The 54,923-nt window shown below is 63.5% G+C and carries 58 protein-coding genes (2 of these 58 cut by a window edge); 33 read left to right on the forward strand and 25 right to left on the reverse strand.

The window, feature by feature from the left end; all coding sequences use genetic code 11:
• Positions 1-878, reverse strand: the 5' portion of a protein-coding gene (locus ACR0IR_RS12645) for a cytochrome-c peroxidase (protein WP_170364415.1). The gene continues 364 nt to the left of window position 1, outside the view; only the first 878 of its 1,242 coding nucleotides appear in the window; the start codon lies at positions 876-878; its stop codon lies beyond the left edge, outside the window.
• Positions 879-923: 45 nt separating this feature from the next.
• Here ACR0IR_RS12645 and ACR0IR_RS12650 point away from each other — a divergent pair, with 45 nt between their 5' ends.
• Positions 924-1,394, forward strand: a complete 471-nt coding sequence (locus ACR0IR_RS12650; protein WP_005980315.1) for a tetratricopeptide repeat protein — start codon at positions 924-926, stop codon at positions 1,392-1,394.
• Positions 1,395-1,434: 40 nt separating this feature from the next.
• Here the strand turns inward: ACR0IR_RS12650 and ACR0IR_RS12655 are convergent, their stop codons facing one another.
• From ACR0IR_RS12655 to ACR0IR_RS12680, 6 genes are read right to left on the reverse strand one after another with little or no spacing between them, the layout of a single operon-like run.
• Complete coding sequence (locus ACR0IR_RS12655) at positions 1,435-2,496, reverse strand: TRAP transporter substrate-binding protein (RefSeq protein ID WP_170341179.1); 1,062 nt, start codon at positions 2,494-2,496, stop codon at positions 1,435-1,437.
• Between the two features lie 25 nt (positions 2,497-2,521).
• Positions 2,522-3,811, reverse strand: a complete 1,290-nt coding sequence (locus tag ACR0IR_RS12660) for a TRAP transporter large permease (protein ID WP_170360669.1) — start codon at positions 3,809-3,811, stop codon at positions 2,522-2,524.
• Entirely contained in the window at positions 3,812-4,399 is a 588-nt protein-coding gene (locus ACR0IR_RS12665; RefSeq protein WP_005980318.1) for a TRAP transporter small permease, read from the reverse strand.
• A 52-nt stretch (positions 4,400-4,451) separates the two neighbouring features.
• On the reverse strand, positions 4,452-4,970 hold the full coding sequence (locus tag ACR0IR_RS12670; protein ID WP_170364174.1) for a flavin reductase family protein: 519 nt from the start codon (positions 4,968-4,970) through the stop codon (positions 4,452-4,454).
• Positions 4,967-5,857: an aldo/keto reductase gene (locus tag ACR0IR_RS12675; RefSeq protein ID WP_170364175.1), complete on the reverse strand. Its 891-nt coding sequence runs from the start codon at positions 5,855-5,857 to the stop codon at positions 4,967-4,969. Before ACR0IR_RS12675 ends, ACR0IR_RS12670 begins: the two co-directional genes overlap by 4 nt.
• The gene (locus ACR0IR_RS12680; protein WP_093964187.1) at positions 5,857-7,011 is read right to left on the reverse strand and encodes an LLM class flavin-dependent oxidoreductase; all 1,155 of its coding nucleotides are present in this window, start codon (positions 7,009-7,011) and stop codon (positions 5,857-5,859) included. The genes ACR0IR_RS12675 and ACR0IR_RS12680 overlap by 1 nt, the downstream gene beginning before the upstream one ends.
• Before the next feature lie 104 nt (positions 7,012-7,115).
• Between ACR0IR_RS12680 and ACR0IR_RS12685 the strand changes: the two genes are divergently transcribed.
• The 5 genes from ACR0IR_RS12685 to ACR0IR_RS12705 all read left to right on the forward strand — a co-directional run bounded on the left by ACR0IR_RS12685 (position 7,116) and on the right by ACR0IR_RS12705 (position 12,777).
• Complete coding sequence (locus tag ACR0IR_RS12685) at positions 7,116-7,826, forward strand: GntR family transcriptional regulator (protein WP_170342101.1); 711 nt, start codon at positions 7,116-7,118, stop codon at positions 7,824-7,826.
• Positions 7,827-7,839: 13 nt separating this feature from the next.
• Entirely contained in the window at positions 7,840-8,940 is a 1,101-nt protein-coding gene (locus ACR0IR_RS12690; RefSeq protein ID WP_170364176.1) for a Gfo/Idh/MocA family protein, read from the forward strand.
• A 182-nt stretch (positions 8,941-9,122) separates the two neighbouring features.
• The gene (locus tag ACR0IR_RS12695; RefSeq protein WP_170364178.1) at positions 9,123-10,277 is read left to right on the forward strand and encodes a phosphoserine transaminase; all 1,155 of its coding nucleotides are present in this window, start codon (positions 9,123-9,125) and stop codon (positions 10,275-10,277) included.
• A 68-nt stretch (positions 10,278-10,345) separates the two neighbouring features.
• Positions 10,346-11,941, forward strand: a complete 1,596-nt coding sequence (gene serA, locus ACR0IR_RS12700; RefSeq protein ID WP_170364179.1) for a phosphoglycerate dehydrogenase — start codon at positions 10,346-10,348, stop codon at positions 11,939-11,941.
• Between the two features lie 107 nt (positions 11,942-12,048).
• A complete protein-coding gene (locus ACR0IR_RS12705) occupies positions 12,049-12,777 on the forward strand; it encodes a metallophosphoesterase (protein ID WP_170364180.1) in 729 nt (242 codons plus the stop codon).
• Here the strand turns inward: ACR0IR_RS12705 and ACR0IR_RS12710 are convergent, their stop codons facing one another.
• From ACR0IR_RS12710 to ACR0IR_RS12720, 3 genes are all read right to left on the reverse strand, one after another.
• Complete coding sequence (locus ACR0IR_RS12710; protein WP_170364181.1) at positions 12,778-14,295, reverse strand: malonate--CoA ligase; 1,518 nt, start codon at positions 14,293-14,295, stop codon at positions 12,778-12,780.
• Positions 14,296-14,372: 77 nt separating this feature from the next.
• Positions 14,373-15,077, reverse strand: a complete 705-nt coding sequence (locus ACR0IR_RS12715) for a GntR family transcriptional regulator (RefSeq protein WP_170364182.1) — start codon at positions 15,075-15,077, stop codon at positions 14,373-14,375.
• Positions 15,078-15,105: 28 nt separating this feature from the next.
• On the reverse strand, positions 15,106-16,467 hold the full coding sequence (locus ACR0IR_RS12720; protein ID WP_170364183.1) for a formimidoylglutamate deiminase: 1,362 nt from the start codon (positions 16,465-16,467) through the stop codon (positions 15,106-15,108).
• A gap of 81 nt (positions 16,468-16,548) precedes the next feature.
• Between ACR0IR_RS12720 and hutI the strand changes: the two genes are divergently transcribed.
• The 8 genes from hutI to ACR0IR_RS12760 all read left to right on the forward strand — a co-directional run bounded on the left by hutI (position 16,549) and on the right by ACR0IR_RS12760 (position 23,879).
• Positions 16,549-17,757: an imidazolonepropionase gene (gene hutI / locus ACR0IR_RS12725; RefSeq protein WP_480779122.1), complete on the forward strand. Its 1,209-nt coding sequence runs from the start codon at positions 16,549-16,551 to the stop codon at positions 17,755-17,757.
• Positions 17,754-19,292: a histidine ammonia-lyase gene (hutH, locus tag ACR0IR_RS12730; protein ID WP_170364185.1), complete on the forward strand. Its 1,539-nt coding sequence runs from the start codon at positions 17,754-17,756 to the stop codon at positions 19,290-19,292. Before hutI ends, hutH begins: the two co-directional genes overlap by 4 nt.
• The gene (gene hutG, locus ACR0IR_RS12735) at positions 19,289-20,104 is read left to right on the forward strand and encodes an N-formylglutamate deformylase (RefSeq protein ID WP_170364186.1); all 816 of its coding nucleotides are present in this window, start codon (positions 19,289-19,291) and stop codon (positions 20,102-20,104) included. The genes hutH and hutG overlap by 4 nt, the downstream gene beginning before the upstream one ends.
• Positions 20,101-21,783, forward strand: coding sequence for a urocanate hydratase (gene hutU, locus ACR0IR_RS12740; RefSeq protein WP_170364188.1), 1,683 nt, complete (start codon positions 20,101-20,103; stop codon positions 21,781-21,783). The genes hutG and hutU overlap by 4 nt, the downstream gene beginning before the upstream one ends.
• 72 nt (positions 21,784-21,855) lie before the next feature.
• On the forward strand, positions 21,856-22,734 hold the full coding sequence (gene serB, locus ACR0IR_RS12745; protein ID WP_170364190.1) for a phosphoserine phosphatase SerB: 879 nt from the start codon (positions 21,856-21,858) through the stop codon (positions 22,732-22,734).
• A 50-nt stretch (positions 22,735-22,784) separates the two neighbouring features.
• Positions 22,785-23,114: an ArsR/SmtB family transcription factor gene (locus ACR0IR_RS12750; RefSeq protein WP_170364192.1), complete on the forward strand. Its 330-nt coding sequence runs from the start codon at positions 22,785-22,787 to the stop codon at positions 23,112-23,114.
• Complete coding sequence (locus ACR0IR_RS12755) at positions 23,102-23,539, forward strand: SRPBCC family protein (protein WP_170364194.1); 438 nt, start codon at positions 23,102-23,104, stop codon at positions 23,537-23,539. The genes ACR0IR_RS12750 and ACR0IR_RS12755 overlap by 13 nt, the downstream gene beginning before the upstream one ends.
• A gap of 19 nt (positions 23,540-23,558) precedes the next feature.
• Positions 23,559-23,879: a YciI family protein gene (locus ACR0IR_RS12760; protein WP_170364196.1), complete on the forward strand. Its 321-nt coding sequence runs from the start codon at positions 23,559-23,561 to the stop codon at positions 23,877-23,879.
• Between the two features lie 3 nt (positions 23,880-23,882).
• Here ACR0IR_RS12760 and ACR0IR_RS12765 read toward each other — a convergent pair whose 3' ends face one another.
• Positions 23,883-24,881, reverse strand: a complete 999-nt coding sequence (locus tag ACR0IR_RS12765) for an asparaginase (RefSeq protein ID WP_170364197.1) — start codon at positions 24,879-24,881, stop codon at positions 23,883-23,885.
• A gap of 179 nt (positions 24,882-25,060) precedes the next feature.
• On the opposite strand from ACR0IR_RS12765, the gene ACR0IR_RS12770 reads away from it, so the two are divergent.
• The 5 genes from ACR0IR_RS12770 (at position 25,061) to ACR0IR_RS12790 (ending at position 28,503) form a co-directional block, all read left to right on the forward strand.
• Positions 25,061-25,594, forward strand: a complete 534-nt coding sequence (locus tag ACR0IR_RS12770) for an invasion associated locus B family protein (protein WP_170342134.1) — start codon at positions 25,061-25,063, stop codon at positions 25,592-25,594.
• Positions 25,595-25,756: 162 nt separating this feature from the next.
• On the forward strand, positions 25,757-25,924 hold the full coding sequence (locus ACR0IR_RS12775; RefSeq protein ID WP_170364198.1) for a hypothetical protein: 168 nt from the start codon (positions 25,757-25,759) through the stop codon (positions 25,922-25,924).
• An 87-nt stretch (positions 25,925-26,011) separates the two neighbouring features.
• Positions 26,012-26,389 carry a lysozyme inhibitor LprI family protein gene (locus ACR0IR_RS12780; RefSeq protein WP_170364199.1) on the forward strand — a complete coding sequence of 126 codons (378 nt, stop codon included), beginning with the start codon at positions 26,012-26,014 and terminating at the stop codon, positions 26,387-26,389.
• An 89-nt stretch (positions 26,390-26,478) separates the two neighbouring features.
• Positions 26,479-27,666, forward strand: coding sequence for a dual-specificity RNA methyltransferase RlmN (gene rlmN, locus ACR0IR_RS12785; protein ID WP_170364200.1), 1,188 nt, complete (start codon positions 26,479-26,481; stop codon positions 27,664-27,666).
• Between the two features lie 216 nt (positions 27,667-27,882).
• Positions 27,883-28,503 carry a cytochrome P460 family protein gene (locus ACR0IR_RS12790; protein ID WP_254441559.1) on the forward strand — a complete coding sequence of 207 codons (621 nt, stop codon included), beginning with the start codon at positions 27,883-27,885 and terminating at the stop codon, positions 28,501-28,503.
• Here ACR0IR_RS12790 and ACR0IR_RS12795 read toward each other — a convergent pair.
• From ACR0IR_RS12795 to ACR0IR_RS12805, 3 genes are all read right to left on the reverse strand, one after another.
• The gene (locus ACR0IR_RS12795; RefSeq protein ID WP_170364202.1) at positions 28,485-30,164 is read right to left on the reverse strand and encodes a U32 family peptidase; all 1,680 of its coding nucleotides are present in this window, start codon (positions 30,162-30,164) and stop codon (positions 28,485-28,487) included. The genes ACR0IR_RS12790 and ACR0IR_RS12795 overlap by 19 nt on opposite strands.
• Before the next feature lie 84 nt (positions 30,165-30,248).
• Entirely contained in the window at positions 30,249-30,593 is a 345-nt protein-coding gene (locus ACR0IR_RS12800; RefSeq protein WP_093964205.1) for a hypothetical protein, read from the reverse strand.
• A complete protein-coding gene (locus ACR0IR_RS12805) occupies positions 30,590-31,519 on the reverse strand; it encodes a DnaJ C-terminal domain-containing protein (protein WP_170342147.1) in 930 nt (309 codons plus the stop codon). The genes ACR0IR_RS12800 and ACR0IR_RS12805 overlap by 4 nt, the downstream gene beginning before the upstream one ends.
• Before the next feature lie 179 nt (positions 31,520-31,698).
• Here ACR0IR_RS12805 and ACR0IR_RS12810 point away from each other — a divergent pair, with 179 nt between their 5' ends.
• Entirely contained in the window at positions 31,699-32,082 is a 384-nt protein-coding gene (locus ACR0IR_RS12810; RefSeq protein WP_093964407.1) for a hypothetical protein, read from the forward strand.
• A gap of 3 nt (positions 32,083-32,085) precedes the next feature.
• Here the strand turns inward: ACR0IR_RS12810 and ACR0IR_RS12815 are convergent, their stop codons facing one another.
• A complete protein-coding gene (locus tag ACR0IR_RS12815) occupies positions 32,086-33,192 on the reverse strand; it encodes a cystathionine gamma-lyase (protein ID WP_170364203.1) in 1,107 nt (368 codons plus the stop codon).
• A 3-nt stretch (positions 33,193-33,195) separates the two neighbouring features.
• Positions 33,196-34,038: an LOG family protein gene (locus ACR0IR_RS12820; RefSeq protein WP_093964208.1), complete on the reverse strand. Its 843-nt coding sequence runs from the start codon at positions 34,036-34,038 to the stop codon at positions 33,196-33,198.
• Between the two features lie 79 nt (positions 34,039-34,117).
• Between ACR0IR_RS12820 and ACR0IR_RS12825 the strand changes: the two genes are divergently transcribed.
• The 3 genes from ACR0IR_RS12825 (at position 34,118) to dapD (ending at position 36,627) form a co-directional block, all read left to right on the forward strand.
• On the forward strand, positions 34,118-35,035 hold the full coding sequence (locus tag ACR0IR_RS12825) for a threonine/serine dehydratase (protein ID WP_170364204.1): 918 nt from the start codon (positions 34,118-34,120) through the stop codon (positions 35,033-35,035).
• A gap of 45 nt (positions 35,036-35,080) precedes the next feature.
• The gene (locus tag ACR0IR_RS12830; RefSeq protein ID WP_093964210.1) at positions 35,081-35,680 is read left to right on the forward strand and encodes a GntR family transcriptional regulator; all 600 of its coding nucleotides are present in this window, start codon (positions 35,081-35,083) and stop codon (positions 35,678-35,680) included.
• Between the two features lie 119 nt (positions 35,681-35,799).
• Complete coding sequence (dapD, locus tag ACR0IR_RS12835; protein WP_170364205.1) at positions 35,800-36,627, forward strand: 2,3,4,5-tetrahydropyridine-2,6-dicarboxylate N-succinyltransferase; 828 nt, start codon at positions 35,800-35,802, stop codon at positions 36,625-36,627.
• Between the two features lie 70 nt (positions 36,628-36,697).
• On the opposite strand, the gene ACR0IR_RS12840 is transcribed toward dapD, so the two are convergent.
• Positions 36,698-37,129, reverse strand: a complete 432-nt coding sequence (locus ACR0IR_RS12840; RefSeq protein ID WP_254434000.1) for a GFA family protein — start codon at positions 37,127-37,129, stop codon at positions 36,698-36,700.
• Between the two features lie 136 nt (positions 37,130-37,265).
• Here ACR0IR_RS12840 and ACR0IR_RS12845 point away from each other — a divergent pair, with 136 nt between their 5' ends.
• Positions 37,266-37,613 carry a hypothetical protein gene (locus ACR0IR_RS12845; RefSeq protein WP_093964213.1) on the forward strand — a complete coding sequence of 116 codons (348 nt, stop codon included), beginning with the start codon at positions 37,266-37,268 and terminating at the stop codon, positions 37,611-37,613.
• Here the strand turns inward: ACR0IR_RS12845 and ACR0IR_RS12850 are convergent.
• A complete protein-coding gene (locus tag ACR0IR_RS12850; protein WP_170364207.1) occupies positions 37,610-38,668 on the reverse strand; it encodes a transporter substrate-binding domain-containing protein in 1,059 nt (352 codons plus the stop codon). The two genes, ACR0IR_RS12845 and ACR0IR_RS12850, sit on opposite strands and share 4 nt — an antisense overlap.
• Before the next feature lie 201 nt (positions 38,669-38,869).
• Between ACR0IR_RS12850 and dapE the strand changes: the two genes are divergently transcribed.
• Both dapE and rnr read left to right on the forward strand, forming a co-directional pair.
• The gene (gene dapE / locus ACR0IR_RS12855; RefSeq protein WP_170364208.1) at positions 38,870-40,009 is read left to right on the forward strand and encodes a succinyl-diaminopimelate desuccinylase; all 1,140 of its coding nucleotides are present in this window, start codon (positions 38,870-38,872) and stop codon (positions 40,007-40,009) included.
• 65 nt (positions 40,010-40,074) lie between these two features.
• A complete protein-coding gene (gene rnr, locus ACR0IR_RS12860; RefSeq protein WP_170364209.1) occupies positions 40,075-42,339 on the forward strand; it encodes a ribonuclease R in 2,265 nt (754 codons plus the stop codon).
• On the opposite strand, the gene ACR0IR_RS12865 is transcribed toward rnr, so the two are convergent.
• Positions 42,330-42,716 (reverse strand): DUF1801 domain-containing protein, encoded by a 387-nt coding sequence (locus tag ACR0IR_RS12865; protein WP_170364210.1) that lies wholly within the window; start codon positions 42,714-42,716, stop codon positions 42,330-42,332. The two genes, rnr and ACR0IR_RS12865, sit on opposite strands and share 10 nt — an antisense overlap.
• Positions 42,713-43,411 (reverse strand): glutathione S-transferase family protein, encoded by a 699-nt coding sequence (locus ACR0IR_RS12870; protein ID WP_170364211.1) that lies wholly within the window; start codon positions 43,409-43,411, stop codon positions 42,713-42,715. Before ACR0IR_RS12870 ends, ACR0IR_RS12865 begins: the two co-directional genes overlap by 4 nt.
• A gap of 83 nt (positions 43,412-43,494) precedes the next feature.
• On the opposite strand from ACR0IR_RS12870, the gene ACR0IR_RS12875 reads away from it, so the two are divergent.
• Positions 43,495-44,208: a helix-turn-helix transcriptional regulator gene (locus ACR0IR_RS12875; protein ID WP_170364212.1), complete on the forward strand. Its 714-nt coding sequence runs from the start codon at positions 43,495-43,497 to the stop codon at positions 44,206-44,208.
• Between the two features lie 65 nt (positions 44,209-44,273).
• The gene (locus ACR0IR_RS12880; protein ID WP_170364213.1) at positions 44,274-45,587 is read left to right on the forward strand and encodes a lytic murein transglycosylase; all 1,314 of its coding nucleotides are present in this window, start codon (positions 44,274-44,276) and stop codon (positions 45,585-45,587) included.
• 51 nt (positions 45,588-45,638) lie between these two features.
• On the opposite strand, the gene ACR0IR_RS12885 is transcribed toward ACR0IR_RS12880, so the two are convergent.
• Together ACR0IR_RS12885 and ACR0IR_RS12890 are read right to left on the reverse strand one after the other, a co-directional pair.
• Complete coding sequence (locus ACR0IR_RS12885) at positions 45,639-47,036, reverse strand: aspartate aminotransferase family protein (protein ID WP_170364214.1); 1,398 nt, start codon at positions 47,034-47,036, stop codon at positions 45,639-45,641.
• A gap of 75 nt (positions 47,037-47,111) precedes the next feature.
• Entirely contained in the window at positions 47,112-47,795 is a 684-nt protein-coding gene (locus ACR0IR_RS12890) for a GntR family transcriptional regulator (RefSeq protein ID WP_093964408.1), read from the reverse strand.
• Positions 47,796-47,935: 140 nt separating this feature from the next.
• Here ACR0IR_RS12890 and ACR0IR_RS12895 point away from each other — a divergent pair, with 140 nt between their 5' ends.
• The 5 genes from ACR0IR_RS12895 to ACR0IR_RS12915 all read left to right on the forward strand — a co-directional run bounded on the left by ACR0IR_RS12895 (position 47,936) and on the right by ACR0IR_RS12915 (position 53,226).
• On the forward strand, positions 47,936-49,021 hold the full coding sequence (locus ACR0IR_RS12895) for a polyamine ABC transporter substrate-binding protein (RefSeq protein WP_170341249.1): 1,086 nt from the start codon (positions 47,936-47,938) through the stop codon (positions 49,019-49,021).
• A gap of 74 nt (positions 49,022-49,095) precedes the next feature.
• Positions 49,096-50,223, forward strand: coding sequence for an ABC transporter ATP-binding protein (locus tag ACR0IR_RS12900; protein ID WP_170364215.1), 1,128 nt, complete (start codon positions 49,096-49,098; stop codon positions 50,221-50,223).
• Positions 50,223-51,113 carry an ABC transporter permease subunit gene (locus tag ACR0IR_RS12905; RefSeq protein ID WP_170364216.1) on the forward strand — a complete coding sequence of 297 codons (891 nt, stop codon included), beginning with the start codon at positions 50,223-50,225 and terminating at the stop codon, positions 51,111-51,113. Before ACR0IR_RS12900 ends, ACR0IR_RS12905 begins: the two co-directional genes overlap by 1 nt.
• Positions 51,110-51,928: an ABC transporter permease gene (locus ACR0IR_RS12910; RefSeq protein ID WP_005980381.1), complete on the forward strand. Its 819-nt coding sequence runs from the start codon at positions 51,110-51,112 to the stop codon at positions 51,926-51,928. Before ACR0IR_RS12905 ends, ACR0IR_RS12910 begins: the two co-directional genes overlap by 4 nt.
• Positions 51,925-53,226: an NAD(P)/FAD-dependent oxidoreductase gene (locus ACR0IR_RS12915; RefSeq protein ID WP_170364217.1), complete on the forward strand. Its 1,302-nt coding sequence runs from the start codon at positions 51,925-51,927 to the stop codon at positions 53,224-53,226. The genes ACR0IR_RS12910 and ACR0IR_RS12915 overlap by 4 nt, the downstream gene beginning before the upstream one ends.
• Positions 53,227-53,238: 12 nt before the next feature.
• Here ACR0IR_RS12915 and ACR0IR_RS12920 read toward each other — a convergent pair whose 3' ends face one another.
• The 3 genes in view from ACR0IR_RS12920 to ACR0IR_RS12930 are tightly spaced (at most 25 nt apart) and all read right to left on the reverse strand, a layout consistent with a single transcriptional unit that may run on beyond the window.
• Positions 53,239-54,132: a phosphotransferase gene (locus tag ACR0IR_RS12920; protein ID WP_480779123.1), complete on the reverse strand. Its 894-nt coding sequence runs from the start codon at positions 54,130-54,132 to the stop codon at positions 53,239-53,241.
• 25 nt (positions 54,133-54,157) lie between these two features.
• Positions 54,158-54,823, reverse strand: a complete 666-nt coding sequence (locus ACR0IR_RS12925) for a flagellar hook capping FlgD N-terminal domain-containing protein (protein WP_170364218.1) — start codon at positions 54,821-54,823, stop codon at positions 54,158-54,160.
• Positions 54,824-54,826: 3 nt separating this feature from the next.
• Positions 54,827-54,923: the 3' portion of a flagellar hook-length control protein FliK gene (locus tag ACR0IR_RS12930; protein ID WP_170364219.1), read on the reverse strand. 1,145 nt of this gene lie beyond the right edge of the window; only the last 97 of its 1,242 coding nucleotides appear in the window; its start codon lies beyond the right edge, outside the window — the gene reads right to left on this strand; the stop codon is at positions 54,827-54,829.

Here is a 54,923-nt window from a genome sequence, read left to right on the forward strand (position 1 = left end):
AGCCGGTCACTTTCGCCCATGCGACCCACGTCGCGGGCATAGGCGTCCCATTGCCGGGTGCGGCCGGGGCCGAAAGGCGGCAGGGCCAGTGCGTGGAATTTCTGATCCGACAGCAGCGGCCCCGAATGGCAGGTGGCGCACCGCGCCTTGCCGTAGAACAGCCGCATCCCGGCCTTCTGATCGGGGGTCAGGGCGGTCTCGTCCCCAGCCAAATACTGGTCGAACGGGCTGTCGGTGCTGCGCCATTCGATGGCCATGAATGCGGCCAGAGCGTTGGCGACATGGGTTATGGTGATGTCCTCGCTGCTGTCCACGTCGTCAAAGGCGGCCACCATCGCGGGGCCGTATTTCGGGTCGGTCCGCACCCGCTTGGCCAGGATCGGCCAGCCCTTGTCGATCCGGTCATGCACGGCGCCGGTGACCTGGTTCTCGGCCACGTTCCCAGCCATTTCGAACTGAGCGGTCAGCGGAAACAGCGCCTGTGCGGCCAGCAGCGAGTTCAGCCCTTCGGGCAGCCATTCCTGCGCGGGCGAGTTGAACCCGTTGCCATAGACGTCCGACAGGCTGAGCCGCCCGTCATGGAACATCGTGTGGATGTCGCGCGCGCCCAGGTTCCACAGGCCCGGCGCGTTGCGCGGGATGCGCTTGCGGACGCGGTCCGCCCCGGTGCCGGGTGTGCGGTCGGGGCCAAGACCCTCGCCGCCCTCGCCGATGCCCAGCGACAGGCCGTCGGAGGTGCCGAAATCGGGGTGGTGGCAATGGGCGCAGCTGATGTTGCGGTTGCCCGCCAGGATCGGGTCATAAAATAGCTGGTGACCGATCGCGGCCTGTTCCCTATCAAAGAACAGAAAGTCGTCATCGGTCAGCGGCGCGGGCAGGTCCTGCGCCCAGGCCGCCCCGCAGAACAGGAGACCCGCCGCCCCATGCGCCAGCTTGTGCTTGCCCTTTGTCTTGCCGCCACGCCCGTCTGGGCCGAACTGGAACAGGCCCGCGATCTGATGGAGGCAGGCGAGTTTGCCGCCGCGCGCGAACAGCTTCTGCCCGCGGCCCGGTCGGGCAACGCCGAGGCCGAGGAGCTGATCGGCGTGATGTACGGCCTTGGTCTTGGGGTCGAGCAGGACTACGAACGCGCGTTCGAATGGTATCTGCGTGCCTCGATGAAGGGGCATCCGGGCGCGCAATCGGGTGTCGGGTGGTATTACGAGCTGGGCCTGGGACTGCCCGCGCCCGATCTGGTTCGGGCCTACATGTGGTACACGCTCAGCGCCATCGGCGGCGACCCCGATGCGGCGATCAGCCTGGAAGAGGTGGTCAAGAAGATGACGCCCGAACAGATCGAAAAGGCCCATGTGTTGGTCAATGACTACAAGGGGTGGATGTACCCCTTTCGGTAAAGGCGGGCCGGGATGACGCGACACCCCGGCCCGAACCGTATCAGTTCAGGTCGGCGGCGCGTTCCGCGTTGATCTCGGCCTCGGCCTCGGCCACGGCCGCGGTCAGAGCGCCATAGATCTCGTCCCCGCGCGCGACGTTCTGCTGGAACCAGTCATAGACCGGGGTCGCGGCCTGCTTGAACGCTTCTTTTTCCTCGGGGGTCGGCACGTACAGGTCGCCGCCACCGGCCACGAAATCCTCGTAGGCCTGGATCGACTTGCGCTTGGGCGAGGCAAAGGTGGCCTGCTGCAGCGCATAGAACCCATCGACGACGACACGGCGCAGGTCTTCGGGCATTTCCTGGAACTTGGCGTTGTTCATCCACCAAAGCGCGCCCATATAGGCGTGCCCGTCCAGCGTGACGTATTGCAGGCCGGCATCGGGGAATTTCATGCCCATGATGTCGGTGATGCCGTTTTTCGAGCCGTCAACCACGCCGGTCTGGAAACTGGTGAAGAGTTCCGGCCAGGGGATCGGAGTGGGCGAGGCGCCCAGGGCCTTGACCAGTTCCTGCGGCAGGTCTGCGACCACGGTGCGGATCTTCAGCCCGTCCATGTCGGACGGCTGGGTCACGCGGCGCTTGGTGTTGGCGAAATTGCGCCAGCCGCCGGTGTTGCCAATGGTCATCAGGCGGATCGCGCCGCCCGAATCCTCCAGCGCCATTTCGCGCATCTTGCGGGTGAAATCACCCGACAGGACCCGCTCGGCGATGCGGTCGTCGGCCATCAGATAGGGCAGGTCCAGAACCTGCACATACGGAAAGATGCCCGAGGCCCCGCCCGAGGTCGAGATGTAGATGTCGATGGTGCCGTCGGCCACGCCCTGCAGGCATTCGGCCCCGTTCGAGCACAGCTGCGTGCCGATGAACAGCTCGACCTCGATCGCGCCATTCGAGGCGTTCTCGACGAAGTTCTTGAACACGACCAGGCCGTCATAGTCCTCGTCGTTTTCGTTCGAGTTGGCGGTGGCGCGCAGCGTATAGTCGGCCGCCGAGGCCGCCAGCGCCGAGGCCGCCACCAGCGACGTGGCCAGTGCTGCGGTTTTGAAGAATGTTCTGAGCATGCGTTTCCTCCCTGTGGTACTCAGTCTAGTTTGCAAACCCCGTCAGTCTCGGGATCGTCATGGATATTGCGGGGACATAGGTGATCAGGAAGATCACTGCGATTTCGACGGCCAGGAACGGCAGGATCGCCTTGGCGATGGTTTCCACCCGTTCGCGTGACACGGCGGCGGCCACGAACAGCACCAGCCCCATGGGCGGCGTGGCCAGGCCAACGGTCAGGTTGACGCTCATGATGATGGCGAAGTGGATCGGGTCGACCCCCAGGCTGGTGAAGATCGGGCCCAGGATCGGCCCCAGGATGATGATCGCCGGGCCTGCATCCAGGAACATGCCCACGACGAACAGCAGCAGGTTGATCAGGAACAGCAGGATCAGCGGGTTTTCGGACAGTCCGAGGATCAGCGCGGCCAGTTGCTCGGGCGCATGGCTGAGGCTGACCACGGTCTTGAACGCCATCGCCGCCCCCACCAGCAACAGCACCACGGCCGAGGTCATGCCCGCGTTGCTGAGAACGTCGGGCACCTCTTTCAAGGTCAGCGTGCGCAGCACGAAAAACCCGATGATGAAGGCATAACCGACGGCGACGGCGGCGGCCTCGGTCGGGGTGAAGATGCCGCCCAGAATGCCGCCCAGAATGATTACCGGCGTCATCAGCGGGAAAAAGGCCTTGAGGCTGGCCTGACCGCGCTCGGGCCAGGTGTATTTGCGGCTGGCCACCGGGAAATCATACCGGTTGGCCATGACCTTGATCATCAGCATCAGGCCGATGCCCACCATGACACCCGGCACGATGCCGGCCAGGAACAGGGCCGCGACGCTTTCGCCCATGACATAGGCATAGATGATCATGATCCCCGAGGGCGGGATGATCGGCCCGATGACCGAGCTGGCGGCGGTGATCGCGGCGGCGAATTTGCGGGTATAGCCCTGCTTCTCCATTGCCGGGATCAGCATCGAGCCCAGCGCCGAGGTATCGGCCACCGCCGAGCCCGACAGCCCCGCGAAGAGGATCGAGCTGAGCACGTTCACATGCGCCAGCCCGCCGCGCAGATGCCCCATCAGCGCCTGGCTGAACTCGACCAGACGGATGGTGATGCCGCCACGGTTCATAAGCTCTCCGGCCAGCATGAAGAAGGGGATGGCCATCAGCGGAAAGCTGTCCATCCCGTTGTAGACATTGCGATACAGCAAGGTGATGTCGTTGGTCTGGCCGTTCAGCCACAGCAGCAGGCCGGGCGCGGCCAGCAGCGCGAAAAAGACCGGCAGGCCGATCAGCAGAAACACCAGAAAGACGGGCAGGAACCAGACCAGCATCTATTCGGCCCCCACGGCTGCTTCAGGGATCTCGGGCAGCAGGTCACCGCCGCCCAGCATGGTGATGATCGACCGCAGGATCAGTTCGATGTTGACCGACAGCAGCAGGATCACGCCCACCAGCAGGGAGGCCATCATCCAGCTGCGCGGGATCCGGTACCATTCGTCAAAGCCTAGCGAGGTGGGCAGGTACAGCGCGGCGGTGGCGAAACGCCCGCCAAAACCGGTGACCTCGGACCAGCCGATGCGCACGGCGACCACCAGAACCGTCAGGCTGAGCAGCAGCAGAAACAGGTTCAGCAACTGGCCGGGTACGCGCGGCAGAAAGCGGACCAGCATGTCGATGGCCACGAACCCGCCGCGCCGGAATGCGGTGGGTGCCATCAGGCCGGTCATCCACAACATGCAGAACCGCGCGGCCTCGTCAGGCCAGGGCAGGGCGTTGCCCAGAACGTATCGGAAGAACACCTGGATCAGGATCGCGATCACCATGAAGGCGATCGCAACGACACCAACCGCGCGGCCCAGACGCAGCGCGGTTTCGTTCACGAATGCAATCGGCGCAAGCACCGACGTCAATCCGCCCATGCGGTTCCTCCCTGTTCAGGCCGCGGGTTTGGCCCGCGACCGTGTCCCGCGCTTATTGGTGCGCGAATTGGCCGAGCTTGCCGGCGTAAAAGGTCAGCGCGTCTCCGTCCGCCATGCTGGCCCGCAAGACCTTGCCCACCACGATAACGTGATCGCCCGCATCGTGATACGCATGTTGTTCACATTCGAACCGCGCCAGGCATCCGCGCAGCAGCGGCGTTCCGTTTTCGCAGCGGTCGTGGTCGATGTCGCGCAGGGCAAAGGCGTCTTTCGAGCAGCCAAAGCACAGCTCGGCCTGGTCGGCCGAGAGAACATGAACACTGAAATGACGCGCCTTGTGAAAATAGGGGAACCGGCGCGAATTCCGGTCGCCGGCCCACATCACCAAAGGCGGGTCCAGCGACAGCGAGGAAAAGCTGTTGGCCGTGATGCAGACCGGCCCGTCGGGGCTGTAGCAGGTCACGACGGTGACGCCGGTGGCGAACCGGCCGAAAGCGTCCCGCAGGGTGCGGGTGTCGTCCTTGTGCGGAATGAAGGTGCGCGCCATGTCGTTCGAGAATGCGTTCATCATGGTACCTCATGCCCCAGCGCCGCCTCGTAGAGACGGAACCAGGCTTCACGATCCAGATTGACTTTCAGGGCGTCCGAAATGCGCTTGATGCGGTCCAGGCTGTTGGTGCCCAGAACCGGCAGGATGCCGGCCGGATGGGCCAGCAGGAAGGCCACGGCCACCGCGGCACGGTCGACGCCGAACTGTGCGCCGATCTCGTCCGCGACCACGCCCACCGGAGGATTGCCCGCCATCAGCGCTCCGCCGCCCAGCGGCGACCACGCCATCACCGGGTGGCCGTGCTGCTGGTGAAAGGCCAGATCGCCATTGGTGAACGGAGCGATCGCGCCCAGAGAAATCTCGATCTGGTTGGTCACCAGCGGGGTCTTCATGGCCGATTGCAGCAGTTGCCAGTCCCAGGGGCGGAAATTCGACACGCCCACCGCGCGGACCTTGCCGCTGGCCACCACCTCGTCCAGCGCGGCGCCGGTTTCATGGTGGTCCATGAACGGATCGGGGCGGTGGATCAGCAGCAGGTCGATATGGTCGATCGCCATTTCCCGCAGCGAGGTGTCCACAGATTTCAGGATATGCGCGCGCGAGGTGTCATAGTATTTCACCTTGGCATCCGCATAGCGCCCGCAGGGGGCGACGATGTCGCATTTGGTAACGATCTCCATCCGGTCGCGTAGGCCGGGATTGGCGCGCAGGGCGTTGCCCAGAATCGCCTCGGCGCCATAGTCGCCATAGATGTCGGCCTGATCGAAGCTGGTGATGCCCTGATCCAGACAGGCGTGGATCTTGGCCGCCACATGCGCGGCCGAGGTGTCGCTGTCATCGCCCAGCCGCCACATGCCATAGACAAGGCGGCTCAGTTCCAGGGTGTCAGAAAGCTTGATACTTTGCATCAACGACGAACTCCGTTGCCCAGCGGCGTCGCCGGGGTGTCAGCAGGGACCCTTCCATAGGCTTCGGGAAGAGAGCAGGTTTTCAGATGTGGCATCACACGGGTGCCGAAATGGCGGGCCTCGTCCATATGCGGATAGCCCGAGAAGATGAAGGCGCGGATGCCCATCTTCTGATACTCTTCGATCTTCGACAGCACCTGGTCTGTCGACCCCACCAGCGCCGCGCCGCAGCCTGACCGCGCCCGGCCGACGCCCGTCCACAGGCCCGGCTCGACATAGCCGTATTTGTCGGCCAACTCGCGGTTCCTGGCCTGATGCGAAACACCCAATGAGGTGGCGTCCAGCGCCCGTTCACGGATCGCGCGGCCGTATTCGTCATCCAGCTTCGACACGATGTAGTCGGCATATTCCTTGGCCTCGGCCTCGGTGTCGCGCACGATCATGTGCACCCGCAGACCATAGTCCAGCGTGCGGCCGTATTCGTCGGCCACCGCGTGCACGGCCTTCATCCGCTCGGCCAGCTGGTCCTTGGTTTCTGGCCACATCAGATAGACGTCGCAATGCTGGCCGCACAGCTTCAGCGCATCGGGCGAGTACCCCCCGAAATACAGCAGCGGCCCGCCAGTCTGATAGGGTTTGGCCGGATCGGTCGTCAGACCCGAGAAATTGTAGACCTGACCCTGATAGTTGATCTCATCCTGCGTCCAGGCCTGTTTCAGAATCTCGACCACCTCGCGCGAACGCTGGTAGCGATAGCTGCTCTCGGCCTTTTCCCCCGGAAAATCCGACGAGATGATGTTGACCGTCAGCCGCCCCTTCAGCATGTGATCCAGCGTCGCGATGGTGCGCGCCAGCATGATCGGCTGCATCTCGCCGCAGCGCACGGCGGCCAGCAGGTTGATCTTTTCGGTGATCGGGGCGCAGCCGGCGACAAAGCTCAGCGTGTCCTGCCCCACCTGATACGAGGACGGGCACAGGATGTTGCGGAAGCCCTGCGCCTCGGCCTCTTTCACGATGCCCGAGCAATGTTCCCAGCTGGAGCGCAGATCGCCGTCGGGCACGCCGAGAAACTGATAATCGTCCGAGCACAGCGCCGCGAACCACGAAACCTCGGCCGCATCCAGATCGGGGGATGTGATGGGGACGATCGTCATCTGATTCTCTCTCCTGCCGAGCTCAACTTTTCTCTTGCGTAGCAACCACATTGATGTAGATCAATAGTGTATCAATTTTTTCTGCGACCAAGTGAAGCGCCCGCGTGCCCCCATCCACCAGAAACCCCAACGCCCTGCCGATCTATGTGCAGATCGCCGAGCTGCTGATCCGCGACATCGCCGCCGGCCGGCTGATCGACGGCGAGCGTCTGCCGCCCGAGCGGGACATGGCGGCGCAGCTGAACGTCTCGGTCGGAACGCTGCGAAAATCGCTCGCCGAGCTGGAAAAAAAAGGGATGCTCGAGCGGATCCAGGGCTCGGGCAACTACGTGCGCGAGACCGGCACCCAGAACAGCGTCTATGCCATGTTCCGGCTGGAGCTGCCCGAGGGCGGCGGCCTGCCGCGCGCCGACATCTTGTCGGTCGATCACCTGGACAAGCCCGCCGACCTGCCCGATTTCGGCACCTCGCGGCGCGGGTCGCGCGTGCGGCGGATGCGCTATCTGAATGACACAATCATCGCAGTCGAGGAGATCTGGCTGGACGAATCAGCCGGTCTGATCGACCGGCGGCTGCTGTCGGACTCGCTCTATCGCTATTACCAGCAGCAACTTGGGTTCTGGATCACCCGCGCCGAGGATCGGGTTTCGGTCGGTCGGCTGCCCGATTGGACCCCCGCGAACTTCACCCGGCCGGCGGGCGAGACCGTCGGTTACATCGAGCGGTTCAGTTGGTCGGAACGGCCTGAACCCGTCGAGTTTTCGAAAACCTGGTTCGACCCGGACCGGGCAACTTACGTCCAACGACTGAAATGACGAGGAAACGCGCATGACCCGGACCATCAATTACGGGCTGATCGGATGTGGCATGATGGGGCAGGAACACCTGCACAACATCGCCCTGCTGGAGGGCACGCAAGTGGCTGCCATTTTCGAGCCCGACCCCGAGATGGCGCGCGCCGCGCAGGCGATTGCGCCGAGGGCCAGGATGGTGGCTTCGGTGCAGGACCTGCTGGCGGTCGAAGACCTGGACTGCCTGGTGATCGCCAGCCCCAACCATCTGCATGTGGATCAGATCGCCCAGATCGCCGAAACGCGTCCCTTGCCTCTGTTGGTGGAAAAGCCGCTGTTCACCAACCCCGGCGATGCGGCCCGTCTGGCCGAGATCGAGCGCAGCTATCCCTGTCCGATCTGGGTGGCGATGGAATATCGCTATATGCCGCCCATCGCTGCCCTGATCGCCGAGGCGCAGGACACCTGTGGCGGGGTCAAGATGCTGAGCATCCGCGAACACCGCTTTCCGTTCCTGGAAAAGGTCGGCAACTGGAACCGGTTCAACCGCAACACGGGCGGCACCTTCGTCGAGAAATGCTGCCATTTCTTCGACCTGATGCGCCTGATCCTGCAATCCGACCCGGTGCGCATCAGCGCCAGCGGCGGGCAGGCCGTGAACCATCTGGACGAAACCTATGACGGCGAAACGCCTGACATCCTCGACCACGGCTATGTCATCGTCGATTTTGCCTCGGGTGCGCGGGCGATGCTGGAGCTGTGCATGTTCGCCGAGGGCGCGCGGTATCAGGAGGAAATCTCGGTCGTCAGCCCCAAGGCTAAGATCGAGGCGCTGGTCCCCGGGCCGGGCCGGTTCTGGCCCGAACATCTGGGCGAGCCGCCGGTGCCGCAGCTGATCGTCAGCCCGCGCGACCCCAAAGGTCCGATCGCCTGCGACATTCCCGTCGATCCGCGCCTGCTGGCGGCGGGCGACCACAACGGCTCGACCTTCTATCAGCACCAGGGCTTTCTGGCGCTGGTGCGCGGTGAGCGCGACGCCCCGGATGTCAGCCTGACCGACGGCATGTGGGCAGTACGCATGGGTCTGGCGGCGCAGCAATCGCTGGCCACGGGCGAAACCGTCCGGCTGGATCGCTGAGGTCTTTCTGCGGGTGCAAAATGCGCCGATCGGAAACCTGTGTTCCGATTTGGCGTCACCGCCCGTGTCGTTTTTGATATTCAAAGCGTCTTTTCCGCTTGCCCGCCCAACCGCGGCCCCCTAGGTCTGGCCGCGGGACACCCCTCCCCAACGAGGGGCGTATATCTGGAAGGGTAACACCAATGACCATCGAACGACCGGCAGCGCGGCCGGCCAATCCGCGTTTTTCCTCGGGCCCCTGCGCCAAACCCCCTACATTCGAGCTGAACAAGCTGGCTGGTGCCGCGCTGGGCCGATCGCACCGCGCCGCCGTCGGCAAGGACAAGCTGAAGGCGGCCATCGAAGGCACGCGCGAGCTGCTGGGCATTCCGGCCGACTATCGTATCGGGATCGTTCCGGCCTCGGATACCGGCGCGGTGGAAATGGCGCTGTGGTCGCTTCTGGGCGAACGCAAGGTCGAGATGCTGGCCTGGGAAAGCTTTGGCGCGGGTTGGGTTACCGACGTGGTCAAACAGCTGAAGGTCGACGCCGAGGTGAAAACCGCCGATTACGGGCAGATCGTCGATCTGGCGTCCATCGATTTCAACAATGACGTGGTCTTTACCTGGAACGGGACCACCTCGGGCGTGCGGGTTCCCAATGGCGATTGGATCGCCGATGACCGCGCCGGCCTGACCATCTGCGACGCCACCAGCGCCGCTTTCGCCATGGACCTGCCTTGGGACAAGCTGGATGTCACCACCTTCAGCTGGCAGAAGGTTTTAGGTGGCGAGGCCGCGCATGGCATGCTGATCCTCAGCCCCCGCGCGGTCGAGCGGCTGGAAAGCTATACCCCCGCATGGCCGCTGCCGAAGATCTTCCGCCTGACCAAGGGCGGCAAGCTGATCGAGGGCATCTTCCAGGGTGCCACGATCAACACGCCGTCGATGCTGGCGGTCGAGGATTACCTGTTCGCGCTGGACTGGGCGCGCTCGGTCGGCGGGCTGCAGGGCCTGATCGCCCGCGCCGATGCCAATGCGCAGGCGATTTTCGAGTTCTGTGACCAGAACGACTGGATCGACAACCTGGCCGAGGACCCGGCCACCCGGTCGAACACCAGCGTCTGCCTGAAATTCACCGATCCGCGCATTCGCGACGGCGCCAGCTTTGCCAAGGCGGTCGCCAAGCGGCTGGAGACCGAGAACGTGGCACTGGACATCGGCGCCTATCGCGACGCGCCGGCCGGGCTGCGCATCTGGTGCGGCGGCACGGTCGAAACGTCCGACATCCAGGCGATGCTGCCCTGGCTGAAATGGGCGTTCGAGGCCGAGATCGCAGCCCAGGCCGAAGCCGCCTGACTCCTTTCCCCGACAAGATCCGGGCCGCGTCCGGCCCGGAGTCATCATTCCATTCAAGGACCACACACATGGCCCCCAAAGTACTCGTATCCGACAAGCTCAGCGAAACCGCGGTTCAGATCTTCCGCGACCGCGGCATCGACGTGGATTTCATGCCCGACGTGGGCAAGGACAAGGAAAAGCTGGCCGAGATCATCGGCAACTATGACGGCTTGGCCATCCGCTCGGCCACCAAAGTCACCGAGAAGATTCTGGAAAAGGCCGACAAGCTGAAAGTGATCGGCCGCGCCGGTATCGGCACTGACAACATCGACAAGGACGCGGCCTCGAAAAAGGGCGTGATCGTGATGAACACGCCGTTCGGCAACATGATCACCACCGCCGAGCACGCCATAGCCATGATGTTCGCCGTGGCGCGCCAGATCCCCGAGGCCAATGCCAGCACCCATGCGGGCAAGTGGGAAAAGTCCAAGTTCATGGGGGTCGAGCTGACCAACAAGACGCTGGGCGTGATCGGTGCCGGCAATATCGGCGGCATCGTCTGCGACCGGGCGCAGGGCCTCAAGATGAAGGTTATCGCCTATGACCCCTATCTGGGCCAGGAGAAGGCCGACAAGATGGGCGTGGAAAAGGTCGAGCTGGACGAGTTGCTGGCGCGGGCCGATTTCATCACCCTGCACGTGCCGCTGACGGACCAGACCCGCAACATCCTAAGCCGTGAGAATCTGGCCAAGACCAAGAAGGGCGTGCGCATCATCAACTGCGCCCGCGGCGGTCTGGTCGACGAAGGGGCGCTGGCCGAACTGATCAAATCCGGCCATGTCGCTGGGGCCGCCTTCGACGTGTTCAGCGAGGAACCGGCCAAGGAAAACCCGCTGTTCGGCCTGCCCAACGTGGTCTGCACCCCGCATCTGGGCGCCGCGACCACCGAAGCGCAGGAAAACGTGGCGCTGCAGGTGGCCGAGCAGATCTCGAACTATCTGCTGACCGGGGCGGTCGAGAATGCGCTGAACATGCCCAGCGTCACCGCCGAAGAGGCCAAGGTCATGGGGCCGTGGATCAAGCTGGCCGGCCATCTGGGCAGCTTCATCGGCCAGATGACCGACGAGCCGATCAAGGCGATCAACATCCTGTATGACGGCGTTGCGGCGCAGATGAACCTGGCCGCGCTGAACTGCGCGGTGGTGGCGGGGATCATGAAACGCTCGAACCCCGAGGTGAACATGGTCTCGGCCCCGGTGGTGGCCAAAGAGCGCGGCGTCAAGATCTCGACCACCAACCAGGACAAGTCGGGCGCCTTCGAGGGCTATATCAAGGTGACCGTGGTGACCGACAAGCGCGAACGCTCGATCGGCGGCACCGTGTTCAGCGACGGCAAGCCGCGCTTCATCCAGATCAAGGGCATCAATATCGATGCCGAGGTCGGCGCGCACATGCTCTACACCACCAACGAGGACGTGCCGGGCATCATCGGTACCCTGGGCAAGACTATGGGCGAGCATGGGGTGAACATCGCCAACTTTACCCTGGGCCGCGCGGAAGCCGGCGGCGAGGCGATCGCGCTGCTGTATGTTGACGAGCCGGTTCCGGCCGAAGCCCGCGCCAAGCTGGCCGAAACCGGGCTGTTCACCCAGATCAAGCCGCTGGAGTTCGACGTGGTCTGATCCGGCAAGACCCGGATGAAAGCGATTGACGCCTGCACCCGCCCGGTGCAGGCGTTGTCGTTGCAAAGGCCCGCAAATCCAACCCCGCCTGGAACGGAGACATGGACATGACCGCGCCCATCTACGCCATCGGTGATCTGCACGGCCAGACGGCCGAGTTCGACCGCGCCCTGTCGCTGATCGAGCGGGATGGTGGGCGCGAGGCGCGGATCGTGTTTTTGGGCGACTACGTCGATCGCGGTCCCGACAGCAAGGGCCTGCTGGACCGGCTGATTGCCGGGCGCGACGCCGGGCGGAACTGGGTCACGCTGCTGGGCAACCATGACCGGATGTTCGCGTGGTTCCTGCAGGATGAGCCGCGCCATGATCCGCATCTTCTGGTCGGCTACCACTGGCTGCACGAGCGGCTGGGCGGCACCGAAACCCTGCGCAGCTATGGTGTCGAATTCGAAGATCGCACCCGCCTTCAGGATGTGCATCGCGCGGCCGTTGCGGCAGTGCCGGTCGCGCACAAGGCTTTTCTGCGCGACCTGGTGCGGATGCATCAGACCCCCGAGATTGCCTTTGTCCACGCTGGCATCCGGCCGGGCGTGCCGCTAGGCGCGCAGGCCGAGGACGATCTGGTCTGGATCCGTCAGAGCTTTCACGCCTGCGAAACCCCGCACTCCAAGCTGATCGTGCACGGCCACACGGTCGTGGACCGCCCCACCCATTTCGGGAACCGCATCAACCTGGACAGCGGCGCGGGCTATGGCCGCCAAACCGGGGTTGCCGTGTTCGAGGGGCGCGACTGCTGGCTGCTGACCGAAGCCGGACGCGTGCCGCTGCGCCCCTGATCAGCCGCCTGCGAACATGTTCTTGTAGGCCTCGCGGAGGGCGTTTTTCTGCACCTTGCCCATCGTATTGCGCGGCAGTTCGTCCAGCAGGATCAGCCTGCGGGGATTTTTGAAACGGGCAAGGCTTTGGCTCACCGCCTCCATGATCGCATCCAGATCCGGCGCCGCGCCGGCCTCGGGCACCAGGATGCCCAGCACGGTCTCCCCGAAATCCGGGTGCGGTACGCCGATCACCGCGCTTTCCAGCACGCCGGGCTGGTCATCCAGAACCAGCTCGACTTCCTTGGGATAGATGTTGTAGCCGCCCGAGATGATCAGGTCTTTGCCGCGCCCAACGATATGCACATAGCCGTCCGCGTCGATGCGGCCCAGATCACCGGTGATGAAGAACCCGTCCTCGCGCAGTTCGGCGGCGGTTTTCTCGGGCATCTGCCAATAACCCTTGAACACGTTCGGGCCGCGCACCTCGATCATGCCGATCTCGCCCTGCGGCAGCGGATCGCCCGTTTCGGGGTCGGTGATCTTCAACTCGACCCCCGGCAGCGAAAAGCCCACGGTTCCGGCCCGACGTTCGCCGTCATAGGGGTTCGAGGTGTTCATGTTGGTCTCGGTCATGCCATAGCGTTCAAGGATGCGGTGACTGGTGCGTCGCTCGAACCGCGTGTGGGTTTCGGCCAGCAGCGGCGCCGAGCCGGAAATGAACAGCCGCATGTGCCGGGTCAGATCTCCGGTGAACCGGTCGTCGTCCAGAAGCCGGGTGTAGAAGGTCGGCACCCCCATCATCGAGGTGGCCTTGGGCATCAGGCGCAGGATGTCGTCCAGATCGAAGCCCGGTAGAAAGATCATCGATCCACCGGCCGACAGCATGACATTGGTGGCCACGAACAGGCCGTGGGTGTGAAAGATCGGCAGCGCGTGCAGCAACACGTCGTCCGCGGTGAAGCGCCACTCCTGCACCAGCGTTTCGGCATTCGACAGCAGGTTCGCCTGCGTCAGCATTGCACCCTTGGACCGCCCGGTGGTGCCCGATGTGTAAAGGAAAGCTGCGAGGTCATCCTCGGTCCTATGCGCGGGTTCGAAGGCTGGCAACATCCCAAGTGCGCGCCGCATCAGGCTGCCGGAACCGTCCGCGTTCAGGGTTTCGAGCATTGCATTCTGCGCTTGGGCAATCGGCTCGATATCGGCTTGTGAATTGGCATCCGCGACAACCATCCGAGCACCGCTGTTTTCGATGAAATACCGCAGCTCGTCTGTCGTGTAGGCGGTGTTCAGCGGCAGAAATATCAGCCCGGCCTGAACGCAGGCTGCATAAAGCGCCAGCGCCTCGGGCGATTTCGCGACCTGCACCGCAACGCGGTCATCCGGTTCCAGTCCGCAGGCCGTCAAAGCGTTGGCGATCCGGGCCGCCATGTCCAGGAAATCGGCATGTGTGAGAACGCGTCCGTCCGGCAGATGCAGGAACGGCGTTGTCTTACCCGCGTGAATGCCGAAAAGTCGATCGTATAGCGGGTTGCTCATCCCGTTCTCCGTGTTGCCGTTGCTCGGTCAAGGCGAACCTGTACCGGATTCGGGCCGCGGTAAAGGCCCGGACAGCGTCAGAACCGGGTGGTCATCCGGTAGCCGGCCGCGAAATACATCTTGGCGAAGGTAACCGGGCTGCCTTGCAACCAGGTGATACGTTCCGCGGTAAAGACCGGCTCGCCAACCGTTACGTCCAGAAACCCGGCCAGTTCGGCATCGGCGCGGCTTGCCAGAAAAGACAACTCGACATTGGTGAAGGGGACCGTCTGAATCAGCCATTCATTGGGTCCCAGCGTCGAGAAATCAGCCTGTTCGACAGCCGGAACGCTGGCCGTAACGATCCAGCGATCCTCGAACTGAAACGGGGCGTTGTCCGAAAAATGCATGCACCGAACATGCATCACCCGCCGATCCGATCCCATCGCCAGCCGCGCGGCCAGCCAGTCGGGCGCCTGTTCGGCTTGGGCTGAGACAAGTGCATAGCGGTAGGTGCCGCTCAGAGCCTCGACCTCTTCCCGGACCAGCGGGATTGTGAACCGGGCCTGTCTCTGCGGCGCGCTCAGCACCCGGGTACCGGCCTTGCGGCGACGTTCCAGAAATCCTTCCTCGGCCAGTTCGCGCAGCGCCCGATTGACCGTTGTACGCGTGCAGGAAAACTCGACCGCAAGGTCCTGTTCGTTGGGCAGCAACATGTCTGGCAGCCACTGGCCCGAGCGGATGCGGTCAAGCACAGTCTGCTTGATTTCCTTGTAGCCGGTCGTGTCAGCGGTCTGGGTCATCTTGATCTCAACTCAGTTCTTTGCCGGTTCAGACGTCGGTCAACAGGTCTGCAATCGCGGCTTTGTAGTCTCTGATTATCGTCTCGCGCGCAATATGCCTGCCATCCCGCACCATATGACGGCCTGCCGACCACAGATCCGTTACCAGACCATCGGGTGCGGCAAAGCACAAGCCGGCCAGAAGCTGATGATCCGCCAGCGCGCAAAGCGTTGGGTGCGACCGGTCAAGCGCCACCAGGTCGGCCAGTTTGCCGACCGCGATCTCTCCGGCATTGCGGCCCAGAGCCTGCGCCCCGCCTTGTGCCGCGCCGGTGTACAACGCATGTCCTACGGAACCGTTGGCTGCCGCCAGAACCGCGCGGGATCGGTCGCGAAGGCGCTGGGAATATTCCAGACTGCGCAACTCCTCTGGCAGAGAAATCCGCACGTTGGAGTCTGACCCGACACCGAACCGTCCTCCAGCGTCAAGGTAGGGCACTCCGTTGAAGATCCCGTCGCCCAGGTTGGCTTCTGTAATCGGACACAGGCCGGCCACGGCCTCCGAACGCGCCAGAGCGCGTGTTTCGGCGTCGTTCATCTGGGTGGCATGGATCAGACACCAGCGTGAGTCGATCTGGGCATTGTCCAGAAGCCAGGCGACCGGGCGTTGGCCCAAAGCGGATTGCACGTCCTCGACCTCTTTCACCTGTTCGGCGATATGGATGTGAACCGGACCCTCCGGAACCTGCGCCAGCAGCAGGGCCAAGTCCGTGGGTGAGGTGGCGCGCAACGAGTGCGGCGCGATGCCGACCACCGTGTCCGCGGCAAGATCTGCGGCAGCCGACCAGCACTCGTGATACAGGTCCGTGAACCGGTCCACGTCATTGCCGAACCGCAGCTGGCCGCCAGACAGGGGCTCTTGGCGGACGCCGCCGTAGGAATAGAGAACCGGCAAATGGGTCAGACCGATTCCCGCACGCAAAGCTGCTGCGAAGATACGCTGGCTCAGCTCGGAAAGCTGGTCGTAGGGCGCGCCGCCGGGCTGGTGATGCACATAGTGGAATTCCCCGACTGCGGCATATCCGGCCTCCTGCATCTCAAGGAACACCAGCGCGGCGATGGCCTCCATCTGCTCGGGCGTCAACCTGTCCAGAAAGCGGTACATCAGATTTCGCCAGGACCAGAAGCTTTCCCGCCCGGCTGCGCGAAACTCGGTCATACCGGCCATAGCGCGCTGAAACGCGTGGCTGTGCAGGTTCGACAAGGCTGGCAGCAGGACATCAACACAGGTGTCGGCCGACTGCGGACTCGCACCGGTCTCCAATCCGGTGATGACGCCATTCGCAGTTTCGACCCGCAGGTCTGAAACCCAGTCAGAGCCTAACAAGGCGGTTTTGGCGTGGATCTGCATCGGCGTTTCTTTTTGTGTAGACTTTAATTTTTTACACGTATACGAAAAATTGAAACCCGAGGGGAGTCCAAAAGAATCGCGATGACCAGAAATTCGGTGATTTGTTGTCGGCGGATCGCAACCATGGCGGATGGGGTTGCGTCCTATGGCTTGGTCGAAGACGCGGCGATTGCTGTTTCGTCGGGCCGGATCCAATGGGTCGGACCGCACCGAGATCTGCCGCCGGATCACGCCGACTGGCCGATCGTCGATTTTGCAGATCGGTTGATCACTCCGGGCCTGATCGATCCGCACACGCATGCGATTTTCGGGGGCAACCGGGCGGTTGAGTTCGAATTGCGGCTGAACGGGGCAACCTACGAGGAGATTGCCCGCGCCGGCGGGGGAATTTTGTCGACGGTCACCGCCACACGCGCCGCCAGTATTCAGAACCTGATCGAAGAGGCGCTGCCTCGCATAGACGCGCTGTTGGCCGAGAGTGTGACCTGCATTGAAATCAAGTCCGGCTATGGATTGGATCAGGACACCGAGCTGCGCATGTTGCGCGCGGCCCGGGAAATTGCAAAGCAGCGCCCGGTGCGGGTCCGGACCAGCTTTCTGGGCGCGCATGCGATCCCGCCCGAATACACCGGGCGCGCGGACGCCTATATCGACACGGTCTGCATCCCAACCCTGCGCGCGGCCCATGCCGAGGGGCTGGTCGACGCAGTCGACGGGTTCTGCGAGGGCATCGCCTTTGACACCGTGCATATCGCCCGGGTGTTCGACGCCGCTCGTGATTTGGGGCTGCCGGTCAAGTTGCATGCCGAGCAATTGTCGAACCTCGGCGGGACCCGGCTGGCCGCGTCCTACGGCGCCCTGTCAGCCGATCATGTCGAGTATGTGGACGCCGCCGGCGTGGCTGCCATGGCCGAGGCTGGAACGACTGCGGTTCTGCTGCCCGGGGCATTCTACACGTTGCGGGAAACGCAGGCCCCGCCGATCGACCTGTTCCGCAAGGCCGGGGTGCCGATGGCCCTGGCCACCGACTGCAACCCGGGGTCTTCGCCGCTGACGTCGCTGCTGCTGACGATGAACATGGGCTGTACCCTGTTTGGCATGACCCCGGCCGAGGCGCTGGCCGGGGTCACCCGCAATGCCGCCCGCGCGCTTGGGTTGACCGATGCCGGCACGATAGCGCCGGGGCAGCGGGCGGATCTGGCCGTGTGGGACGTCTCTCACCCGGCCGAGCTGGCCTATCGGATCGGGTTCAACCCGCTGCACGCACGCATTTTCGGAGGGGAGGCATGAGCGCTCTGACCTTGGTTCCGGGGCAGGTCTCGCTGGCCCAACTGGCGGACATCTACTGGAACGAAACGCCAGTGGTTCTGGACCAGGGCTGTCGCCCGGCTGTCGAGGCCGCCGCCGCCCGCATCGCCGAGGCCGCCGCCGGTGACCAGCCCGTCTATGGCGTGAATACCGGTTTCGGCAAGCTGGCCAGCCTCAAGATCGCGGCCGGGGATACCTCGGCGCTGCAGCGCAACCTGATCCTCAGCCATTGCTGCGGGGTCGGCCCGGCGGTGCCGCGGCGGTTGGCGCGCCTGATGATGGCGCTCAAACTGTTGTCCTTCGGGCGCGGCGCATCCGGGGTGCGGTGGGCGCTGGTGGACCTGCTGCAACAGATGCTGGCCCGTGGCGTGACCCCGGTGATCCCGGCGCAGGGCTCGGTGGGGGCCTCGGGTGATCTGGCGCCGCTGGCCCACATGACGGCGGTGGTCATCGGCCAAGGCGAAGCCGAACTGGACGGCACGGTCATGCCGGGCGCCGAGGCCTTGAAAAAGGTAGGGTTAGAGCCTGCTCAACTGGGGCCGAAAGAGGGCCTGGCCTTCATCAACGGCACCCAGTTTTCGACGGCCTACGCCTTGGCGGGCCTGTTCGAAGGCTGGCGCGCGGCGCAGAACGCGCTGGCCGTTTCGGCCGTTTCGACCGATGCCATCATGGGCTCCACCGCGCCGCTGCAACCCGAGATCCATGCCCTGCGCGGTCATCGCGGCCAGATCGAGGTCGCCAGCGCCATGCGGGCCGTGTTGCAGGGGTCGGAAATACGCGAAAGCCATCGCGAGGGCGACAGCCGCGTGCAGGATCCGTATTGCATTCGCTGCCAGCCGCAGGTCACCGGTGCCGCGATGGACGTGATCCGGCAGGCTGCCGCCACCCTGCAGACCGAGGCCAACGCGGCCACTGACAACCCGCTGGTGCTGTCCGATCCCGACATGATCGTTTCGGGCGGCAATTTTCACGCCGAACCGGTGGGATTTGCCGCCGACATGATCGCGCTGGCCCTGTCCGAGATCGGGGCCATCGCGCAACGCCGGATCGCGCTGATGGTGGATCCGACGCTCAGCTTCGATCTGCCGCCATTCCTGACCCCCGACCCGGGCTTGAATTCCGGCTTCATGATCGCCGAGGTCACGACCGCCGCGCTGATGAGCGAAAACAAGCATCTGGCCAATCCGTGCGTCACCGACAGCACGCCCACCTCGGCCAACCAGGAAGATCACGTCTCGATGGCCGCCCATGGGGCGCGGCGTCTGACGCGCATGGTGAAAAACCTGAACCATATTCTGGGGATCGAACTGCTCTGCGCCGCGCAGGGCGTCGAGTTCCGCGCCCCGCTGGTCACCAGCGCGCCCTTGCAGCGGGTGATTGCGCGGCTGCGCGCCGATATCCCGCCTTTGGCGGAGGACCGGTACCTGGCCCCGGAACTGGAGCAGGCCAAGGATCTTATGGCCAGCGGCGCGATGCTGGAGGCGCTGGGCGTACCGCTGCCGGAGGTGACGGCATGACCGTGGTCGAGGTGCAGCGGGGGCCGGGCCCGATCGTGCTGGGCCAACCGCATGGCGGAACCTTCGTGCCCGAGGAGATCCATGCGCGCCTGAACCAGACCGGCCGGGCGTTGGCGGACACGGATTGGCACATAAATAGGCTCTATAAAGGGCTATTGGGCGATGCGACGGTGGTTCAGTCCCGCGTGCACCGCTATGTGATCGACGCCAATCGTGACCCTGCAGGTCAGTCGCTCTATCCGGGGCAGAACACGACGACCCTGGTGCCGCTGACCGATTTCGACGGGCAACCCATCTGGCTGGAAGGGCAGGAGCCGTCGGAAGATGAAATCGAGGAGAGGCGCGAGAAGTTCCACGCCCCCTACCACGCCGCGTTGCAGGAAGAATTGGAGTGGGTGCGGGCCAGGCATGGCGTGGCGATCCTGTTCGACTGCCACTCGATCCGGTCCCTGATCCCCTTCCTGTTCGACGGAGAGTTGCCGGTGTTCAACACGGGCACCAATGACGGCACCACCTGCGCACCCGAGGTCGCGCATGCGGTGGACGCCGTGGCTCAGGCGTCCGGCTGTACCGCGGTGCTGAACGGCCGGTTCAAGGGCGGTTGGACCACCCGGCACTATGGCCGCCCGGACAAGGGCATACATGCGATCCAGATGGAGATCGCCCAACGCGCCTATATGGACGAGACGCCGACCTGGGCCTGGCGCGCGGACCGGGCCGAACGCCTGCGCCCGCACCTGAAAGAGATGCTTGACCGCCTGCGCGCCCTGGCCCTGTCGGGCGCGCTGGCCGAAAAAGGAGCCCCGAAATGAGTGACCCGCGCAAGAACACCCGTGACGTCTTTCCGCCGACCGGGCCGGAGCTGAATGCCAAAAGCTGGCTGACCGAGGCCCCGTTGCGGATGCTGATGAACAATCTGCACCCCGACGTGGCCGAAAATCCGCACGAATTGGTGGTCTATGGCGGCATCGGTCGCGCAGCGCGGACCTGGAAGGATTTCGACACTATCGTGGCCAGTTTGAAGGATCTCGAGACCGACGAGACCCTGATCGTGCAGTCCGGCAAGCCGGTGGCGATCATCCGCACTCACAAGGACGCGCCGCGGGTTCTGATCGCCAATTCCAACCTCGTGCCGCATTGGGCGACCTGGGACCATTTCAACGAATTGGATCGGAAGGGCCTGATGATGTACGGCCAGATGACGGCCGGGTCGTGGATCTATATCGGTACGCAGGGCATCGTTCAGGGCACCTATGAAACCTTCGCCGAGGCCGGGCGCCAGCACTATGGCGGCGACCTGACCGGCCGATGGATCCTGACCGGGGGGCTGGGCGGCATGGGCGGAGCACAGCCCCTCGCGGCAGTCTTCGCCGGGGCCTGCTGTCTGGCGGTGGAATGCAACCCCGACAGCATCGATTTCCGGCTGCGCACCAAATACCTGGATGAAAAGGCCGAAACTCTGGACGAGGCGCTCGCCATGATCGACCGCTGGGCCAAGGCGGGCGAGGCGAAGTCCGTGGGTCTGCTGGGCAATGCGGCCGAGATCTTTCCCGAGATCTACCGCCGCATGGCCGCCGGCGGGATGCGCCCTGACATCGTAACCGACCAGACCAGCGCCCATGACCCGATCAACGGGTATCTGCCGCTGGGCTGGACCATGGCGCAGTGGCGCGAAAAGCGGGAAACAGACCCTAAAGCGGTGGAAAAGGCTGCGCGAGCCTCGATGAAGCAGCATGTCGCGGCGATGGTCGATTTCTGGAACGCGGGCGTGCCGACGCTGGACTATGGCAACAACATCCGTCAGGTGGCGCAGGACGAGGGGCTGGAGAACGCCTTTGCCTTTCCCGGTTTCGTTCCGGCCTATATCCGCCCGCTGTTTTGCCGTGGCATCGGCCCGTTCCGCTGGTGCGCGCTGTCGGGCGACCCCGAGGATATCTACAAGACCGACGCCAAGATGAAGGAGTTGTTCCCCGAGAACGAGCATCTGCATCGCTGGCTGGATATGGCCCGCGACCGGATCGCGTTTCAGGGCTTGCCCGCGCGGATCTGCTGGATCGGGCTGGGCGACCGGCACCGCGCGGGTCTGGCCTTCAACGAGATGGTCGCGAATGGAGAGCTGAAGGCCCCGGTGGTGATCGGACGCGACCACCTCGACAGCGGTTCGGTTGCCAGTCCCAACCGCGAGACCGAGGCGATGCTGGACGGGTCCGACGCCGTGTCGGACTGGCCGCTGCTGAACGCGTTGATCAACACCGCCAGCGGCGCGACCTGGGTGTCGTTGCATCACGGCGGCGGGGTCGGCATGGGCTTCAGCCAGCACGCGGGCGTGGTGATCTGCGCCGACGGCACCGAGGACGCCGCGCGGCGGCTCGAGCGGGTGTTGTGGAACGACCCGGCCTCGGGCGTGTGGCGCCATGCGGATGCGGGGTATGACATCGCCAAGGACTGCGCCCGCGAACACGGCCTGCGCCTGCCAGGCATTCTGGGCTAGCGGCGCGGAATTGGCCTCTGGCGGAAATGCTGCGCCTGCGATATGCGCAGGGCAGGCTGCCGGAGGATCAAGATGTACGTTGCCACTCTGTTGACCAACCCCAAGACGCCGTCGCTGGACGGGGCGCTGATCGACTCGTTGCGCAATGCCTGGGGCGGGGGCGACATCCAGTGGCTGAGCCCCGACGAGGCGGCCGAATTTGCCCTGCCGGCGGTTCCGGCCAACCGCTGGGATGTCTGGGCCGATTTACAGAAACTGGGCGTCGATCTGGTCGTGCAGCCGGCCGAGGGCCGCCGCAAGAAGATGCTGCTGGCCGACATGGACAGCACGATGATCCAGCAGGAATGCATCGACGAACTGGCGGACGAGGCCGGGGTGGGCGAGCGGGTCAAGGACATCACCGCCCGCGCCATGAATGGCGAACTGGATTTCGAAGGCGCGCTGACCGAGCGGGTGGGCCTGCTGAAGGGGCTGGACGTGTCGGTGATCGACCGGGTGCTGAACCAGCGCATCACCTTGATGCCGGGCGGCCGCGAACTGGTCACGACGATGCGGGCCAATGGCGGCTATGCCGCGCTGGTCTCGGGCGGGTTCACCGCGTTCACGGCCCGCGTGGCCGAGCTGCTGGGCTTTGAGGAGAACCGCGCCAACACGTTGCTGGCGGCGGACGGCAAACTGACCGGTGACGTGCAGCGCCCGATCCTGGGCCGTCAGGCCAAGGTCGAGGCGCTGGAACAGATCTCGGCCCGGCTGGGCATTTCCGAGGCCGAGGTGATTGCCGTGGGCGACGGTGCGAACGATTTGGGCATGCTGGACCGCGCCGGGACGGGGGTGGCCCTGCACGCCAAACCCTCGGTCGCCGCGCAATGCGACGTGCGCATCAACCATGGCGACCTGACCGCGCTGCTGTATCTGCAGGGATATGCCCGATCGGATTTTGCGCAGGGCTGATCCGACGATTTCAGGTTTCCATTGTTTAACATTCATGTTAATCAATGGGCATGAACACGCTGCTCGATGCCTTTTCGGCCCTGTCCGACCCGACCCGATTCACGATCGTTGAACAACTGATGGATCAGGGCGAACTGCCCGCAGGCGACCTTGCCCAAGGCAAGGGCATGTCCGGTGCGGCCATATCCCGGCACCTGAAGGTGCTGCGGCAGGCCGGGCTGGTGAACCAGCGCGTGAACGGCACCCAGCGCATCTATTCGATCCGCCCCGAAGGTCTGCGGGCGATTGCCGAATGGACCATCTCCAAACGCCAGTTCTGGGAGGCCAGTCTGGACCGCCTGGGCGACATTCTGCAGGAGGAAAGCTCATGGCCGACCTGAAGCTGGTGCGTGACTTTCCGGTCAGCGCCGAAACCCTGTTCGCCTGGATCAGCGACGGAACCAGATTGTTGCAGTGGTGGGGCCCCGAAGGGGTCGAGGTGCCGGAACACGATCTGGATTTCTCGCGCCTTGGCCCGTGGTATTCGGTCATGGTCAATGGCGACGGGCAGCGGTTCAAGGTGTCCGGGCATGTGACCCATGTGGACCCGCCGAACTCGGTCGGGTTCACCTGGGGTTGGCATGACGACGACGACCGGCGCGGCGCCGAGAGCCATGTGACGCTGGCGGTCGAGCCGACCGACACCGGAGCGCGCCTGATCCTCGACCACCGCGATCTGGGCGATGACGACGTCTCGGCCAATCATGAAAGCGGCTGGACTTCGTCGCTGCGCAAGCTGGAAGCACGGCTTGCCAACCCCGTCTGACCAAAAGGGAGACCAGAAAATGCCTCAGTACCTGTTTGTTTATCACGGCGGCACCACGCCGACCGACCCGGCCGAGATCGAAGCCACCATGGCCGCCTGGGGCGCGTGGTTCCAGAACATGGGGCCGGCGCTGGAAATCCCCGGCAACCCGGTGGGCCAGTCCCATACTGTCAGCGCCGATGGCGTGGCCGACAATGGCGGACCGAACCCGGCCTCAGGCTTTACGGTCGTCAAGGCCGACAGCATCGAAGCCGCCACCGAGATGGCCAAGGGCTGCCCCATGGTGGTCAACGGCTCGGGCTCGGTCGAGGTGGCCGAGATCCACGAGATCGAGATGTGACCCTCAGCCGGGGAAACCCGGCGCGGGGCGGATCACGCCGCATTCCAGCCCGCGGCGGCTGTATTGCGTGGCGTTCATGAATTTGCGCGTGGCCGGGTGATCGGCCTCGAGCACGCCGAGGCTGACGAGAATGGCGGCGATGGCACACTCGCTGGCGCGGGTGGTGCCATCGGTGATCTTCAGCGCCACACCCATCTTCTTTTCCGGGATGATCGCGACAAACACGGCCTCGGCCCCGGTTTTGATCGCGACACGGCCGTTCATCGCGCGCATCAGTTCGGTGCAGGCGCGGGTTTCGCCGGCCACCAGCTCGGGGTGGGTGACCATCGCCCGGGTCAATTGCAGGGCCGCGTCGCTGGCCCGGTCCGACCGGTGGCCGGCCGAGGCAAACCACGCCATCGACCGCGCCAGCCCCACCAGCGAAGTGGCGAAATTGGGCGCCGAGCAGCCGTCGATACCATAGCACGGGCTGTCCTCGCCCGTGGTCTCTTCGAAGGCCGTCAGGCAGGCCTGCTGCACGGGGTGGTCGATCTCGATATATTCGGGGCCTGCGCCCATGTGCCGGGCCAGGGTCAGGAACCCGCAATGCTTGCCCGAGCAGTTGTTGTGGATCTGGCAGGGCGTGTCATCGGCCAGGATCAGGCCGTCGCGTGCGGCCATGTCGGCCGGCTCCTGCGGGCCGCAGCGCAGATCGGGCTCGGACAGGCCCAGGTGATCCAGCCAGGCGGTCACGCGCTCGGTATGGATCGCCGCGCCGTTGTGCGAGGCGCAGGCCAGCGCCAGATGCTCGGAGCCCAGCCCGAATTTGGCCGCCGCGCCGGAAGTGATCAGCGGCAGCGCCTGGATCATCTTGGCCGACGACCGTGGATAGATCACCGCGTTCGGATCGCCCCAACTGCGCACGATCTGACCGCTGTCGTCGCAGATCACCGCATGGCCCAGATGAAGGCTCTCCAACAGCGGTCCGCGCCACAGTTCGGTCATCGGTACTGGCTGCGTCATGTCGTCCCTCCGGAATGTGCGCAAAATTCTGCCAATCGCCCTTTCGCCTGTGGCGAAACCTGCGTTAGTGTGTGTATGTCGGCAATCATCCGGATGCGCAACTGCAACAGACGGACCGTCAGGGTTCGCGGCCTTCCGGGATGGAGTTGAGGTGTGGGTCGAGCCAGGAGGCTGAACGAATGAAAACAATGCTCGCCCGCGTATGCGCGGGCCTTTGTGTGGCAGGGATGGCCACGACAGCGATCGCCCAGCAGGCGACCAGTACGAACCGTGTGTCCGCTCAGACTGATTGGAGCGTGTTCGTCGAAGACGATCCGACCGAGTGCTGGAGCGTATCCGCCCCCAAGGAGACCGTGAATACCCGCGGTGGCCGTGTGGTATCGGTGCGTCGCAGCGACATTTTGCTGTTCGTGTTCTATCGCCCCAACGCCGAGGTCAAAGGTCAGGTGACATTCACCGGAGGCTACCCATTCGCCCCCGGGTCCACGGTGAATCTGGAAATCGACGGGTCCGAGTTCGAACTGTTCACCGAGGGCGAGTGGGCGTGGCCCGCCAGCGCCGCGGATGATGCCAAGATCGTCACGGCGATGAAGCGCGGGACCGAGGCCGTGTTGACCGCACGGTCCGAACGCGGCACCCAGACCAAGGACACGTTCTCGTTGCTGGGCTTTACCGCAGCCATCGAAGACGCCGAGAAGCGCTGCACCAAGTAATTGCCCAACCCGTCCAGATCTCAAGCCCCGCCCAAACGGCGGGGTTTTGCGTTTTTGTGCCATCCGTTTACGCAACGTCGGCACCAAAACTTGATCCGCATCAAGGCTGACGGACACGATTTCTGAACCAATCGGTTCAGACAACGAAGAAGGAGTCCAGACATGTCGACCCAACCCCTTATCGCGGTTCTGATTGTTGCAGCGGCAACTCTGAGCGCGTGCGAGAAATCCACCGAAACCTATCCGGTCACGGGCGAACAATGCGGCCCGAATGATCCGGTCAAGACACTGGATGCCGAGGACTGCTACATCCCGCCAGCCGGGGTGTGATCGCCCGCTGCACCTAAATCGTGCCCAAGCCGGACGGCTGTGCTAAGGTCTGTTTGAAACCGTGGGTAGACAGGCGAGGAGACGGACATGCGTTGGGTTTGGGCAGCAATTCTTCTTCCGGTATCGGCATTTGCAGACCCTGCGCTGGAATGTGCCGATGCCGGATCTCAGGTCGAGATCGGGACATGCGTCGGTCGGGCCGAAACCAATGTGGAGGCCGCTTTGGTCGAGGCCTTTGGGTTCGCGGTCGATGCGGCGAAGGAACTGGACGAAGTGACAGGTCGGGCTGTTGCTTTGCCAGCGCTTGAAACTTCTCAAGAGGCCTGGAAGACTTACCGCGATGCGCAATGCGAAGCAGTTGGCGCGTCTTTTGGTGGTGGGTCCGGAACAGGCATTGCGATCACCTCGTGCCGGGTCGAGTTGGGGCGGGCCCGTGTCACCGAGCTGTTGCGGTTCCTCGACTGACATTCCGACAGGTTCTCACGAATCCTTTTGATCTTTGGCAGCGTTCCTATATAGAGGCGCATCCCAAGCCAGAACGCCCGAGAACCGCCATGTCCGCCAAAGCGCCGATCACCCAGGATGTCATGACCATTCCCCGCAAATTGCCCGAGGGAAAGATCAACCTTGTCGGTCTGACCCGCGACCGGTTGCGCGAGGTTCTGATCGAACATGGAACGCCTGAAAAGCAGGCCAAGATGCGGGTGAACCAGATCTGGCAGTGGATCTATCAATGGGGCGTGCGCGACTTTGACCAGATGACCAATCTGGCCAAGGCCTATCGCGCGCAACTGGCCGAGAATTTCGTGATCGAAATTCCCGAGGTGGTTACCCGCCAGGTGTCGGAGGATGGTACCCGCAAGTACCTGGTGCGCATCGCCGGTGGGCACGAGGTCGAGGTCGTCTACATCCCCGAAGAGGATCGCGGTACGCTGTGCATCTCCTCGCAGGTGGGCTGCACGCTGACCTGTTCGTTCTGCCACACCGGAACGCAGAAGCTGGTACGCAACCTGACCGCCGCCGAGATCATCGGTCAGGTGATGATGGCGCGTGACGATCTGGACGAATGGCCCACCCCGGGCGCGCCCAAGAACGAGACGCGCCTGCTGTCCAACATCGTGCTGATGGGCATGGGTGAGCCGCTCTACAATTTCGAAAACGTCCGCGACGCGATGAAGATCGCGATGGACCCGGAGGGCATTTCCCTGTCGCGCCGACGGATCACCCTGTCGACCTCGGGCGTGGTGCCCGAAATCGCCCGCACGGCGGAAGAGATCGGCTGCCTGCTGGCGATCTCGTTCCACGCCACCACGGACGAGGTGCGCGATGATCTGGTGCCGATCAACAAGCGTTGGAACATCGAGGAACTGCTGCAGGCGCTGGCCAGCTATCCCAACGCGTCGAATTCCGAGCGGATCACCTTTGAATACGTGATGCTGGACGGCGTGAACGACAGCGACGAGGACGCGCATCGCCTGATCGATCACATCAAGCGCCACAACATTCCGGCCAAGATCAACCTGATCCCGTTCAACGAGTGGCCCGGCGCGCCCTACAAGCGCAGCTCGAACAACCGGATCCGGGCCTTCGCCAACATCATCTATCAGGCCGGGTATGCCTCGCCCATCCGCAAGACGCGGGGCGAGGACATCATGGCCGCCTGCGGTCAGTTGAAATCGGCCACCGAGCGCGCCCGCAAGTCGCGCCGCCAGATCGAGGCCGAGGCCGGGCTGAAAGGTTGATCCGATGCCCGCGGGTTCGCGGGCAAATGGTGTGTGATTCTACGGCCGGATTTGATAGTCTTGAGCCATGAGAGGTGCGCGGTTGCGCGCACGTAAAATCTGCGCACAAGACGGTGAGTTGGACAGTCCGGTTCTGGTGCGTTTCGTCCAGTCCGCTCATATTTGTCGGGGAAATCTGCGGAATTCAGGCAAGCCTTGAACAGGGTGGGCCAATACATGAACGCACTGACGAAACTGTCCACGATCTGCATGACCGCCGTATTGGTGGCATCGGGCGCAGCCATTGCATGGGCGCAATCCAACGAGACTGAGGCGCATCTGGCGATCGAGAATCCGGCGGACCTGAGCAAAGAGGACGCGCGGCAGAACTATCGCGCCCTCAGGAAACAGATGGATCGCGGCTATGCCACCGCGCATCTGGATCAACTGATGAATTATCAGAACTGGCCGTTGTTCAACGATGCGCCGTACCTGTCGGCCACGCATGGGCAGCGCTACGTCAACAGCTATGCGAACCGGATGGCCCACAATTACGGCACCTTGCAACCGGGGGAAAAGCTGCCCGTGGGCTCGGTTCTGGCCAAGGACAGCATGACCGTCACGGATGAGGGCCGGGTGCATCCCGGCGCCCTGTTCGTGATGGAGAAACTGCCGGAAGGCACCAGCCCCGACACCGCAGACTGGCGCTATGTCATGGTGATGCCCGACGGGTCGCTGTTCGGCGACACGATGGGGGATCGCGTGAGGGCGGTTGCCTATTGCCATGACTGCCACGAAGCGGTGGCTGACCGCGACTATACGTTCTTCGTGCCCGAGGATTACCGCGTCGGCAACTGATCGCGGGCCGCGTCGCCGGGCAGTTTCAGGGCGGCGGCCTCGCGCCGGCTGAGCTGCTCTCCCTGCTTGCGTTTTGACAGAACCTCGCGCGCCAGGGCGTATTTGTCATCCTGCCAGAAGATCAGGCAGCCGTTGCACCCCTTGCCACAGCAGCCCTCGGTCCCCACGCGGTTGGTCTTGAACCGGCGCTCGGTGCCGTGCTGACCGATCTTCTCCACCAGCTCGTCCCGGCGGCGCGCATAGGCGGCGGGATTGTCGCGCCCCGAGGTTTCCAAGCCCTGCACCAGCTTGTCAAAGCGGATGCGGCTCCAATGTTCGTCGGTCAAGGCGCGTTCCTTGCGCAGGACCGAATATACCGGGAAACGGGCGCGCAGGTCGTCGCGGTCTTCGTGATCGAACAGGGAAAACGGCAGGCGGATCACGGTTTTCGTGCTGCCATGCACCACGTCCAGCTTGGCGCCGTCACTGGCGCGTTCGAATTCGTAGACGCGCAGAAGGACCGTCTCGCGCGAGATGGGCGAGACGAAATCCAGCACGTCGCCGGGTTCAAGCTTGTTCTTCACCTCGACCAGGAAGGCATCCTCGGTCACGTCGGTCACCAGCCCGGCATATTCCCACTGGGCGATGGTCGCGGTGTGTTCGTAATCATGCGCGTAGTTGGTCAGCCGCCCTTCGTGAAAGGCCAGCGTGTAGCCGCGGTTTCCCACGGTCTCCAACTCTCGCATGTACGGCTTCGGGTCCCAGTTCTCGGGGTCGGCATAGTAATCGTCGATGGCCATGCGATAGGCGCGCGCGACGATGGCGGCATAATATTCCGACTTGCCGCGCCCCTCGACCTTGAGGCTGTCGACGCCGATCTTCAGGTATTCGTCCAGCTTGGGCATGATGCACAGATCGCGCGAATTGAGGATGTACGAGCCGCGATCGTCCTCTTCGATCGGCATCAGTTCACCCGGGCGGCAGCCCTCTTCCAGCAGGAATTCGAACAGGTCGGCGTTTTCCTCGGTGATCCGCAGCTCCTGATGGGTGCCGTCCTTCAGGCGCAGCTTCAGCGCATAGTTCCAGCGGCAGGAATTGGCGCAGTTGCCCTGGTTCGCGCCACGTTCCGCCATGAAATTCGACAGCAGGCAGCGGCCCGAATAGGTCATGCACATGGCGCCGTGCACAAAGGCCTCAAGCCGGATGTCGGGGCAGTTCTCGCGGATTTCCACCAGTTCGGGGTACGAGACCTCGCGCGCCAGCACCACCAGTTCGGCACCCTGATCCTGCCAGAACTTCACCGACAGCCACGAACAGATATTGGCTTGGGTCGAGATATGCAGCGGCAGTTCGGGCGCGCGGTCGCGCACATACTGGAACACGCCGGGGTCGGCGATGATCAACCCGTCGGGCCGTACCTTGCGCACGGTGTCGATGTATTCATCCAGCTTGGGGATGTCCTTGTTGTGCGAAAACAAGTTCAGCGTCAGATAGGCGCGCCGGCCATGCGCGTGGCAGAACTCGACCCCTTCGATCACCTCGTCCAGCGAAAACTCGGACTTGGTGCGCAGGGACATGTCGGGCGTGCCCAGATACACCGCATCCGCCCCGTACAGGACGGCCAGTTTCAGCTTGCGCAGATTGCCCGCAGGCATCAGCAATTCCGACTTGGTCCGTGTCATCGCAGCACCCGGTTCTGAATCGATGGCGCCTTCTAAGGCAAAACCACCGAGTCCAGAAGGGCAAACCCGCCTTGCACGCAGGCCCTAGCTGCGGCGGAACCGCGCTGTTCCGATCCGTTCGACCAGTTGGCTGCGCACCGGGTCGGGTTGGGCGTCGATGGCGCGCAGCACCTCGCGCAGTTCGGCTCGCAGGCCGTGCATCTGGTCGATCAGCGACAGCACCATCGACAGGGCGTCGGGCTCCATCTCGTACTGGTCGTCCAGCTCGCAGGCCAGTTGCAGGCGCGCCATGTCCAGCCGCTCGTAGACCAGCCCCTGGTCGGACTGGCGCGGGATCACGATCCGGGCGGACAGGAATCGGGACAACCGCTCGGACGTCAGGTTCTGGACGGCTTCGATCAGTTCGGCTTCGGTCAGAGAACGGGTCATGCCGGCATTCCTTTCCGCGGGTCATAGCTGTGTGACTTGCGCCAGTTCTGCATGAACTGCTTCAGTTCGTCGTCGATCTTGTCGGGCATCACCACGCTCAGCTCGATCAGCTGGTCGCCGCGTTTGTCCGAGCCGCGTTTCCTGACGCCCTTGCCGCGCAGGCGCAGGGTCTTGCCGCTGCTGGTGCCCTCGGGCACGGTCACGTTCACGCGGCCGTCGATCGTGGGCGCGGGGACCTTGCCGCCCAGAACGGCCTCGTCGATGGTGATCGGCAGGGTGATGCGGATGTCGTCGCCCTCGCGCTTGAACACCGGGTGTTCGGCCACGCGGATCGTGACCAGCGCGTCGCCCGGTGGCCCTTCACCATAGCCCGGGGCACCCTTGCCTCGCAGGCGGATGGTCTGGCCGTCGGTGATGCCGGCGGGGATCTTCACCTCGATCCGGTCACCACTGGGCAGGGTCAGCTTTTGCGTGGCGCCAAAGACGGCATCCAGGAAACTGATCTGCAGGCTGTAGTTCACGTTGTGACCGGGCGCATGAAACTCGCGCGCACTCCCCCCGCTGAAGCCACCGTTGCCACGGTTCCCGAAGAACTGGGCGAAGATGTCCGACATGTCGTCGTCCTCGACCCCGCCGCCCGCGCGATAGGGGTTGCCCGCGGTTTCCGCATATTCGCGGTAGTATTGCTGCTGCGGGCGTTCCTGACCCGAGGCGTCGATCTCGCCCCGGTCGAATTTTGCCCGGGTTTCGGGGTCTTTCAAAAGGTCATAGGCTGCGGCGGCGGCCTTGAACTTGGCTTCGGCCTTGGCGTCCCCGGGCTTGAGGTCCGGGTGGCAGTCCTTGGCGATGCTCCGGTAGGCTTTCTTGATTTCGGCGGCACTGGCGTCTTTCGAGACGCCCAACACCGAATATGGATTGTCGCTCATATATCTCTCGTTTCTGATGGGTTTCGCCAGTGGATGTTGTTGGCAGTTAACCTTTCAGATTGTGCCGTGTCATGGAATTTCAACAGGACCGAATACCGAGGAGATTGAATTTTCTCGAAAAATTCCGGCATCCTGATAGTATCCGCATGTTTCGAACTGTTGCGGATGGAGTCAAACGCATGTCACGCAGAATCAAGTCGGCCCTGGCCCTGTTGGCGGGCAATGCCATCGGTCTGTTGCTGGCCAGCCTGTTGCTGACCGGCTTTTCGATCAAGCCGGTGTCCTTCATCGTGGTGGTGATCGTGTTCACCCTGGTTCAGGTCGTGGCCGAGCCATTGATCCTGAAGATCGGGGAAAAGAACGTGCCGGCGCTGAAGGGCGGCATCGCGCTGGTGGTCACCTTCGTGGGCCTGCTGATCACCGATCTGGTCGCCGCGGGGCTGACCGTGGGCGGCATCTCGAACCTGCTTGCGGCGACGCTGCTGGTTTGGCTGGGCGCCCTGATCGCCGGGGTTCTGCTGCCGATCTATGTGTTCACTGAACTGCGCGAGCCCAAGAAATAAGGCTCAGACCAGCGCATTTAGGCTGTCGTTCAGAGCCTGCCACAGCTCGTCCACTGGTTCACACCCGACCGACAGGCGCACGAAACCGGGATCGACCTGATCCCCCCAGCGCGCGCGCCGCTCGGCCGAGCTGTGCACGCCACCGAAGGACGTGGCCGGGCGCAACAGCGGGCAGCCATTGATGAACCGTTCGGCCTGGTCTTCCGAGGCCAGCGTGATCGTCAGCAGAAAGCCGAACCGTGCGGTCTGTTTTCGGGCCAGATCGTGCGACGGGTCCGACGGCAGGCCTGGATAGCGGATCTGCGTGACCGCCGGATGATCGGCCAGCCGTTCGGCCAGAACCTGCGCCGAGCTGCTCATGCGGTCGAACCGGACGTCCAGCGTCTCCAGCCCGCGATGCAGTAGCCAGGCCTCATGCGGGCCGGGGATCGCGCCCGAGACGCGACGCCATTCCTCGACCCGTTCCATGATCTGGGCATCGCGGCTGGCCACGTGGCCCATCAGCAGGTCGGAATGCCCGCCCATCGCCTTGGTGTCCGAGGCGACGACGATGTCGATGCCCAGGTCCAGCGGGCGCTGTCCCAGCGGGGTCAGCGTCGTGTTGTCGGCGATGGTGATGCCACCCGCGGCGCGCACGTCGCGGGCCACCTGCGCCAGGTCGATCATGTCGAGCCCGGGGTTGGAGGGGCTTTCGACGAAGACCACGTCGAACCCGTCGAACCCGCCCTGCGCAAATGCGGTCGTTGGGCGCTCTTCGACCGACACGCCCAGCGGGGCGAGGAACCGGTCGGCCAGCAGGCGGGTGACATAATACCCGTCCGACGGGATCAGGATGCGCGACCCCGAGCGCACGGTCGCGAACAACGCCGCCGAAATTGCACCCATGCCGGACGGAAAAATCAGGCAGGGTGCGTCTTCGAGATGCGCCAGCACATGCTCGACCTGTGTCCAGGTCGGGTTGTCCACCCGGCCATAGGTCGGGTGACCGTCCGGCGCGCCGGGCAGGTGGAACATGCTGCTTTGGGTCAGCGGCAAGGCCACCGGGTCGCCTTTGCTCAGGGCATTGCCGCGCAGATGCAGCATCTCACCTGTCTTGGGGGTGCGCGCCATCGCTCAGCGCCCCGGAATGTCGTCGCGCGGCGGGGCGGGTTCCCAGCGCTCGATGATGTCGACCGCCTCCTGCGCGGTATCGACAAAGCGGAACAGGTCCAGATCCTCTTCGGAAATGGTCCCGGCATCGGCCAGCGCTTCCCAATTGATCACCCGCTCCCAGAACTCGCGCCCGAACAGCAGGAACGGCACGCGCTCCATCCGGCCGGTCTGGATCAGGGTGAGGGACTCAAACAACTCATCCATCGTGCCGAATCCGCCGGGGAAGATGGTGATCGCACGGGCGCGCATCAGGAAATGCATCTTGCGTATGGCGAAATAGTGGAAATTGAAGCTCAGCTCAGGGGTGACATAGGCATTGGGCGCCTGCTCGTGCGGCAGCACGATGTTCAGCCCGATCGAGCAGCCACCGGCATCCTTGGCGCCGCGATTTCCGGCCTCCATCACGCCGGGGCCACCGCCGGTGACGATGACGTTCTCGCGGCACCCGCTTTGCTTGGATTTCTCGGTCATCAGCCGGGCGAATTCGCGCGCCTCGTCATAGTATTGCGACAGACCGGCCAACGTGGCCGTCCGGGCGCTGTCCTTTTTGGCCGGTTCCGGGATTCGCGCGCCGCCGAACATCACGATGGTCGACGTGATCTGGCGTTCGGCCATGATCATTTCGGGCTTCAGCAGTTCCAGTTGCAGACGCACGGGCCGCAGTTCCTCGCGGCACAGGAAATCGTCATCGGCAAAGGCCAGCCGGTACGAGGGCGAGCGTGTCTGCGGCGTGTCGGGGACTTCGCTTGCGGTCGAGCGGTCGGTATGCGCATCGCGGAAAGGGCTGAGGCGGTCTTCTCTCATTGCTGGGGGTTCCCTGCTTGCGTGTTTTTCAAACAGCTATAGGGTTCGCGGGCAGAGTGCCAGTCACGGAAAGACGAGAATGGATTGGAAGACTGAAATTTCGGCCGCAGCCGAACGCATCAATGGCCACGCGCAGGTGACACCGGTCATGACAAGCGACGCGCTGGGACTGGCGCAGCCGGTCGAGATGAAGCTGGAGCATTTCCAGCACACCGGCAGTTTCAAGGCGCGCGGGGCGTTCAACACGTTGCTCAGCCTCGATGTGCCGGCGGCAGGGGTCGTGGCCGCCTCGGGCGGGAATCACGGTGCGGCTGCGGCCTATGCTGCGCGGGCGCTGGGCCATCCGGCCAAGATCTTCGTGCCCGAGATGGCCGGCCCGTCCAAAATCGCCCTGATCGAACGGATCGGCGCGGATCTGAGCGTGGTGCCGGGTGAATACGCAAACGCCCTGGCGATGGCGCGTGAACACGAAGATCGAACAGGTGCGATGCAGATCCATGCCTATGATGCGCCGGCCACCGTGGCCGGGCAGGGCACCTGTTTTGCCGAATGGGACAGCCAAGGCCTGCAAGCCGATACCGTATTGGTGGCGGTGGGCGGCGGCGGGCTGATCGCGGGGGCGCTGGCCTGGTTTCAGGGCGCGCGCAAGGTCGTTGCGGTCGAGCCGGAAACGTCATGTGCCTTGAACGCGGCGTTGCAGGCCGGAGCGCCCGTGGATGTGTCCGTTTCCGGCATAGCTGCCAACGCGCTGGGTGCGCGGCGGATCGGCGACATCTGTTTCGGGCTGGCGCAGCGGATGACGTCGGTGCTGGTCAGCGATGACGCGATCGCCGAGGCGCAACAGCGCCTGTGGCAGGCGCATCGCATTCTGGTCGAGCCGGCGGGCGCGACGGCCCTGGCGGCCTTGACCTCGGGCGTCTACACGCCGGAACCGGGCGAACGGGTCGCGGTTCTGGTCTGCGGGGGCAATATCGCGCCTGACCCTCTGACCGCCTGAATTTGCGCCTTGAGGCCCGAGCCTTGGGATTATAGATAAAATCCCATGACCGCCACGATCGCAGATTCCATCTATGACCGGCTCAGCCAGCGCATCATCACGGGCGAGCTCCCCGCGGGTGAGAAACTGCGGCAGGACCATATCGCGCGGGCGTTCGACACCAGCCATGTCCCGGTGCGCGAGGCGCTGTTGCGGCTTCAGGCGCATGGCCTGGCCCACAGCGAACCACGGCGCGGCATGCGCGTCACCGCGTTGGACCCGGCCGAGGTGCGCGAGGTGATCGAGATGCGCGTGGCCCTGGAATCGCTGGCCCTGCAACATGCGATCCAGAATTTGACACCGGCGGATCTCAAGGCGGCCGACAAGGCCCGCATCGCCTGCGACGAGGCGCAGGACATGCCCACATGGGAAACCCGGAACCGCGCCTTTCATCGGGCGATCCTGACACCCTGCGCGCGGCCGCGCCTGCTGCATACGATCGACGATCTGCATATCGCCAGCGCCCGCCATCTGTTCGCCCATTGGCGTCACCGCTGGGTCCAGCGGAAAGACACCGACCACGCCGCCATCGTGCAGGCGATGAAGCGCCGCGATACCGCCACGGCCACAGCGATTCTGGTGCGCCATATCCGCCGCGCCAGCTGAGACCGACGGGTTTTCGCGCCGGGTGGCCGCAAACGGCTCCGCCAACGTCGCATTGCGCATTGGCCCCGGCTTTCATATAGGCAACACCAACCAAACGAGAGTCAGCACGGAGTAACCCCATGTCCAACGCCCAACTGGAAACCGCCATCGAGGCCGCATGGGAGGCCCGCGACACGATCACGCCCGCCACCACCGGTGAACAGCGCGAAGCGATCGAGGACACGCTGAACGCGCTGGACAGCGGCGCGCTGCGGGTCGCCGAGAAGCAGGCCGATGGCAGCTGGCATGTGAACCAGTGGGCCAAAAAGGCGGTTTTGCTGGGCTTTCGCATCAAGGACATGGAAATTCAGTCCGGCGGCCCGCAGGGCGGCGGCTGGTGGGACAAGGTCGACAGCAAATTCGCCGGCTGGGGTGAAAACCAGTGGCGCGCGGCCGGTTTCCGCGCGGTGCCCAACTGCGTGGTTCGCAAGTCGGCCTATATCGCGCCGGGCGTGGTGCTGATGCCGTCTTTCGTGAACCTCGGCGCCTATGTGGACGAAGGCACGATGGTCGATACCTGGGCCACGGTCGGGTCCTGTGCGCAGATCGGCAAGAACGTGCACCTGTCGGGCGGCGTCGGCATCGGCGGCGTGCTGGAACCCATGCAGGCCGGCCCGACCATCATCGAGGACAACTGCTTTATCGGGGCGCGGTCCGAGGTGGTCGAAGGCTGCATCATCCGCGAGGGCTCGGTCCTGGGCATGGGCGTCTATATCGGCCAGTCCACCAAGATCGTCGATCGCGAAACGGGCGAGGTGTTCTATGGCGAGGTGCCGCCTTATTCGGTGGTGGTGTCCGGCTCGATGCCGTCGAAGAACGGGATCAACCTGTACTGCGCGGTGATCGTGAAGCGCGTCGATGAAAAGACCCGCTCGAAGACCGGGATCAACGAGCTGCTGCGGGATTGATCATAAACATTGTTCAAAGTTCCAAAGGTCGCGGCTCTGGTCCGCGGCCTTTTCTTTGGTAGGGTAGGACCTATCCCGCCTTGTAGTCGGCGAGATCCTCGGGCGCGTGCAGCAGGGTGCCTTCGTATTTCGGCAAGTCATCGCGCAGTTCCAGCCAGGGCAGCTTGCTTTGATAGTTGACATGAAAGGTTGGCGCAAAGTCCGAAGGGTCTTCCAACGAGGCCGCGTACAGGTGCATCCCGCCTTCATAATGGTCGGCCTCGAACCCCATCGGAGAGCCACAGGTTGCGCAGAAATGCCGCTGGACGCCTTTCGAACTGGCGAAACTACGCGGTGTTGCGGCGGTCCACCGGAAATTGCGCAAGGGTACGCCCAACCATGCGACCACGGGCGCGGCGCAGTTGCGGCGGCAATCGTCACAATGGCAGTAGCAGCTCCAGGTCTCGGCGCCCTCAAACTCCCAGCGGGTTTCACCGCACAGGCAGCGGCCGCGTTTGGTCATGATGTCCTCCGTCGTTTTTAGGGACCAGTCTGACCGGATGGTGGGCCTGAGCGCGTCAAAAAACGACACGGCATCCGGGAACCGCGTCCAGCTGCCATGCTTGACCATCGACCGGCCCCCGGCTAAGGCCCACGGCATGGAAAAGCAAAAGAAACCCTCGCGCCAGCAGGTCTATACTCTGTTGGTTCAGATTGGCCGCAAGGATGGCGACGGCCTGCCCGAAGGCGCCACCGGCGCGGCGCTTATGTGCTATGCCAGCGGAGTGGACGAGGCCGAGGCCGTGCGCGAAACCGTGGCCATTCTCAAGCAGGCCGATACGGCTCCACTGGACGTAACCGGCTATGGCACCCTGGCCGAGCGCGAGGCGCAGGGGCACGAGATCGACCCCGACGAACGCGCTCTGATGCAGAGGGCGCTTGAGGAAAACGCGGTTATTGTTGCGCAGATGACGCCCTTCTTCGGCGACAAGCCCGAAGGCGCCTAGCGGCGCGTGCCGAACCACTTGCGATAGATCTGGTCATAGGTGCCATCTTCCCGGAGGCCCAGAAGCGCCTGGTTCACATCCTCGACCAGAGGTGACCCGGTCGGGAAGACGATACCGTAGTTCTCGCGCAGGAAGACGCCGCCGGTCATTGCCGCAATCTTGCGGCCTTCATGTGCGGCGAAATACGACAGGATCGGCGCGTCGAACACGACGGCATCCAGGTCCCCATCCTTGAACGCGGTCAACATGCTGTCCAGGTCTTCGTACCCGGTGAATTCGACCTCGCGCCGGTTCAGAAAACTGGCGGCGGTCGAACCCGAGATCGTCCCGACCTGCTTGCCGTACAGATCATTGACCGAGTTGATGTTGCTGGTGATCGCATCCACCGTCATGACCGAGGTGATCCTTGCGGTGAATACGGATACGATGAACAGCGATGATACGACCAGGATCACACCCAGAATTCGCCCGAACGGGGTCCGGGGCATCCGCTCTTCAAAGCCGCCATTGACCACCAGGTTCAACGCCCACCAGAAGGATGGGAACCAGGCCTCGTTCAGGTCGCGGTCGAAATAGGGTTGGGATCGGCGTTCGAACCCCCACATCAGCATGCCGCCACCCAGCAGGATGGCAAAGGCCAGCCCGATGGCGATGAACAGCTCGCGTGACAGCAGCGCCTGCATCAAGGACGGGCTGCGCGCCGCGTCTGATGGTACCATGATCTGAAGGCCCGCTTCGAAAATCGGCTGGCTGAAATCCATCCGGGCTTCACGGCCTGCGGTGATCGAAATGTTCGCGACGGCCATGTCGGCTTCGCGGTTTTCAACCGCCGACAGCATGTCCCCGAACGCGTCGACTCGAACGACCGTGTATTCCCAGCCCAGTTCTTCAGCCAGCGCGGCCAGCAGGTCCATTGAGAAGCCGGTGCCCTCGCCCTCATCCACATACGAGAACGGAGGACGCTCCACCGTCGTGACCGTCAGAGTTTCGGCTTGGCTGTGTTGTGCAAAGACCGCGAAGGTCAGGCAGATCAATGCGAAAAGGGCGCGCGTCATGGCTGGTTCACCTGTTTCGCGGCGCTCTAGCGCAATTTGCCATGGCGCGGCAAGGTCGTCGCGAGGTCATCGACCGGGATTTCTTTTTTGCCGTTTTTTCGGGCTGGGCGACCGGAAAACCACCGATCGGGGTTGGCATTGCGGCCAATTCGTTGAATCTGTGCGTGAACCCACATCCTGCCGACCCTGCGAGGCCCCTGAATGACCGACTCTGTCCAGTTGACCGCAGACCTGATCCGTTGCCCCTCGGTCACACCCGAGGAAGGCGGGGCGCTGATTCTGCTGGAAGATATCCTGGCGCGGGCCGGTTTCACCTGCACGCGGGTGGATCGCGGCGGCGTCTGCAACCTGTTCGCCCGGTGGGGCGACAAGGGGCATGCGCGCAGTTTCGGGTTCAACGGCCATACCGACGTGGTGCCGGTGGGCGATGAGGCCGCATGGACCCGCCCGCCGTTCGGCGCGGAAATCCATGATGGCATTCTGTACGGCCGGGGCGCGACCGACATGAAATCGGGGGTGGCGGCCTTTGTCGCGGCCGCGGTGGATTTCGTGCGCGACACCCCGCCCGACGGGGCGATCATCCTGACCATCACGGGGGACGAGGAAGGCGATGCGGTGGACGGCACCACCGCGCTGCTGGACTACATGCAGGCGCAGGACGAGCGGATGTCGGTCTGTCTGGTGGGCGAGCCAACCTGCCCCAATGAGATGGGCGAGATGATGAAGATCGGCCGGCGCGGGTCGATGACCGCGTGGTTCGAGGTGACGGGCGTGCAGGGCCATTCGGCCTATCCGCATCGCGCCAGAAACCCGCTGCCCGCGCTGGCGCGGCTGATGGATCGGCTGGCCAGTCACGAGCTGGATCGGGGGACGGACCATTTCGACGCCTCGACCCTGGCCGTGGTCACGATGGACACCGGCAACGCGGCCACTAACGTCATTCCGGCCCAGTGCCGTGGCGCGGTGAACATCCGGTTCAACGACCTGCATTCGGGCGCCAGCCTCAGCGACTGGCTGAAGGCGCAGGCAGCCGACGTGGCGGCCGAGTTCGGCGTTCAGATCGACACGCGGATCAAAGTTTCGGGCGAAAGCTTTCTGACCCCTCCTGGGCCGCTGTCGGATCTGGTGGCCCGGGCCGTCGAGGCCGAGACCGGCCGTCGGCCCGAGCTGTCCACCACCGGTGGCACCTCGGACGCGCGGTTCATCAAGGACCACTGCCCCGTGGTCGAGTTCGGACTGGTCGGACGCACCATGCACCAGGTGGACGAATCCGTCCCGGTCGAGCAGATCCGCCAGCTCAAGGCGATCTATGCCCGGATCCTGGCCGACTATTTCGCCTGAGCGATTGATGCGCCCGGCCACTTTTTGGTCATGACGCGGTCGTATCGGCGTGCTAGGCGGAAATCATGAAACGCATACCGACCAAGCAGGAGATCCTCGACTGGATCTCGGCGAACCCCACGCTCACCTCGAAACGCGACATTGCCAAGGCCTTTGGCATCAAGGGCGCGGACCGGATCGACCTGAAACGGATCCTCAAAGAGCTTGAGGCCGAGGGGCATCTTGAAAAGCGCAAGCGCAGCTATCGCGACCCGGACCGCCTGCCGCCGGTCAGCGTGCTGCAGGTCAAGGCCCCGAACGCCGATGGGGACCTGTTCGCGCGGCCGCTGGAATGGCATGGCGAAGGGGTCGAGCCGATCGTGCTGATCATTTCTCGCGCCAGCGACCCGGCGCTGGGCGAGGGTGACCGCATCCTGGCCCGGCTGACCCAGGTGCATGAAGAAGACCACAATTACGAGGCCCGCCTGATCCGCCGCATCGGCGCCAATCCGCGCCGGGTCGTTGGGATTTTCCGCAAGGGCGCCGAGGGCGGGCGCATCGTGCCCATCGACAAGGCCGGATCGACCGAATGGCTGGTGGCCGAAGACGCGGCGCTGGGCGCCAAGGATGGCGAACTGGTCGAGGCCGAGCAGGCCGGGCCGAAAAATCGTATGGGGCTGCCGCGTGCGCGTATCGTGGAACGGCTGGGCGATCCGTCCGCGCCCAAGGCGGTGTCGCTGATCGCGATCCACCAGCATGGCATCCCGGATGATTTTCCCGATGACGTGATCGCCGAGGCCGACCGGGCCAAGCCCGTCGGGCTGAAAGGGCGCGAGGATCTGCGGGACACCCCTCTGCTGACCATCGACCCATCGGACGCGCGCGACCATGACGACGCCTGCTATGCCCATGCCGATGATGATCCGAAAAACCCGGGCGGTCACGTGATCTGGGTCGCCATTGCCGATGTGGCCGCCTATGTGCGTCCCGGCAGTGCGCTGGACCGCGAGGCGCGCAAGCGGGGCAACTCGACCTATTTCCCCGACCGCGTCGTGCCGATGCTGCCCGACCGTCTGTCGGGCGATCTGTGTTCGCTGCACGAAGGCGTGCCGCGCGCCTGTATCGCGGTGCGGATGCGGATCAATGCAAACGGCAACAAGATCGACCACCGCTTTGTGCGCGGGCTGATGCGCTCGGCCGCGTCTCTGCATTATGCCGAGGTGCAGGAGGCCATCGACGGCACCCCCAATGACCGGACCGGGCCGCTGCTGGAGAGCGTCCTGAAACCGCTCTATGCCGCCTACGGCGCGCTGAAGATGGCCCGCAACGAACGCCAGCCGTTGGATCTGGACCTGCCGGAACGCAAGATCGTGCTGAACGACAAGGGCGAGGTCGAAAGCGTGGCCTTCCGCGAGCGGCTGGACGCGCACCGGCTGATCGAGGAGTTCATGATCCTGGCCAATGTGGCCGCGGCCGAGACGCTGATCGCCAAGCGCAGCCCGTTGCTGTTCCGCGTGCACGAAGAACCAGCGCCCGAAAAGCTGGAAAGCCTGCGTGAGACGGCGCAGGCCGCCGGGCTGAACCTGGCCAAGGGACAGGTGTTGCAGACCCGTCACCTGAACGCGCTGCTGAATGCCGCCGCTGGCACCGAAGATGCCGAGCTGATCAATCTCAGTACCTTGCGGTCGATGGCGCAGGCCTATTACAGCCCCGAAAACTTTGGCCATTTCGGGCTGGCGCTGCGCAACTACGCGCATTTCACCTCACCCATCCGCCGCTATGCCGACCTGATCGTTCACCGAGCGCTGATCTCTGCCCATGGCTGGGGCAAGGACGGGCTGACCGCCGACGAGATCGAGCGTCTGGAGGAGATCGCCACCGATATTTCGGACACCGAGCGCCGCTCGATGATGGCCGAGCGCGACACGACAGACCGCTATCTGGCGGCCTATCTGAGCGAGCGCGTCGGCAACGAGTTCACCGGCCGCATCAGCGGCATCGCCCGGTTCGGAGCCTTCGTCAAACTGGACGAAACCGGGGCCGACGGGCTGGTGCCGGTGCGGTCGCTGGGGCGCGAGTTCTTCCACTTCGACGCCGAGGCCGGCACCCTGATGGGGGCCGATACCGGCCTGACCATCGCCATCGGCCAGCGCGTCACCGTGCGCCTGACCGAGGCCACGCCGGTGACCGGTGGGCTGGAGCTGGAGCTGCTGTCGATCGAAGATCAGGCCATGCCGCGCGGCGGCGGACGTGGCAAGTCGGGTCGTCCGACACGGCGCAAGGCGGTCAGCACCAAGCGCAAGAAGGACAAGATCAAACGCAAGGTCGAGCGCAAGCGCCGTCAGCGGTGATAGGTCAACGCCCGGGCGATCAGCCATCCATGCCGGACGGGGTCGATCTGTCCGACCTCGTCGAACAGGATGGCGCGATTGCCGTCAATCCTGTCAGCGCCGGGAAAGGCCGAGGTAAACTCACCGATAAGCCGGGTCTGGCAGTGGACAAACAGGGCAAACCGGGCGGACGTGTGCCCGCCCAGCCTGATTGTCGTGCCCTTGGGGCTCAGATAGGCCGGCTGGCCCCATCGCAGAGCCTCGGTCACCGAAACCGCCGGCTGAAGTTCCTGCGCGGTGGCGAGGACCAGATCGCGCAAAACCAGAGCTCCGCGCCTGGTGTCCGCGGCGAATGCCTCGTAGGCAGACGCCACGTTGGGGTCATCGAAACTCCTCATGGCAGGGGGATCGCCTGTTCCATCCGGTCAACATAACTGTTCAGCAGCGTATCCTGTTTGATGCGCCGGGTCAGCCGGGTATCGGCCGGAGTGGCCCGCATCGCGGCCAGAATAGGGCCGACGCTGAGGTCGGCCGAAGTGGGGTGATCCCCCAAAAGATACGGGGCCTGCCACAGATAGGCTGAGATCGCCTCGAGGTCGCGTTCGACCCGTGCCATCCGTTCGGCCTCGGAGAAGCGTCCGATCCCTTGCGACCGAAGGCCTTTCAAGACCGATTTACGGACCGAGTTCGAGATCGGGCGTCGGACGATTCGGGGAATCTCATAGAAGAAGGTGTCGCGCAGAACTGGCCAAACCTCGTCGTTGGCCCAGCGGTCCATGACAATCTGGAAATACAGATGTTCCTCGGCCATGCGGATCAACGCGCGGGACTGGCCCTTTTGCACATCGCTCAAGCCACGGTCGAATTCGGCGCCCTGCGCTTCCAACCAGTCGCGAATCTGGTCGCTGTCCGGCACCAAGCGTTCGGGTGTGCGCAAAACCGGCAACTTGCTGTGCGGCATCTGACGCGGATCAACCATGTCCGAGCGGCGCCAATGCAGCCCGGCCAGCTGCAGCATATAGGCGGTTTTGACGCAAAAGGGGCTGGCGCTGAAAAGTCCGAAAGCGGAAGGGTAGGTAAGAAGGGTCAACATAATTGGGCTCCGAAATTGGGGTGCCGCCGGTCTAACGCGGGCTAATGACAATTTCTGTCATTAGGTTTAGATTGAATGACATCATGTCCCGAACCGCCCGACTGTTCCAATTGATGCAGGCCTTGCGGTCTGGCCCGTCGCCCAAGACCTCGGCGCAGTTGGCGCAGGATCTGGGGGTTTCGGCCCGCACGGTGCATCGCGACATCGACGCCCTGCGTGGTCTCGGTGCAGTCATTGATGGCGAGGCCGGGTTCGGGTTTACCCTGATCGAAGACGCGACACTGCCGCCGCTGGGATTCACCGATGACGAGTTGGAGGCGCTGGTTCTTGGCCTGCGCGAGGTGCAACTGATCGGAGACCCGGCTCTGTCCGACGCCGCTGGCGCGGCACTACGCAAATTGCAGGGCCGGCTGCCCCACCGCCAATCACACCGCCTAAGCCACGCAGTCCTGACCGCCACCCGGTTCGACCGTCCCGCCGCACCCAGCATAGAAGTTGCCGACCTGCGGCAGGCGACGTGGGACGAGCGTGTGGTCGAGTTCGACTATACCGACGCGAAAGGTGAAGACACGCAGCGCCGCGTGAGCCCACTGAGCATCGTGTACATGGATCATGCCAGCGTGCTTCTCAGTTGGTGCCATCTGAGGCGGGATTTTCGCGTGTTTCGGTTGGACCGGATGCGTTCAATGTCCGTCACCGAGGACAGTTTCCGCCCCAACCGGGTACCTTTACTGCGCGAGGCGCTGGCCAAAATCCGGGCCGAGCGTGAAGCAAAAGATCAAGAGAGCCAGTCTTGAGCGCTTTGTGATTTGCGCAATCTGGGGTACCCTGTCCGCGAGCAGTAATCAGGAAAACCTGAATCATGAAATATGTGTGTGGCTTTGTGGCCGCCGCGTTTTGGGCATCCATCTTGCAGGCGGAGACTTCGAATACAACCAAACGACCACAGATCAGACCGGCGCTGGATTCGATCCAGTTGGCGTCGGCCGATCTGACGGTTTCGATCCGGCCGGTGCCAAGGCCGACCACGGGCATGCACCGGGTGGTCGTCGAAGGCAACACCAGCTTCGAGACCTGGTTGAACGCCTTCCGGCACCGGGCAGTTGCGGCAGGTATCCGGCCACAGGTCCTGGACCGGTCATTGTCCGGCCTGACCTATGACACCGACGCCATCAAGCGCGATCGCAGTCAGGCCGAGTTTTCGAAACCGATCTGGGAGTATCTGGATTCGGCCGTGTCAGACCTGCGCATCGCGAATGGGCGCAAGGCGCTGGTGCGGTACAACGATACGCTGGACCGGATCGAAGCCCGGTACGGGGTCGAAAAAGAGGTGGTGGTCGCGGTCTGGGGGCTGGAAACGTCCTACGGCACGTATCGGGGCAGCAGTCAGACAATCCGATCGCTTGCAACGCTTGCCCATGACGGGCGGCGTGCGCAGTTTTTTGAAACGCAGTTGCTGGCGGCATTGCAAATCGTGCAGGCCGGCGACATCACCTCGGACCGAATGACGGGCAGTTGGGCGGGTGCCATGGGGCACACGCAATTCATGCCGACCTCATACCTGGAGCATGCGGTTGACTTCGACGGCGACGGACGCCGTGACATCTGGTCGGACGATCCTACGGATGCGCTTGCGTCCGCTGCCGCCTACCTTGCCAAGTTCGGGTGGACCAAAGGTCAGCCCTGGGCGGTCGAGGTGCGTTTGCCGAAAGGTTTCGACTATGCCAGCGCCAGTCGGGACGTTAGTCTGCTGCCCTCGGAATGGGCCGCACGCGGCGTCCGCGCTGCAAACGGCGGTGGCATCGCAGATTTTGGACTCGCCTCGATCCTGCTGCCGGCCGGCAGCGGTGGCGTGGCCCTGATGATCTTTGACAATTTCAGCGTGATCGAGCGCTACAACGGCGCCGATGCCTATGTGATCGGCATCGGACACCTGTCGGACCGGCTGACCGGGCAGGGTCCGTTCCGCGCAAGCTGGCCGCGCGGCGAACGGGTGCTGAGCTTTGCCGAACGCAAGGAACTGCAGCTGCGCCTGACCCTGGCCGGGTTCGACACGCAGGCCATCGACGGGCGGATCGGTCCGAACACCATCAATGCGCTGCGGGCCTATCAGATGGCGCGTGGTCTTTTGCCGGATGGGTACGCAACCGTGCAATTGCTGGAACGGATGCGCTGAACGAAAAAGGGCGGCCCTACCGGACCGCCCGTTTGCGATTTTTTCCTGAGATCACGAGGCCGCTTTCATCAAGCCTTGGGCGATGATCTCAGCCTGCGCCTCGTCCAGCGACTTGTAAATGCGCACGAACATCTCGTCGATATCTGCCGGGGTCAGGATCAGCGGCGGCGAGATGATCATCCGGTCGCCCACATGGCGCATGATAAGGTTGTTGGCAAAGCAGCGATCGCGGCAGATGTACCCGACCGTGCCCGGATCGGAGGCGAACTTGGCCCGGCTGGCCTTGTCCGGCGTCAGCGCGATCGAGGCCATCATGCCCACAATCTTGGCTTCGCCCACCAGCGGGTGCTCGACCAGCGCCTCCCATTTCTGTTTCAGATAGGGGGCCGCGACATCGCGCACATGCTCGACGATCTTTTCTTCTTCCAGAATGCGCAGGTTTTCCAGCGCGACGGCCGCCGCGACGGGGTGGCCCGAATAGGTATAGCCGTGGTTGAACTCGGTCCCGCCGATCACCTCGGCAATCTCGTCATTGACGATCGAGCCGCCGATGGGCGCATAGCCCGAGCTGAGCCCTTTGGCGATGGTCATGATATGCGGGCGGATGTTCATGGTCTGCGAGCCGAACCAGTTGCCGGTTCGACCAAAGCCGCAGATCACCTCGTCGGCGATCAGCAGGATGTCGTACTTGTCGCAGATGCGCTGGATTTCCGGCCAGTAGGTGTCGGGCGCGACGATCACGCCGCCCGCACCCTGGACCGGCTCGGCGATGAAGGCGGCAACGCGGTCTTCGCCCAGTTCCAAGATCGCCTCTTCCAGCTCGCGTGCGCGGGCCAGACCGAACTCTTCGGGCGTCATGTCGCCGCCCTCGGCCCACCAGTTGGGCTGGTTGATGTGGTGGACGTTCGGGATCGGGATGCCGCCCTGCGCGTGCATGCCGGCCATGCCGCCCAGCGAGGCCGACCCGACGGTCGACCCGTGATAGGCGTTGTGGCGGCTGATGATGATGCTCTTGTTGGGGTGACCCTTTTCCGCCCAATAAGTGCGGACCAGACGGATGTTGGTGTCATTGGCCTCGGACCCGCCGGCGGCGAAGAAGACATGATTCAGGTCACCCGGTGCCAGTTCGGCCAGCTTGGCCGCCAGCGCGATCGCCGGGACATGGGTCGTTTTGAAGAAGGTGTTGTAGTAGGGCAGTTCGCGCATCTGGCGCGCCGCCACTTCGGCCAGTTCGTCGCGGCCATAGCCGACGTTCACGCACCACAGGCCGGCCATGGCATCCAGGATCTCTTCGCCCTCGCTGTCGGTCAGATAGACGCCCTTGGCTCGGGTGATGACGCGCGCGCCTTCCTTGCCCAGTGCGCCGTTGGCCGAAAACGGGTGAAGGTGATGCGCCGCGTCCAGGGCCTGCAATTCGGCGGTCGGCATGTGGTTGGTGATGGTCGACATCGGTCTCTACTCCTGCAACAGCGGTTGCCGTCACAATATGATCAAATTTTTTTCTGTCAATCGAATCGCGCTGACCTATTCGGTCGCCAGCGCCTCGGCCATCAGTTCCATGCCCTGTTCGATATCCTGGGTCGTTGCTTTTGCGACTTTTTCAGCGTCGCTGGCGCGCAAAGCATCGATGATGTCCTTGTGCCGGTCCGGAAGGCTCTGGGTGCCGAAGCGCCCGCAGACGACGCGCAAGGACGGCCCGAATCGCAGCCACAGGCGCTCGGCCAGATCCTTTAGAATCGGCGCACCGGCGTGGTCATAGAGTTTTTCGTGGAATGCATGGTTCAGGCGAAGATAGCCGCCAACGTCCCCGTCGGCGATCGTGCGATCCAGCTGTTCGTCGATCTTTTCAAGCTGGTCGATATCCGCCGTGGTCATGTTGACTGCTGCGCGCCGGGAAAGCTCTGATTCTACAGCATTTCTGGCGAAAATCATCTGTTCGACATCTGTTGCGGTCAGCAGGGGAACGCTGACCCGCCGGTTGCCCTGAAAGATCAGCGCACCGTCCGAGATCAGGCGCCGGATGGCCTCGCGCACCGGGGTCATGCCCACGCCCAGCGAATCGGTCAGGCCCTGGATCGTGACCGGTTGCCCCGGCACCAGATCGCCGAACATGATCTGCGACTTCAGTGTCTGGTACACCTGTTCATGTGCTGGTCGTTTTTCGGTCTGGGTCACTGCAGCAGATGCCTTATTTTTGATCAAATCCAATTGGTTCACCCCGATCCCAATGCTCCCGGCTTGTCAGGTTTCTTGCCCCGTGAAACCATACGACGTATCGAGGGAAAACGCAAAACTTGATCAAATCCAAAAAAACGGGAAAATGCCCGTACACTTGCAGGGAGAAGAAAATGAAAATCAAAACGCTGACGATGACGGCAATTGTCGCATTGGGGACGTCGGCCGCTGTTGCGGAAGAGGTGCGCGTATACAACTGGTCGGACTACATCGACGAGGAGTTGCTGAGCAAATTCCAGGAAGAGACGGGTCTGACCCTGATCTACGACGTGTTCGACAGCAACGAGGTTCTGGAAACCAAGATGCTGGCCGGGGGATCCGGTTACGATGTGGTGGTGCCGTCGGGCACCTTCCTTCAGCGCCAGATCCAGGCTGGAGCCTTCCAGAAACTGGACATGTCCAAGCTGCCCAATGCGGTTAACCTCTGGGATGTGATCCAGGAACGTACGGCCGGATATGACCCGGACAACGCCTATTCGATCAACTACATGTGGGGCACCACGGGGCTGGGCGTTAATGTCGACAAGGTCAAGGAAGTGCTGGGCGACGATGCGCCCTTGAACAGCATGGACCTGGTGCTGAAGCCTGAGAACATGGAAAAGCTGGCCTCATGCGGCGTCCATTTCCTGGACGCGCCGTCCGAGATCATTCCCATGGTACTCCAGTACATTGGCGAAGACCCGGACAGCCATGACACCGACGTGATCGCCAAGACCGAAGAAGTGCTGATGGGCGTGCGTCCCTACATCCAGAAGTTCCACAGCTCGGAATACATCAATGCACTGGCCAATGGCGACATCTGCGTGGCCGTGGGCTGGTCGGGCGACATTCTGCAGGCCCGCGATCGGGCGGATGAGGCCGACAACGGTGTGACCATCGAATACCATCCGTTTGCCGAAGGCTCGCTGATGTGGTTCGACCAGATGGCCATTCCGGTGGATGCACCCAACCCGGACGGCGCGCATAAATTCCTGAACTTCATCCTGGATGCCAACAACATGGCGGCGGCGTCGAACTACGTCTACTACGCCAACGGCAACAAGGCGTCGCAGGAGTTTCTGGAAGAAGACGTGATCGGCGATCCGGCGATCTACCCGGATGATGCCACGATGCAAAACCTCTACATCACCACGCCTTACCCGGCCAAAACGCAGCGGGTCGTGACCCGCCTGTGGACCAAGATCAAATCGGGCACCTGATCCGAAATGATTGCGCAAGGCAGAATGGTTCTGCCTTGCGCACTACCTGTACAGGCTGACTTACGGGGGCCGATTTGAACTCTACCGTCTTTGCGCCGTGGGAAGATCCGCAGGCGAAACCCTTGATCCAGTTCAAAAATGTGACCAAGCGATTCGGGGACTTTACTGCCATCGACAATCTGTCGCTGGACATCTTCGAGCGGGAATTCTTTGCTTTGCTGGGGCCGTCGGGTTGCGGCAAGACGACGATGATGCGGATGCTGGCGGGGTTCGAGAAACCCACCGAAGGCCACATCATGCTGAGTGGTCAGGACATCGACCCAGTTCCGCCGAACAAGCGGGCGGTCAACATGATGTTCCAGTCCTACGCGCTGTTTCCCCATCTGAACGTCTGGGACAATATCGCCTTTGGACTGCGCCGGGACAACATGCCCAAGCATGATCTGGAAGACCGGGTCGAGGAGATGCTGCGCCTGACCCGTCTTGAGAAATTCGCCCGCCGCAAACCGCACCAGATTTCCGGTGGTCAACGTCAGCGCGTGGCGCTGGCCCGGTCGCTGGCCAAGGCGCCGAAACTGCTGCTGCTGGACGAACCTCTTGGTGCACTGGACAAAAAGTTGCGCCAGGACACCCAGTTCGAACTGATGGACATTCAGGAAAAGACCGGCACCACCTTCGTGATCGTGACCCACGACCAGGAAGAGGCGATGACGGTGGCCAGCCGGGTGGCTGTGATGGATCAGGGTCAGTTGATGCAGGTCGCCACGCCGGACCGGATCTACGAAAACCCGAACTCGGTGTATGTCGCCGATTTCATCGGGGACGTGAACATCATCGAAGGCCGTGCAACCGCAGCCGGTGAGGGCACGTACAGTATCGAATGGGCCGAGGGCCAGCCGCCTCTGACCGCCACGTCCGCGGCAAGCTTCGGAAACGGGCAGGCCTGTCACCTGGCCATCCGGCCGGAAAAGGTAACGATCTCGGCCGAGCGTCCCGCCGATGCCGTCAACGCCGTGCAGGGCAAGGTGCATGACATTGCCTATCTGGGCAACCTGTCGACCTACCATGTCGAATTGCCAAACGGGACGATCATCAAGGCGCAAACGGCCAATACCCGCCGCATCTCGCGCCGGTCCTTCACATGGGAAGACCCTGTCTGGCTGTCCTGGACAGCCACGGCGGCGGTTCTGCTGGCAGACTGATGCGCCGCGCGGTCCTGATCGCCATCCCCTATGTCTGGCTGCTGGCCCTGTTTCTGGTGCCGTTCTTCATCGTGTTGAAGATCTCGCTGTCGGACATCGCGCTTGCGATCCCGCCCTACACCCCGACCCTTGATTTGTCGCAGGGCTGGGCCGGGATCAAGGAGTTCTTCAGCCAGCTGGATTTCGAGAATTTCGTCTGGCTGACCGAGGACGACCTGTACTGGAAAGCCTACCTGTCCAGCGTCAAGATCGCGCTGATCGCGACCGTGCTGACCCTTCTGGTCGGCTATCCGATCGCCTATGGCATGGCCCGCGCGCCCGAGGAATGGCGCCCGACGCTGATGATGCTGGTGATCCTGCCGTTCTGGACCTCGTTCCTGATCCGCGTCTATGCGTGGATGGGGATCCTGTCGAACGAAGGCTACCTGAACCAGTTCCTGCTGTGGACGGGCATCATCTCGACCCCGCTGACCATCCTGAACACGCAGACGGCTGTCTATATCGGCATCGTCTACACCTATCTGCCCTTCATGATCCTGCCGATCTACGCCGCGCTCGATCGGCTGGACGGCTCGCTGATCGAGGCGGCTGAGGATCTGGGCTGTTCGCGCACGCAGGCCTTCTGGCTGGTGACCATCCCACTGTCGCGCCCAGGCATCATCGCGGGATGCTTCCTGGTGATGATTCCGGTGATCGGTGAATTCGTGATCCCCTCGCTGCTGGGCGGGTCGGGCACGCTGATGATCGGCAAGGTCTTGTGGGAGGAGTTCTTCTCGAACCGCGACTGGCCGGTGGCCAGCGCCGTGGCGGTGATCCTGCTGCTGATCCTGGTGATCCCGATCGTGCTGTTCCAGCGCAACCAGCAGAAACAGGCGGAGGCAGAGCAATGAACAGGCTGAGCTGGTTCAACACGGTCTCGCTGACGCTGGGCTTTGCGTTTTTGTACATCCCGATGGTGATCCTGATCATCTTCAGCTTCAACGAAAGCAAGCTGGTCACGGTCTGGGCTGGGTTCTCGACCAAATGGTATGGCGAACTGATGCAGAACCAGGCGTTTCTGGATGCGGCTTGGGTCACCGTTCGCGTTGCCGTGTTCTCGTCGACGCTGGCGACCATTCTGGGCACCATGGCAGCCTATGTCATGGTGCGGGGCGGGCGGTTCTTTGGCCGTACGCTGTTCTCCGGGATGATCTATGCGCCGCTGGTGATGCCCGAGGTGATCACCGGCCTGTCGCTGCTGCTGCTGTTCATCGGGATCGGGCTGGACCGAGGCATCCTGACCATCGTGCTGGCGCATACGACCTTTTCGATGTGCTACGTCTCGGTCGTGGTGTCCTCGCGGCTGGTGACGTTCGACCGGTCGCTGGAAGAGGCGGCGCTGGATCTGGGCTGCTCGCCGGCGCAGGCCTTCAGGTTGGTGACGCTCCCCATCATCGCGCCTGCGGTGATCTCGGGGTGGCTTCTGGCCTTCACCCTGTCGCTGGATGACCTGGTGATCGCGTCCTTCACGTCCGGCCCCTCGGCCACGACCCTGCCGATCAAGATTTTCTCGGCCGTACGTCTGGGGGTCAGCCCGGAAATCAACGCGCTGTCGACCATCATGATCGCCGTGGTCACCGTGGGCGTGATCACCGCTTCGCTGGTGTCGAAACGCGCGATGGTCCGGCAGCGGCAAGAGGAACAAGCTGCCGCGCGCACCGAATGAGGCGGATCTTTCCGGCCTATACCTATGGCCCCGGCCCCCGTGAGGGGTGTTGGTGGGATGAAACCACTACGGCGCCTGACTGGCCCGTTCATTCGGGTGATTTGTCGACCGACGTTGCGATTGTCGGCGGCGGGTTCACCGGATTGTCTGCGGCCCTGCACATCGCCGAACGCGGTGTTTCTGTCGCCGTGTTCGAAGCCGAAACTCCGGGCTGGGGTGCTTCTGGGCGCAATGGTGGGTTTTGCTGCCAAGGAGGGTCCAAGCTTGGTTCGGCGACACTTGCGCGGCGCTATGGGATTTCGGCGGCACAGGATTACGCGCAGGCCGAAACCGACGCGGTCGCCTTGGTTGCGGATCTTTTGCAGCGGTTTCGGATCGACGCAGACGTTCACTCCGAAGGGGAGACGCAGTTGGCGCACAGCCCGCGCGCGATGGAGCGGCTGCGGCGTCGCGCGGAAAGCGGTGGGGTTCTGCATGAGCCGTCGGATTTGGAACGCCTCGGTATGGGGGGCCGTTTCTTTGGCGGATATACCGATCCAGTCGGCTTTGGGCTGAACCCGCAGAAATACCTGTTCGGGTTGGCCCGGGCCGCGCAGGCGCAAGGTGCCGCAGTATTCTCGAAAAGCCCGGTTCAGGACATCAGAAAAGCCGGGTCCGGGTACGGGATGACCACCCCCGCGGGCCGTATCCAGGCCAAGACGGTGTTGATCTGCACCAACGGTTATTCCAGCGACGATCTGCCCGACTGGTTGGCCGCCCGTTACATGCCTGCACAGTCTACGGTCATGGTGACACGTCCGCTGACCGAAGCTGAATTGCAGGCACAGGGGTGGACATCGCGCCAGATGGCGTACGACACGCGCAACCTGCTGCACTATTTCCGCCTGATGCCGGACAACCGGTTCCTGTTCGGAATGCGAGGTGGCCTCATGTCCTCTCCGCGCGCCGAAGCTGCGATCCGTCGCAAAGTACGCAGTGACTTTGATCGCATGTTCCCGGGTTGGGCCGAGGTTGAGGCAACTCATATGTGGTCAGGTATGGTTTGCCTGACCCGTGACCTGCTGCCCTTTGTCGGGGAGGTTCCGGGCCACCCGGGCTTGTTTGCCGGTCTGGCCTATCACGGGAACGGCGTGGCGATGGGCAGCTATTGCGGGCGGGCATTGGCCCGCTTGGTTTTGGGTGAGCCCGCGAATATTCCGGACGTCATCGCCAAACCGCCGTCAAAGTTCCCATTCGGGCGCTGGCGGCGACTGCTGATGCCACCGGCTTATGCGGCCATGGCTCTTGCCGATTTGTGATACGGCCCACGGTCAGAGGGCCGCAACCTCAAGGTCAAACCCGGCCCTATAGGCTGGCGCACCATTCTCGGCCCGCCACAGGCAGTAGGCAGCCATACGCCAATTGTACCAGGGCTTCAGCGCGAGGTATCGGCGCACCGTCGGCGGGCTGTCATAGGCCGACAGAAACGTAGCCTCTTCCTCGGGGGTCAGCGCCTTGCCGCGATAGAGATGCTGCATGGCGGGTGACAGGAACAGGGCAAGATCCTCGCATGGGTCACCCATCGCCGGGCATTGCCAGTCGATCAGTGTCAGCCCCGCAGAGGAGACGAGGATGTTGCCGGCCACCGGGTCGCCATGGATCAGGCATACTCGGGGGGTCGGCGGCACCCGGACCCTGGGTTTGCGTTCGGCCAGAACGGCGCTGAGTCCCGAGCGGCAACCGTTCAAAATACGGGTGCCGTGATGATCGAGATCAACGCTTCCATTGCATCCCTCAGGGACCTCTGGCACGATTTCTCGGGCGTGCAGATTATGCAGCAGTTTCGCCACCTGCGCGGTCCCTTCTCGCCACGGAGTGCCAGCCGCATGGTCATAGAAAACCCAGCGATCCGGGCCAAAGCTGCCCGAGGCGCGAAGCCGCGGAACAAACCCCGTCGCAGCAAGTGCGTGCAGACAGGCTGCTTCGAGTTGGGCGTCGTTGCGAAACAGCGGGTTTTGAAGGGAAGACCGATAGAACTTCAAAACCCGGTCCGGCTCGGCGTCCAATACCTTCCACACCTGGTTCGTGCGTCCGCCATACAGCGTTTCGAACTGGGCGTCTTTTGCGATCAACCCGCTTTCGACAAGTTGGTCTGCAAGGCCGGGTGGAGGAGCGGTTGGAACGGACAGTTGAGACACCGGAGCGTTGCGAATCTGGACGGCCAATCCTTGGCCCGCAGCGCCCCCGAGTTCAAGCGCCGGTACGAACGGCAACGACGTCGGTTGCCGGAATCACGACGCCGCTGTCCAAGGTCAACATGACGACACCGGCCCCGACTTGGGCTTCGACGACGCGGCTGTAGGTGGCCGCAGGCCGCGCCGAGAGCAGTTCATCCCCCAAAAAGCTTTCCAGCGTTGCGGAATAGGTGCCGTTGGGCAGCGGATTGCCCGATGCATCCACTCCAGCCCAAAGAAACTCGGTCTCGGAGACCGGAACAGAGACCCGGTCGATTTCGGTTCCGTCAAAATCCTTGATGACCAGCACAGACGCATCCGCGCCCAGGTCGGGCTGAGTGAATATGGTCTGCGGCTGGCCATCAAACCGGAAGGAGGCTGCCCCCTGAACATCGACCCCAATCCAGTTGGACAGCTCATCCAGATTGACGCTGCTCAGGGCGGCGGTGAGGTTTGCCAGAAGGTCGTTGGTCTGCACCTGCTGCTCGACCATCGAAAACTGGGCGAGTTGCGACGCATATTCCGACGAATCCAGGGGCTCCAGAGGATCCTGGTTGCGCGCCTGCGCCGTCAACATCATGAGAAACGTCTCGAAGTCCGAGGTCAGCCCTGTCGCTGCCGAGGTTCCCGTTGGCTGCGCTGTTGAAGGTGTTTGTGTCGCGGATGCCGCAGTGGTGATCATGGTTCAAAGCCTCAGGTCCAACGCCCGGTCCACCTGGGTTGGGCGGGCCCGAGCGGGTGTTTCGGTTGCGGGGTCAAGGTCCCCCGCGGTGATGAATGTG

Source organism: Ruegeria sp. CF2, assembly GCF_056537385.1.

Excerpts from the sequence above, each read along its gene's own strand:
- ACR0IR_RS12680 (WP_093964187.1), bottom strand. The coding sequence starts at position 7,011 with ATGACGATCGTCCCCATCACATCCCCCGATCTGGATGCGGCCGAGGTT.
- ACR0IR_RS12755 (WP_170364194.1), top strand. The coding sequence starts at position 23,102 with ATGGCCGACCTGAAGCTGGTGCGTGACTTTCCGGTCAGCGCCGAAACC.
- ACR0IR_RS12885 (WP_170364214.1), bottom strand. The coding sequence starts at position 47,036 with ATGTCGACCATCACCAACCACATGCCGACCGCCGAATTGCAGGCCCTG.
- ACR0IR_RS12800 (WP_093964205.1), bottom strand. The coding sequence starts at position 30,593 with ATGACCCGTTCTCTGACCGAAGCCGAACTGATCGAAGCCGTCCAGAAC.
- ACR0IR_RS12715 (WP_170364182.1), bottom strand. The coding sequence starts at position 15,077 with ATGACCCAGACCGCTGACACGACCGGCTACAAGGAAATCAAGCAGACT.
- ACR0IR_RS12760 (WP_170364196.1), top strand. The coding sequence starts at position 23,559 with ATGCCTCAGTACCTGTTTGTTTATCACGGCGGCACCACGCCGACCGAC.
- ACR0IR_RS12825 (WP_170364204.1), top strand. The coding sequence starts at position 34,118 with ATGGATTGGAAGACTGAAATTTCGGCCGCAGCCGAACGCATCAATGGC.
- ACR0IR_RS12790 (WP_254441559.1), top strand. The coding sequence starts at position 27,883 with ATGAACGCACTGACGAAACTGTCCACGATCTGCATGACCGCCGTATTG.
- serA (WP_170364179.1), top strand. The coding sequence starts at position 10,346 with ATGGCCCCCAAAGTACTCGTATCCGACAAGCTCAGCGAAACCGCGGTT.
- ACR0IR_RS12875 (WP_170364212.1), top strand. The coding sequence starts at position 43,495 with ATGTCCCGAACCGCCCGACTGTTCCAATTGATGCAGGCCTTGCGGTCT.
- hutI (WP_480779122.1), top strand. The coding sequence starts at position 16,549 with ATGACCAGAAATTCGGTGATTTGTTGTCGGCGGATCGCAACCATGGCG.
- ACR0IR_RS12850 (WP_170364207.1), bottom strand. The coding sequence starts at position 38,668 with ATGACGCGCGCCCTTTTCGCATTGATCTGCCTGACCTTCGCGGTCTTT.
- ACR0IR_RS12870 (WP_170364211.1), bottom strand. The coding sequence starts at position 43,411 with ATGTTGACCCTTCTTACCTACCCTTCCGCTTTCGGACTTTTCAGCGCC.
- ACR0IR_RS12690 (WP_170364176.1), top strand. The coding sequence starts at position 7,840 with ATGACCCGGACCATCAATTACGGGCTGATCGGATGTGGCATGATGGGG.
- hutG (WP_170364186.1), top strand. The coding sequence starts at position 19,289 with ATGACCGTGGTCGAGGTGCAGCGGGGGCCGGGCCCGATCGTGCTGGGC.
- ACR0IR_RS12910 (WP_005980381.1), top strand. The coding sequence starts at position 51,110 with ATGAACAGGCTGAGCTGGTTCAACACGGTCTCGCTGACGCTGGGCTTT.
- ACR0IR_RS12840 (WP_254434000.1), bottom strand. The coding sequence starts at position 37,129 with ATGACCAAACGCGGCCGCTGCCTGTGCGGTGAAACCCGCTGGGAGTTT.
- ACR0IR_RS12750 (WP_170364192.1), top strand. The coding sequence starts at position 22,785 with ATGAACACGCTGCTCGATGCCTTTTCGGCCCTGTCCGACCCGACCCGA.
- ACR0IR_RS12720 (WP_170364183.1), bottom strand. The coding sequence starts at position 16,467 with ATGCAGATCCACGCCAAAACCGCCTTGTTAGGCTCTGACTGGGTTTCA.
- ACR0IR_RS12775 (WP_170364198.1), top strand. The coding sequence starts at position 25,757 with ATGTCGACCCAACCCCTTATCGCGGTTCTGATTGTTGCAGCGGCAACT.
- hutH (WP_170364185.1), top strand. The coding sequence starts at position 17,754 with ATGAGCGCTCTGACCTTGGTTCCGGGGCAGGTCTCGCTGGCCCAACTG.
- ACR0IR_RS12765 (WP_170364197.1), bottom strand. The coding sequence starts at position 24,881 with ATGACGCAGCCAGTACCGATGACCGAACTGTGGCGCGGACCGCTGTTG.
- ACR0IR_RS12670 (WP_170364174.1), bottom strand. The coding sequence starts at position 4,970 with ATGATGAACGCATTCTCGAACGACATGGCGCGCACCTTCATTCCGCAC.
- serB (WP_170364190.1), top strand. The coding sequence starts at position 21,856 with ATGTACGTTGCCACTCTGTTGACCAACCCCAAGACGCCGTCGCTGGAC.
- ACR0IR_RS12660 (WP_170360669.1), bottom strand. The coding sequence starts at position 3,811 with ATGCTGGTCTGGTTCCTGCCCGTCTTTCTGGTGTTTCTGCTGATCGGC.
- ACR0IR_RS12820 (WP_093964208.1), bottom strand. The coding sequence starts at position 34,038 with ATGAGAGAAGACCGCCTCAGCCCTTTCCGCGATGCGCATACCGACCGC.
- hutU (WP_170364188.1), top strand. The coding sequence starts at position 20,101 with ATGAGTGACCCGCGCAAGAACACCCGTGACGTCTTTCCGCCGACCGGG.
- ACR0IR_RS12895 (WP_170341249.1), top strand. The coding sequence starts at position 47,936 with ATGAAAATCAAAACGCTGACGATGACGGCAATTGTCGCATTGGGGACG.
- ACR0IR_RS12650 (WP_005980315.1), top strand. The coding sequence starts at position 924 with ATGCGCCAGCTTGTGCTTGCCCTTTGTCTTGCCGCCACGCCCGTCTGG.
- ACR0IR_RS12810 (WP_093964407.1), top strand. The coding sequence starts at position 31,699 with ATGTCACGCAGAATCAAGTCGGCCCTGGCCCTGTTGGCGGGCAATGCC.
- ACR0IR_RS12865 (WP_170364210.1), bottom strand. The coding sequence starts at position 42,716 with ATGAGGAGTTTCGATGACCCCAACGTGGCGTCTGCCTACGAGGCATTC.
- ACR0IR_RS12710 (WP_170364181.1), bottom strand. The coding sequence starts at position 14,295 with ATGAGCAACCCGCTATACGATCGACTTTTCGGCATTCACGCGGGTAAG.
- dapD (WP_170364205.1), top strand. The coding sequence starts at position 35,800 with ATGTCCAACGCCCAACTGGAAACCGCCATCGAGGCCGCATGGGAGGCC.
- ACR0IR_RS12780 (WP_170364199.1), top strand. The coding sequence starts at position 26,012 with ATGCGTTGGGTTTGGGCAGCAATTCTTCTTCCGGTATCGGCATTTGCA.
- rnr (WP_170364209.1), top strand. The coding sequence starts at position 40,075 with ATGAAACGCATACCGACCAAGCAGGAGATCCTCGACTGGATCTCGGCG.
- ACR0IR_RS12665 (WP_005980318.1), bottom strand. The coding sequence starts at position 4,399 with ATGGGCGGATTGACGTCGGTGCTTGCGCCGATTGCATTCGTGAACGAA.
- ACR0IR_RS12925 (WP_170364218.1), bottom strand. The coding sequence starts at position 54,823 with ATGATCACCACTGCGGCATCCGCGACACAAACACCTTCAACAGCGCAG.
- ACR0IR_RS12805 (WP_170342147.1), bottom strand. The coding sequence starts at position 31,519 with ATGAGCGACAATCCATATTCGGTGTTGGGCGTCTCGAAAGACGCCAGT.
- ACR0IR_RS12880 (WP_170364213.1), top strand. The coding sequence starts at position 44,274 with ATGAAATATGTGTGTGGCTTTGTGGCCGCCGCGTTTTGGGCATCCATC.
- dapE (WP_170364208.1), top strand. The coding sequence starts at position 38,870 with ATGACCGACTCTGTCCAGTTGACCGCAGACCTGATCCGTTGCCCCTCG.
- ACR0IR_RS12795 (WP_170364202.1), bottom strand. The coding sequence starts at position 30,164 with ATGACACGGACCAAGTCGGAATTGCTGATGCCTGCGGGCAATCTGCGC.
- ACR0IR_RS12845 (WP_093964213.1), top strand. The coding sequence starts at position 37,266 with ATGGAAAAGCAAAAGAAACCCTCGCGCCAGCAGGTCTATACTCTGTTG.
- ACR0IR_RS12915 (WP_170364217.1), top strand. The coding sequence starts at position 51,925 with ATGAGGCGGATCTTTCCGGCCTATACCTATGGCCCCGGCCCCCGTGAG.
- ACR0IR_RS12815 (WP_170364203.1), bottom strand. The coding sequence starts at position 33,192 with ATGGCGCGCACCCCCAAGACAGGTGAGATGCTGCATCTGCGCGGCAAT.
- ACR0IR_RS12705 (WP_170364180.1), top strand. The coding sequence starts at position 12,049 with ATGACCGCGCCCATCTACGCCATCGGTGATCTGCACGGCCAGACGGCC.
- ACR0IR_RS12675 (WP_170364175.1), bottom strand. The coding sequence starts at position 5,857 with ATGCAAAGTATCAAGCTTTCTGACACCCTGGAACTGAGCCGCCTTGTC.
- ACR0IR_RS12695 (WP_170364178.1), top strand. The coding sequence starts at position 9,123 with ATGACCATCGAACGACCGGCAGCGCGGCCGGCCAATCCGCGTTTTTCC.
- ACR0IR_RS12905 (WP_170364216.1), top strand. The coding sequence starts at position 50,223 with ATGCGCCGCGCGGTCCTGATCGCCATCCCCTATGTCTGGCTGCTGGCC.
- ACR0IR_RS12655 (WP_170341179.1), bottom strand. The coding sequence starts at position 2,496 with ATGCTCAGAACATTCTTCAAAACCGCAGCACTGGCCACGTCGCTGGTG.
- ACR0IR_RS12770 (WP_170342134.1), top strand. The coding sequence starts at position 25,061 with ATGAAAACAATGCTCGCCCGCGTATGCGCGGGCCTTTGTGTGGCAGGG.
- ACR0IR_RS12830 (WP_093964210.1), top strand. The coding sequence starts at position 35,081 with ATGACCGCCACGATCGCAGATTCCATCTATGACCGGCTCAGCCAGCGC.
- rlmN (WP_170364200.1), top strand. The coding sequence starts at position 26,479 with ATGTCCGCCAAAGCGCCGATCACCCAGGATGTCATGACCATTCCCCGC.